Here is a 56534-nt window from a genome sequence, read left to right as displayed (position 1 = left end):
CCTTCCCGGAAGAAAACGCCTGGAGCGACTTGGCGAAGGTGGTTGCTGGGGCGCTGAAAATGTTTCCGCCGTTCTACCTGCAGTCCATTTTTGGTCCGATATCAAGCTGGCCGCCGCCCCACCGCGAGTTGTCGGAGTACACTATTCTCGACCTTTGGCGTTTGAAGCGTACGCTTGAATTTCTGGCGGACGCCAATGTTCCGGCCTATTCGCATTTACCCAATAAGTGGGCGCGCACTTTTCTTCCGCCCTTCGTCAATAATCTATTCTGGCGTCCCAGTAGCTATTTTCAGCAGACGGACCCATTCGACTCCGTCACCTCTTTCAGCAATGAGCGCTGGTTTTTTCTCAACGGGATTCTGACCAACAAGGCTATTGCAGAGCTTAATTCGCAACTGATCAGCCGTATGTTCCAGCGACCGGTAACAGTGATTCATAACCAGACCAGCTCTTTTCTTTTGGATCTGTTTCAATGCGCAGTGGGTAAAAGCTTCAAGATTGACCCTGATCTGGAAATGCCGCAAACGATGACTGAACCGGATGTAAAGGCGACCATAGCCATACTGGAAGCCTTGAAAAATCCTGCGTTGGAACGCGTCGTGCTGATCTGTCATTCCCAGGGAACGATTATCGCCGCCAATGTCCTGCGAGCGATCAGCCGCGCCCTGAAGGCGCTACAGAAGTTGAAAGACAACCCGGAATGTAATGACTGGGCGAATCTGGAATTCATTGATCGTCTGGCTTTGGCGCACCTTACGCCGGATCAGTTTGGCCTGATGGATGAGGGAGGCTTTAACGCTTATGCAATTAAGTTGCTCCGGAAATTGGAGGTGTACACCTTCGCTAATTGCGCCAATACCATGACTTACATCGCCAAAGTAAACTTGCCTGTAGAAATTGGCGGCGGCGTAATGGCCCTGCCTTACATCGAAAACTTCGCTAACCAGTATGATCTGGTCGCCCGTTTAGGCGTCATTTCTCCTCTGCGGGAGTCCGGCTCTCCTGTTATCAATATCGACGGGCCTCTGTATTTACGCACGGATATCGATGCCTGGGGACATCTGCTGAATCAACATTATCTTTTCGCTATCAGCGACTACTTATCCGCCCCCCGGGGAACTTCGCGCAATCCCTACCAATTGGACGGAGATAACGCAGACAAAACGCCTAGACTCTACTGTTATTTCCGGGGCGACAGCCCTGAGCGGATCAAGTCGTTGGATGAGAACCTGCGTAGATTTCCCGTTGCGTTGGAAATGCCCTGATTTGTTTTTCTGTGCAAAAGAATCAAGAAGTCGGATTTAAGTAGAGGGAAAAAGCAACGCTTCTGTGTTTTGTTGCTGATTTTGTGAGCAAAATCTCATGGGCGAACGTCACGAAAACTTGCTTATAATGTGATAATAACAAGTGTAAAAAAAGCTGACGTTAATTGTCTGGCCATGCTCATAAAATCAGGGCCGCTCTTAACTTTTTATTTAATAGGCAGAAAAAGTAAGCGCCCTTCCTTCCTGGTACGTGACAGATTGTAATGTTGTAAGGTTTGTTGTCACTTTATAAAGGTTTCATTGAGAAAATACTCTTGTATCGTCCCTAATAAATAATCCTTAAAGTCTATATTTGATATTATTAAATTTTTAAGGATTATCCCTTAATGTCTATATCTTTTCTGGTGGAATTTAAAGCTCGATGTATGGACTGACTAAATCGTACGAGGCCTATACCTAAAGGCCGTGTCCATTAACTTTACTGAGAAAATATACTTTTATATTGGTTAAAAATATAACGATATGTTTTTTATTATATTTTTAAACCAGGGAATACTTTGTGCCTTTCGGGTAACTCCAAAATCAAAATTATAAGGAGTAACCATGCACAAGGTTATGAATGCATTGTTTCTAGCAAGTAGTGCAGTGGCCTTTGTAGGGTCTGCTCAAGCCGCCATTGTAGACATTTACACGGATCAAGCTGCTTGGGCGTTAACAACAGGAGCCTATGAGGTCGAAAGTTTCGACCGGGACGCGTTAACCTCAGGACTAAGTATTTCTTCAGGATGGAGCCATTCCACGGTCAGCGGCGGGAAGTTCTATGACCGTGTTAGCGACACCTATGCGCCCACCGTTTTCTCCTTTGAAGGCGGCGCCACCTCTTTTGGCGGCATTTGGGACTTGGCGGGCCCCGGAGGAGAGGGGACCGGCATCAAAATGGAAATTGAGCTGCTGGACGGCAGCAAGGTTGTTGAAGAAATGGCGCCGACGTTGAGCGGCACTTTCTGGGGCTTCGCCCTGGACCAAGGCTTCTCTTCGATCAAGTTCCTGGAAGGCTCATTCGCTGCGTTGTTTGAAACCTATAGCCTGGACGAACTCTTTTTCACAGGGATCGCCGGTAAGGACAAGGACGCAGTCGGGTCTAGCGAAGTTCCCGAGCCGGGGGTATTCGCACTGTTAGGTTTGGGCATGCTCGGTTTGTCGATGCGCAGGAGATCTTCTCAAGCGTAACCGACCTTACCGATGGAGTGGGCCGGCGGCGACGCCGGTCCCAACCAGGAGTTAGCTCAAAAACTCCCTTTCCATTTTGCGAGAGTGCGCTGTGTTATAGCGCTAGTGAAGTACTCGCTCCTTTTCCTGTCCTGTCATATCGAGCGCAAATGCGCTGGGATAATTCTTTCTTCCAAAATTTCCGGGACCATCAGGCAAAGCTCCCAGTAAACGCCGTCTTCTTTTTCTGAGCGGTGGGAGGCGAAGCTGTAACCCAGTCTGCTCAACACATCTTCAATACGTTTAGTGGAAAATTCAGGGCCGACTTTGAAGATCCCATTGGAGCGACCGATATATCTGGCCTCCCGCACCATGCGAAACAGCTGTCGCTCAAACTCCAGAGATGTTTTCTTGGTGGTCATGGTCACCGCGCTTGGTCATGCTGCGTGTCAGCTTTGAGTTTATCTTCCCTAGAGCGCTTAGCGCCTAAGGAGGGCTGCAATAATAAGCGTTAGGGAAGGGCGTAGGAGCCACTGGAACGGATGGCATATAACGCCCGTATGAATATGATATAAAAACATCAAGTTATCAATATTTTTTAAACTTGGTTATTAAGTGTTCGAAGGAGGGAGAAGACAGCCGCTGTAGGAAGCGGACCGCTACGCTGGAGGCGTGCGGTCCGGATAGCGTTATAACGTGATATATATGTGGCGAAATGGTTCAGGAACTCGACTTACGCGCAAGATCACGCACGACATATTGTAGAATTCCGCCATGACGGTAGTAATCCCACTCTGTGGGGGTGTCGATGCGTACATCCATCTCGAATGTTTTCTTGCTTCCTTCTGCATCAACAGCGGTAACTGTAATTGACCTGGGTGAGTTCTCCAGAACGCCGAATGAGTAAGTTTCTTTTCCATTGAGATCCAGCGACTGGGCGGATTCGCCAGACTTGAATTGCAGCGGCAGAACACCAAACCCCACCAAATTGGAGCGATGGATGCGTTCATAGCTTTCCGCCAACACCGCTCGGACGCCAAGCAGACTGACGCCTTTGGCCGCCCAATCTCGACTTGAACCGGAGCCATATTCTTTGCCTGCGATAACGATCAATGGTATTTCATCCTTTTGGTAGCGGGAAGAGGCTTCAAAAATACTGGTGACATCGCCGCTGGGCCAATGAGTAGTCCAGCCGCCCTCTGTGCCGGGGGCCAGCTGGTTCCGCAACCTGACATTGGCGAAAGTACCGCGCATCATGACTTCATGATTGCCGCGGCGGCTGCCAAGGCTATTGAAATCACGCTGCCCGACGCCGCATTCCTGCAAATATTTACCGGCAGGGCTATCTGGCGCAATAGAGCCGGCTGGAGAGATATGGTCAGTGGTGATGGAGTCGCCGACTTTCACCAGTGTCCGCGCCTGCTCAATTCTCGGTAATGGCGGCGGAGATAAGGTCATACCGTCAAAAAATGGGGGCTTTCTGATGTAGCTGGAGTCAGGCCAGTCATAGGTCTTGCCGTCTGGAACCGGCAACGCTCGCCAAGCATCTGTTCCCGAGAAGACGTCCGCGTACTGGCTGCGATAGCGTTCTGAAGAAACCGTGGCGGCGATAAGGTCCGCGACCTCTTTCTGGGAAGGCCATATGTCCTTCAGATACACATATTCGCCATTTTTATCCTGCCCAAGGGGGTCTTTGTAAATATCCACAAGCATGGAGCCAGCCAGGGCATAGGCGACCACCAGTGGCGGCGAGGCGAGGTAGTTGGCGCGCACCTCCGGATGTATACGGCCTTCGAAATTGCGATTACCGGATAGCACGGACGCCACCATGAGCTTGTTTTTGCGGATGGCGCTTTGAATCGCTTCTGGCAGTGGACCGGAATTACCGATGCAGGTGGTGCAGCCGAATCCAACCAGATTAAAGCCGAGGGCCTCCAAATCGTCCATTAGCTCCGCCGCCTGGAGATAGGCTGGCACGACCTGGGAACCGGGTGCGAGGGATGTTTTCACCCAGGGTTTGACAGTCAACCCGCGTTGTCGCGCATTTCTCGCTACCAGCCCTGCCGCCAGCATGACTGCCGGGTTAGACGTATTGGTGCAAGAGGTAATGGCGGCGATTACCAAGTCTCCGTGCTGGAGTTGATGAGATGCCTCATTGTGTTCTTCTTTACCCGAGTTGTTGCTGGAAGCGGAACTCAGGTCCAGATAATCCTGCAAGGTTTTTTCAAAAGCAGTTTTGGCGTGGGACAACGCCACACGATCCTGAGGACGTTTGGGGCCGGCCAGACTGGGCTCTACCGAGCTTAGATCCAGCGTCAATGTGTCGCTATACTCTGCCGGGCTCGCGCCGGTTTCCCGCCATAAGCCCTGAGCTTTGGCGTAGGTCTCCACCAGCTTGATCAAACTGTCTTCTCTGCCGGATAGTTTGAGATAGGCTAACGTTTCTTTATCCACAGGGAATATGCCGCAGGTGGCGCCGTATTCTGGAGCCATATTGGCGATGGTGGCGCGGTCCGCTAAGGGCAGGTGGTCGAGACCGTCGCCATAAAACTCGACGAACTTTCCTACCACGCCTTTTTTACGCAGCATTTGCGTGACAGTGAGAACGAGGTCTGTAGCGGTCGCGCCTTCGGCAAGCTTGCCGGTGAATTTAAAGCCCACGACTTCCGGCGCCAGCATGCTGACCGGCTGCCCCAGCATGGCGGCTTCCGCTTCAATGCCGCCAACGCCCCAGCCCAATACGCCGAGACCATTGATCATGGTGGTGTGAGAGTCAGTGCCGACAAGGGTGTCAGGGTAGGCGAACCATTCGCCATCGATTTCTTTTTGCATCACCACCTGTCCCAGATATTCCAGGTTTACTTGATGCACGATGCCGGTGCCGGGAGGCACTACCCGGAAGTTGGAAAACGCCTTTTGTCCCCAGCGCAGAAACTTGTAACGTTCTTCATTACGTTCGAATTCAATTTGGGTGTTGCGCGCCAGGGCGTCTTGGTCGCCGAAATAGTCGACCATTACAGAGTGGTCGATGACCAGATCAACGGGCTCGAGGGGATTGATCAACTTGGGGTCGCCGCCGAGGCTCATCATTGCATCGCGCATGGCGGCCAGATCCACCACCACTGGAACGCCGGTGAAGTCCTGCAAAACAACCCGCGCGGGCGTGAAGGCAACCTGCGCGCTGGGTTGGGCGTTGGCGTCCCATTGCGCGAGAGCGGCGATGTCATCTTTGGTGATGCTATAGCCGTCTTCCCGCCGCAACAGATTCTCCAGCAGAATCTTGATGGAATAAGGCAGCCGTTCGACTTTGTATTCCGCTGGCATCGAAGGTAGTAGATGGATGCGGTAGCTGCGCTCTCCGACGGATAAATCAGAGAGAGTGTTAAAACTGTTCATGGCGCCTCCTTGATCCGCCTGGTCGGGAAGGAAGGTTAACCGCTCGCGGCGCCGGCTCCATATACTGCTACATTGGGAGAGGAGGCGGGCTTGGATAACCGGCCGAACCGTTCCCAGGCCTTTTCATGAAAGAAATAGGCTACAGTGTTGCACAGTGGCTCCACTAATGCGATAGCGCCTCCGACGATGAGGTCGCCGGTTAACAGGTATCCCACAGTGAAGGCGACGCTGAAATGGATGATGGCGAAAGTGAACGTTTTGACCATGTCTGACTCCCCCGTACCACGGTAGCCGCGTGTTTGTCAGGAGTAGATTAGAATGATTCTCGTTATTGTAAAAGATAATCATAACTATGCTTCCGATTGATATGCTCTATCAGAAGCGAGGTCTGAACGGGAGAGAAGATTCTTGTCTCAGGGCAGCATCAAAGCTGTTGTTGATACGCTTGATAGCCAATCCACAGAATAGAGCCAAAAAAACCAAGATAACCCAACACTAACCCGGTGATAGCCAGACCTGCGCCGGTCAGCACGCCTGCGCTTGCCCGAATTTTGTGGAGGGCGATATGTCCACAGATGATCGCCACCAGGGAGCCAAAGAAGAACAGACCAATGAGGCTGAAGATAAAACTGGTCACGGCCAGGCCGGAGGTATGGGAAAATGAGGCTTTTTCCGATACTTGGCTAGCGCGCTCCCTTGGTTGTGATGGCGGCGACGTAGGCGCAGCTGTTTGCGCGGAAGCGGCTGAAGCAGGCGTTGACTCGGGCGTAGCGGCTCGCTCCAGGAAATAGATTTCTGTCGCCAGCGTTCCCAGGGGCAGGAAGTCCACTTTGTCTCCCCGTCGCGGCGGTTCCTGACTTTTCCACTCAGCCAGACTGAAGGCGTAGCGGTTGCCCTGATGACATCTCAACACGCCCTCACGGTTGTTATGATTGATATCAAGCACTACTCCGTCCATACCTGTCACCTACGTCTGCTGGAACTCTTAAATACGACAATTGAAAATAGGGGCCAAGTAGTGTAACGGACGAAAACAGCGGAAGTAGCCTGGGGAAAACCCTAGGGCGTGTTGACGTTTCGTCATAGGTGATAGATAGGCGCAAACTCGTCATATTGCGGTTCCCACACCAACAACAAAACGAGTTTGCGATGCCCCGATTGATGCTCAGTGACGAGCTTTGGTCGAAGCTGAAAGAGATCATGCTGCAAGAGCGAATCTATAACAAGCCCACACTACGAATGATGGTGGAAGGCATGTTGTACCGAATGCGGACGGGGTGTCCCTGGCGAGACTTGCCAGGGCAGTTTGGAGACTGGAATTCGGTGTTCAAAAAATTCAATTCCTGGTCTACCCAAGGCAAGTGGTTGAGGATCTTCCGGAGCTTGGTCCGCGAGCCGGATTTGGAATGGAGGTTCATTGATGGCAGCTATGTGAAGGCCCATCAGCACAGCGCAGGAGCCTGTACGGAAGAGCCTCAGGCGATTGGAAAGAGTCGGGCGGGCAATACCACGAAAGTGCATCTGGCCGTGGATGCCTATGGTCTTCCAGTGGAATTTGAGATCACTGGAGGCGAGGTCAATGACTGCACAGCAGCGGCGGAGTTGATTGAAAAGCTTCCCTCGTCAGAGGCGATTGTCGGAGACAAAGGCTACGACAGTGAACGAGTGCGGGCACAGATCGAAAGGAAGGGGGCCAGGGCCGTGATACCGAGAAAGCGAAACTCTGTCAAAGGTAATGACGATATGGATTGGGGTTTATACAAGTATCGCCATTTGGTGGAAAATGCCTTCGCCCGACTCAAACAGTACCGGGCCATCGCGACGAGATATGACAAGTTGAAGAGAAACTATGAAAGTATGGTAGCCATGGCTTGTGGGTATTTATGGCTGCCGATGTGAAACGTCAACAGGCCCTAGGGTATGAACTGATCTTTAATGTAAAAATATTAAATAGAATCAGTGAGAAAGCAGAGCCTGGCTTTGATTTGCAGATTAAGACTGTCGTTATAAAAGAGGCGCTCTGGGGTCGCACGAGATCTTTGATTAAAAGACGGACGATTGCCTACCCGCCCGTGAGTGGGTAACTATGAGGCGCAATGCGAGTTACTCTTTGGCGTTCAGTCTTTCCATGATGGCGGCGTCATCCCAGCGATAAATTCGGTTTTCCGTGTAGGTAATTTCTGGAACGCGCTCCCCCTCAGAAAGCTTTTTCAAATAGTGGTAGCTGATTCTCCCCATTTCTTCAAAATCAATGGAAACAAAAGCGTGGACGAGCTTCTCGCTTAGTTGGTCGAGCTGTTCAGGCAACGGCGTCCCAATACCTATGACGATGATTTTGCTGAGGTTATCAAGATATTCCGCTTTCGCGGGCATCAGGATTTCTCGGTAAAGGCCGAGGTCGCTTTGCGGCCATGAGCCGACAGAAAGGAAAACATTGATCTCTTTGTTATAAATCGCCTCCCGCATTTGCAGAAGTGCGCGGTCATATTTATCCCAGTTGTACCAGGGGCAGCGTTCCGGCTCACTCCAACCGTTTTCGCCGGCCAGTTTGCGATCGGCGGGAAATGCGTCGTCTCCGCTAAGCACCTGACGCACGCCTAGCAAGCGTGCGTTGAGGTTGGGGTTGTAGGGACCGCCGCTCATCAGGCAAACGGAGCCGCCTTGTGGGCGCAGACGCATGGCCTGGGTGGCCAGATTGCGTCCGAACCCCAGGTTGTCGGGGCCGACATAGGCGCGGCGTAAGGTGGTGTGCGGCTTTTCCAGATCGGAATCAAAGGTGATGATGGGGATGCCGCGTTCCGAAGCTGCGCGTAACGAACTGGCCGCGAGATACTCGGAATTGGTCACGGAAACGGCGATGCCGTCAATGCGTCGATCCATCGTCTCAAGCAGGACGCGGTCTTGAGTGCGGAAATGCGCTGGGCCGACTTCACCAATATGAATGCAGGTATCGTCGTTAAGACGGGCCTCTTCTTCACACCCCTTCCAGGCGTTAATGAAGTTGATATCCTCCACGCTTTTGCCTGCAATGCCAAATATGCGACCGGCGGCCTGTGTCGAAAAAGCGGCCAGGGATAGCGACAGTGTAGTGATGAGGTGAATCCCAAGGAGCCAAGATCGACTGTCCATGTGCGTCTCCAAAACTCATTGAACCCAGTGTTGTCTCTAAGTATGGAGCAATTTCTGTGAAATTCACGGCTTAAGCTACTCGTACTTGACTGGGGGCAGTTTAAGCGAGTTTAGAATTTCTGTTTTGGAGAAGGAAACAGGGTTACTGATGAATTTAAAACCAGTTCCCATGAGAGGATATCGGAGTTGGAACTCAACTTTGTCAAAATCGGATTCAGCCAAGGCAACGGAAATTTCGCCATGGTTTGATTCCACCATTAGATTGGAGAAATCGAAGGCGATATAACGCTGACCATTAAAATGTCGCTCATCGATTTGATTATTGCTAATGACATACGGACCCATCGCGATTGAACTGCCCACCGAGCGGCCATCTTTAAAAAGTTCCGCCCGAACTTGCAAAAGCGGATCGCGTGTATCGATATGCTCACTATTGGCGCTAAATGCGATACTGAGATAACGGCCTGGAAATAAATCCAGGCTTTGATTCCCTTTGGAAATGTGGGCAACTGCAACAGTAGGATCGGTAATGAGTACCTGCTCGCTGGCGCAACCGCTAAGCCCTGCGTAAATTGATAGGGCTGGCAGTAACATATAAATATCTTTCACTCGAATCATTACTTGACGCCTATAACTTTAGGGTTTAGAGGAGCATGACTCATCTCTTCACGGGCTTTCTTATACATTAACAACGCATCTGCATGTGTCACATCCAACTCAATATTATAAGCGCCATTTTCCTCTCCTAATTGTCCTCCTACATTAGCTATATAGCCGCCGGATCTACCGGATTGAGTAGCTAAAGAAGGTAGGGATAGTAAGCTACTGGCAATGTTGCCAACCAAAGGGATTTTTCCGATAGTATTGTCTATGAGTGACTGTTTTATATAGATATTCACCCATTTGGCAACCATTACTTTGCTGAACGGCCATAAAGAAACTGGATCTAAAGTAATGAGTTCGTCAACAGGAATGCTTAGACTGAAAAGCTGCTGGGCTATGTCCATAACGGCTTGCCCTCCCCAGCTATGGCCTGTTAACCGTATGCTTTTGTATTCGCCTGATTTCCACTTAGACTTAATATTAGTCAGGATGAGTGTTTCTTCTTCGTGACCGTAGTAATAGCAGGTAATATTAGGCGCGGATTTTTGACGCTTTCCATCAAATTGGTTGGGGCTGCTATAGTTGTTATCCAGTCCTTTTTATCTCCACCACCGCCAACAAAAAACTCTACTTTGGACATGTATCATCCTTGTAAACTATATTCGCTGTTGTTCCCCTCTAGAGTTCTAGAGGGCTAAAACTAGTGATAGTAACGTCCATGTTCTAAATGTTTAATTTCCCAAATGGTATAGTCTCCGTTTGTTGGGGATTAACCAAACTCCTCCATAAAATCCAGCGCGAACTGGTGGCGGATTTGTTTGCGGTGGTTGGCCCAGAGTTCGGCGATTTTTTCCTGATTGCATTTTTGCCGGTCCACCAGAACGCGGGTTTGCAGTTCGCCAACCGGGCGAGTGGTGGGGCATTTGGTGAACACAAACTGGTTGCTGATCAGGTCCATGAAGGGGCCGGATTTGCTGGTGGGCATGATGAATACCAGCTGCAGGCCCAAGGTCTGGGTCAGATAGTTGATGACTTCGCGGGAGCGGGTTTCGTCCATTTTCGAGAAGGCTTCGTCCACCAGCACCATACGCAGATGGCTGTCGCCTTCGTTGAAGCGGAATGCGGAGGTGATTGCCGCTGAGCGGATGATGTAAGCCGGGGTCTCCAACTGTCCGCCGCTGCCAGTGCCGTATTGAGACAGCGGAATCGGTTGTTTGCCCTGCGGCTCCTTGTAGATTTCGTAATTGCGGTAGTTGCGATAGTCCGAGATGCGTTCAAGTTCCCGCATCGCCCTTTGCTCATCGTCGGACAGCAGCATCGCCATCATGCGGTCGCGCACTTGCGAGGCTTTCTTCGATAACTCCGCGTCAAACAGCGTGGCGCCTTCGCCGAGATTAGGCAGGGCGATGATTTCCTTGAAGAAATCCCAGTACTCTTTGAACTCCGGCACCCAGGTCCAGTCGAAGCGGAAGGACTCGCGATCGGCGCCGAAACGATGGTGCTCCAGCTCCCGGTTCATGTCCTCCAGGATCTTCTTGCCGTCATTGATGGCCTGGTAGATGGCGTGACACAGATGGGTGACGAAAGTGTTGTTGAACGCCAGCTTCAACTGCGCCAGCTTCTCTTGTTTCTCCACCAGAATGTTGTTTTTCAGGCGATTGCGGATTTTGTCGATTTCCCGGCTGACTTCACAGATGCGGCTGAAGAATGCGCGGTTGTGCATCTGGTCATAGTCAGGCAGATAGGCGATCTGATCCAGCGGATTGCTCGACTGGTTGTGCTCAATCAGTTTGTTTTCGAACTGTCGCGCCAGGCTTTCGATGTTGGATTGAGTATCCTGCAACTCCAGATGCAGCTGATCGGAACGGATGCTTTCCGCACATTGATCCGCCTCCTGCAGGCGCGCTTCGCTATCGAAATTCGGCCATAGTGACGCGATTGAGCGCAGGGACTCTTCTTTCTCGTCCTGCTTGGTTTCCGAGGCGTCTTTACGTTCGCTGAGCGCTTTGCAGAGATCCGCTTTCTGCGCCAGTTCGGTCTGCAGACTGCCTTCCCGTTTCAGAAGAACTTCGATACGCTGCTTGAGCTCTTTGTCCTGTTGCTTGAGTTGCTCGAGTTCTTGTTCCAGCTGCTCGAAGTCGGCCAGGTCCAGATGGGCCAAGCGATCTTCCGCTTCGCGCAGTTCCCGGTGAATATCGAGCATGGCTTTCAGGCGGTCGGCGTAGGACAGCGGTTTGATCTGATCCGCGGCGCGCAACAGATTGGATAATTCCTGCCACTGCTCGCCAGCGCGTTGGTGTTCGATGCGGATTTGCTGCAGCTCTTCTCTCTTTGCGTCCAGAGCGCGTTCCCGCGCCTCCTGCCCAAATACCAGCTCACTGTCGGCCACGTCACAACGGAACATGCTGTAAGAACCGGAACCCAGGCCGTTGGCGGTGACGCCGCGACGGGTCATCCGCAACTCTTCCTCTGAACGCACCCGCAGCACGCTGCCGTAGCTGGCGGTAATGTAGTAGCGCGCGGTGGCGTGGCTGAACTCCATGACATGAATAATGGAGTCTTTGTCCAGATTCATGCGTTCGCAGTCGCGACGGGCTTTTTCGCCCTGGATTACGCGCGCCTGTCCGCCGCCTTTCAAGGAGCGCAGGATGCGGGTGGCGCGGGCTTCATATTCCGGCTCCACCAGAATGGAGAAGCGGCCGCCGCCGACATAGCCTTCGATGGCGTTTTGCCATTTGGGGTCTTTGATTTCGACGTAATCGCAGAGCACTCGGGGATCCGCCTCGGGGCACTCCCGGCGAATCGCTTCTAACGCTGTTTTAACGTGGTAGGGATAAGTGACCTGACGCGTCTCCAGACTTTCGATTTCCGCCTGCTTCTGATGGCGCTGCTGTTCCAGTTTCTGATTTAAGCTTTCACGCCGGTGCAGGGCGCGACTGACTTGATCGCGCAGGCTGACGCCGTCGGCGCTGATTTCTCCATCGTGCCACTGGCGCTGCCATTGATTGGCTTTCTGCTGAATTAATAACGCCTGATCGAGGTGGCTTTCCAGGGGGGAGATATCCACCCAGTCGCGTCCCAGCAGGGCGGCGAAATCCACCTGACCGTGTTGTTTCAGTTGGCTGAACTCCAGGGCCCCCGCCCAGACATCCTTATGACCCAGACGCGGCGCGTCATCCAGAATGTTCTGGTTTTTCATCAGATTGATGATGTTATTGGTGGCTTGGAAGATGGCGTCCAGACGATGATTCTGCTCCAGCAGCCCCGGCGCTTGTTCGTGCAGGGCGCGGCCATTGGCGGCGATCAGTTTCTCCAGCTCGTCTTTCTGCTGCAGCGGTTGATGGCCCATGCGTTTGGCGGTCAGCTCCAGCAAACGGCCTTCGATTTGATCATGCCGGGCTTCCAGCGTGTCGCGCTCCTGCTGGTTTGAAACTTTCTCATCCTGCAAGGATTTCTGCTGCTTCTTGGCGGTGAGATAGGCTTCCTGATCCGTCAGATACTGATGGCGTGCGGAGACGTAATGCCAGACGTTCAAATCGATCCAGCGTTGAATATAGCTCTCGCCGTAACCGGTGGCGTCGCTGAGAATGCGAATGGCGTTTTTCAGGCGGGAGGCGTCGCTTTCCATACCGTGGATGGTTTTGAGAAGATCGGAGACGGAGCGGATCGCTTCGCCCAGGTCTTTCTTTTCCAGAATTTCATTGGCGACGAAATCATTGATGCTTTTCACCGGCTTATAGGCCATAAAACGGGAGAAGGCGCGAGCGGCGTTCATCGCCTCCCGCTCCGGCACTTCATGGGTTTTCCCGCGCAGAATACCGTAAAGGCGTTTTAGATAGCCTTTCTTGGTATCGTACTTCTCTACTTCGAATTTTTTGCGCAGGCGCGCCACAATTTTGTCCATGGGCATGACGAATTTGTCGCCGCCGGCGTCCTCACCCTGCAGGTCGGACAGACTGATTTCAGCCCCCGGCAATATCAGAAAGAACAGATCGTCCTGGCGCGCCACCCGTTGCGAGCCGGCCTGATCGATATGCGCGCGGCAACAGATAATGGCGGTGAAGGGCTCGGCGGACTCTCCTGTCGTTGGATGAAAACAGGCGGCGATATAACCTTCGGTAGGCTCCAGGCGGGCGAAGCTGCCATCGTCGCAGCCGAGTACATAGGAAGACAGCGTACGCACCTGTTTGCCGCCACGACCCCGTTGAGTCGTTTCATCCTGGCCCGGGTTGTAGGTGAACAGGTAATCGTGGGCGGCGGTCATCACCGTTTGAATGGCGTCCGCCGACGTGGTTTTACCGGAACCGTTGCCCCCGGAAAGCAGGTTAATAGGGCCGAAATCGAATTCGCTGTTGGGGATGTTGCCCCAGTTAACGTAGATACATTTCTTTAGAAACATGGTGTTCTCAAATCACTGATGATGGACGCCGCCTTATTTATTCCGTCCTTGGGCCAGCTTCCGCCGGTTAGCTTTCTTCCGGGGACGCCGCTGCGTCTTCCTGCTGCGCCTCTTCTCCCCGCAACGCGGACAGCGCTTCATCGCTGACGAAGTTGACGATTTGCGGACGGATGCGGACCCAGCTTTCGCCGCTCTCCAGGGTCTCCTCCTGGCTAAACTGCAATAGACGCAACTGACGCAGGCGTTTCAGGAGTTGGCGACGCTCCGTCAAGTTTTCCGGCAAGGTGCGTTGCAGCAGGTTTTTCATGGCGATGGACAGCGCTTCAAAGCTGAGGGTGACGCCACCCTGATCATCCACCTGACCCTCACGCAGGGCTTTGTCGTACTGGCTGCGCAACACCAGAATCAAGGCGATTTCCTGTTGATTCAGGCGCGCGCGCAAGCCAGTGTTGAAGGGTTGATCCACCTCGTCATCAAGGCCTGGCGCCTCCGCACCCGGCGGATACGCGCGGATATACTGAAACTGGCGGTCATGTAGCAGACGTACGCCGAGCACGGACAGGTAATCGTCCGCCAGCTTGTCGATGCGCAGGTAGCGATCGTACAAGGCCTGTTCGACCTGACTTTCATCGCGACAGATGATGCTGTAATCCAGCAGGCGCAGCACCAGCTCGCTGAAATCGGTTAACTGAAGTCCTTCAGAGGACAGTTCATTTTCAAGGCATTGACTCAGAATCATAAGGTGTCTTGCATCGCTTTTTTCGGTCGTACTTCGATGATGAAATCATCCGCCTGCAGTAAATAATCGTTGCTGACCAGATCGCCCGTCGGCTCAACCACGAACTCGTATTCGCTGGAGAGTCCTGACACGGAGCCCAGCTCCACGGCATGCATCGCCGCCAACAGGTCGGGAGCGGCGTTAATGGGCAGATGTTTGGTCTGGATGCGCTGGCCGCCTCGTAGCGCCTGAATCAGATACTGACGGGTACGGTCGTCATTGATGACAAAAGCCTGATCCAGCGCGTGTTGTATGAACAACTCTTTACGAGCGCCCTGATCCAGCGGCTCATCGTTGAGCACCCGGCTGTCCACGGTAATCTTACGGCGACCTTCGCGCAGGCTGATCTGTTTGGGGTCGATAAGGCCCACATTGAGATTGGCCATCAGGGCGCCTGCGCGCTCCAGACGCGCCTGTTGCTCCTCCGCCGGCAGCTCGGTCAGCTCCTGGCAAATCTGCACCATGTCATTATGGCGCTGGCTGGCCAGATAGCTCATTTGACGAATGATGATGTCCGCGCGTCGGGTGAAGTTACGCAGCGCGCTGCGCAGGGCTGGCAGCATGATGTCGCAGGCGTTGGTGAGACGGATCTCAATATTGTCCAGCAGCAGCCAGAGCAGAGACTGTCCTTCCACTATCCGGTCCGGTAGCAGCCGGCGCAGTTCACTTTCTGCATGAACCTTGGCTTCTTTGGGAAGTTTGCGGATCTGGCGCACCTGGGACATGATCTCGTCCCGGTGTTTCTCCACGGAGTCCGCCGACAGGCGCACTGACAAATCCGGCTGAAAGCGTTTGTCCATGAAGTCGAAAAATTCATCGCTGGCTCGTTTGATCAGCGCGGTGATCTCAATTTCTTTCACCAATTGGCGCTTGCGATCTTCCAGCTCAGTAATAATGTCAGTGAAGTCGCTGATGATCCGCTCGGAATACTCATAAGCGTCCAGCAGGTCGTGGACTTCTCCGGCTTCAATAAACGCCCGCAGCGCGTTGCGTGTGTTGCGTGTGTTGCGGTGCCGGGTGCGCACCGATGCTCCGCTGAGCTCCACAAAGGGTTGGGTAAACAAACGCCCTTTACGGCTGAAGTGGTAGCTGGACTGCAACGTGACCTCGTCAACCTGCACTTCCAGCCAGCCGTAATCGATCAGCGTATTGAGAATCCACAAAGCTTTGTCGCGATCCGTACGGAAACGCCCTTCGATCTCGCTGTCCTCTCCGGTATCCAGCTCGGGTGCGCGAGTCAGGGCGGTTTGGAAGATCTCCACCATCTGCTCCCGCTTCAGGGCGTGTCCATAGTCCGCCATGCTGCTATAGAAACGTTGGTACAACAAACGCAGACATTCCACGATCATTTCGCGGTATTTGCTGGTCAGCGGACGAAAGAATTGTGGGCAGTCTGTGGAAAAAAACTGCTGAAAACGGTCTGGATTCGACATCAGTAACGGCTGTGCAGGTTGTTCTGGGGCGACCGCCTATTATAGGGGCAAGGCGGAGGAAATCCCATGAGCAAAATGTAACAGGGGACGCCTCTACCGGTATCCTTACCGGAGCAGGAAGAAAGCTGACAGAGCGCCGAACACCACGGCGAAGCCGATGACGGTGTAAAGCAGGTAGCCGCCTTTGGACTCCTTCTTGGCCGCCGCTTCTGGGGCGGGAGCGGGTTTGGCTGGCGCCGGATTTCTGGCGGCTTTGGGGGGCGCCGTGGGGCGCGGTGGGCGTGGCGGTGGATTATTGGCGACGGTTTCATCGCCAGTTGGCGCGGTAGGCTGGGCTGGCGCGACGGCGTCTGGACGCACAATGGTGCGATCGCCATCATCCTCGGGTCCGGTTACGGTAAAGGTGACGACATCAAAACGCAGGCGGTCGCCTCGCTTGGCGCGGCCCTGAGTAATGCGCTCTCCATTCAGATAAGTGCCGTTGGTAGAGCCTAAATCCTTGACCAACATATAATTTCCCGCCACAGTCAGCTGGGCGTGCTGGCGCGACAAATGGGATACTGGCACGGAGATGTCGCATTGCTCGTCGCGGCCAATGATCACGCTGTCTTCGATTGGATAAAACGACTGCTTGGCCCAGCTGGCGTTGGTTTGCAGGCCCCACTCATTATGGGTGATGCTTTGCGGCGCTTCGTGTTTAGGTTTATGCTCGGCTCCGGGATGGACCACTTTAAAGCGGACTTTTCCCAGTTGGATGGTATCGTTTTCGTTGATTTTTACGGCTTTTTGCACCTTTTTGCCGTTAACGCCCACGACATAGTCGGGGCTGAGGCTCAGCAGATACAGCTGTTCCTCCTGCAAACGGATCTCGGCATGAAAGTCTTGGATGTCCGGCTGGTTGAGAACCAGATTGTTGGAAGAATGCTTACCTATTTTCAGGCGCGGTTCTACCAGCCAGATGCTCTCCCGGCTTCCATCGGTGAATTGCAGTTTAAGCATGCTGCTAGGGGCCTCGTTAAGCTCACACTTGTGGAAATGACTACTGAATTAAGGTTCTGCCGGCCAGAAGGCGCTTTAACACTTTAGAGTATAGTCAAGGAAACTAAACTGAAAACCCATCTATACTAAAGAAATATACTTTTTTAATCCCCATGAATCAGGGACTTGGAAATCTTTTAATGCAAGTAGGTTTCGCAACTCATACCGGCCGGCGGCAGCAAAATCAGGATAATGGATTAGTAGACGAATCGACAAGTCTCTACGCCGTCGCCGACGGCGTTGGAGGGGGCGACAGTGGGGAAGTCGCCAGCGCGAGCGTCTGCCAGTCCATGCAACGGGCGGTGCAAGCCGGGCATCCTCTGGAGCAGGCCATTCTGCTCGCTCACCAGTCTTTATTGGGCGATGACATCAGTGGCGAGCGCGGCTACGCCGCTTCCACTGTTGCATCGGTGCATGCGCATCCTGATGAGATGGAAGTAGCCTGGGTAGGCGATAGTCGCGTGTATTTGTTGCGGGACGATCTCATTATGCAGATGACGGAGGACCACTCCGTCGCTCAGCGCAGCACAGGGCTGTCGGAAGAAGAAGCGGCGCGCATTCGTCATGTGCTTACCCAGGCGGTAGGCGCTGCGGGCGAGAACGGTTTGCACGTGGACGCCTATCGCGTACCCCGTCAGGCGGGCGATGTCTGGCTGATGTGCAGCGATGGTCTGCATGGCGTCGTATCGGAGGAGCGGATACAGGAAGTGCTTGCTAGTCGCGGCAGCTCTCAAAGTAAAGCCGATGAGCTGGTGGAAATCGCTCTCGCTAATGGCGCTGATGACAATGTTACTGTGCTGGTGGTGAGCGACAAACAGGGGGCGCCGCAAAACGGAGCCGTTCCCAAACGAGACCTGTCCGGCGAAAAAACCCGGCCCATGCCGCCTTTTGCAGAGTCTAAATCATCAGAAGCCGCTTCGGGACGGCCTTGGCGTTACATGGCGTTAGGCGGCATACTGGCCGCATTGCTGTTTTTAACGCTGGCTTTTGCTATATAGCGACATGGAGAGATCCGGCGACGGACTAATGCATCTAATTCGGAAAAGATAACTACATGGCGTGGCAGGGATACAAAGTTCTCAGCAAGTTGGGCGAGGGCGGCATGGCGACTGTATACAAAGCCCTGCAGGAGTCGCTGCAACGTCCTGTCGCCATAAAAATTCTGTCCGCCAACCTGAAAGATCACCCTGAGATTCTGGAGCGCTTCGAAAAAGAATCTCTCATCATCGCGCAACTGAATCACCCCCACATCATCCATGTCATCGATAAGGGCGTTACCGGCAAGGGACGCCCTTATTTTGTCATGGAATACGTCGAAGGCATGACGCTGGAGGACGCCATCAACCGCGGTAAGCTCGACTTCTCCCGCAAGATGGATGTCTTGGTTCAGCTGTGCAAGGCTTTGGCCTACGCGCATAAAAATGGCGTGATCCACCGCGACATCAAACCCTCCAATATCCTTATCGATAATGACTGGCAGGCGCGGGTGCTGGATTTTGGTATCGCGCATTTCTACGACTCGTCCAGCAAACAGAAGACCCTGCATACTGAGACCAGCAACATTATGGGCACGTCCGCCTATATGGCGCCGGAACAGCACACGTCAGCGGACGCCGCCTCAGTGCAGAGCGATATCTACGCACTCGGCATTCTCATGTACGAGCTGTTCACCGGAGTCTGTCCGCAAGGGGATATCCCGCCGCCGCGCAAATTTGAACCGGACATGGCGCCGGCCCTGAACTCGCTGGTCATGCGCTGCCTGGAAAAAGATCCGGCGGAGCGACCGGCTTCAGCGGATGAGGTGAAAAACGGGTTGCTGCATATTTTGCAGGGCGGTCATCTCAGCAAAGCCCAGAAAGAAAGAGCGTTGTCCAACAGCGAGGCGATAGAGTCCCAGTTCTCTCTATTGGATGTACTAAAGGAGGATCGCCACAGCTCCGTCTATTTATACGAGGATCTGGGTAAGCAGAAACTGCTGATTATGAAGAAGCTGCCGGCTGACGCCCCCGGAATTAAGGAACACAAGTTATTGGCGCGACTCAGCCACCCCAATATCTGCAAGATTCTTGCGGTGTCGAAGGTGGATAAAGGCATCGTTATCGTGACGGAGTATCTGCCGGGCGGCTCCATGGCGGAGCAGATGCTGGCGCCCTTACCGGCGGTAAAGGTGGTGGAGTGGGCGGAGCAAATCGCGGAAGGGCTGGCGTTCGCCCACCGCAACCGGATTGTGCATGGTAATCTGCGCCCCAGTAATCTGCTGCTGGATGAAGATGGCGTCATTAAGCTCACCGACTTTGGGTTGCGGGCTCATTATGCGGACTCTGACGAACCTAACTGGTACGAGAATGCAGAAGCTCAGGGCATTCTGGGCGATATGTTCGCACTAGGCGCCATCTGCTATCACGCACTGACCGGGCAGCCCCCAGTGATTCGCGGACAGCGTCTGGTGCGCAGCAAACGTTTTACCGAGCTTCATAACCGGCTGCAGGAACTGATTAATCGACTGCTGGAGACGCGCCAGGACAAACGCTACCCCTCTCTGGAAGTGGCGATGGCGGATATCCGCGGTGTGCTGAAGAATCTGCGTGCGCAAACTGCGGCGAAGCAGACGGAGGCAATCAAGAAGCATGTGTCTCAGGTCGCCAAGAAGGAGCGCCGCTATCGTCCCCCTATTCGCTGGGGCCGATGGGTTTTTCTCATGCTGGTGATTGGCGTTGCGGCGGAGGAGTATTTCATGGGGCACGGGTATCGCTATCTCAAACCCTACATCGATCCCTATCTACAGGAGATGAAGGAGTCTGACACCTGGATAGAGTGGTCGGAAAAAGCCAAGGAAGTTGGCCGTAAGACCAATCAGATCGATTGGTGATATTCAATTAATTCCGTATTGCTGTGAGCTTTCGAAACGAAAGTAGCCGCTGGCCTCTTCGGCGGCGATAATATCCGCTTCGTTGCCGAAATATTTCTGCTGCAGCGTCTGAATGCGCGCTGCATTCTGGGAGCCCTCTTCCGTCAATGTCCGCCGCTGCGCCATATAGGCGTCGCCGTTAGCCCGTCGCTCGTCCCGGGTTTTATCAAGGCTTTCCCAACGGCTCAGCGCCGCATCATCCATTCCCAGCTCTTTGCGTAAATGGCGCAGTTGTGAATAACGCTGTTCGCGGGGCATGCTCCGCAATTGTTCCTGCACTGACGACAGGCTTAGAAAGCGGTCGGTCAGTTCCTGCTTTTTATTGGCGATGAGCTGTTCGGCTTTCTCTGAGAAGCTGGTCAGGATGTGCTGTTTATACTGTGTAATCTTCTCCTCTATGGGAGCTGTCGACTGCTCCAGGTTAACCAGATTGTCTTGAAACTGCTCAGCCCGCCATTGATCTTTCCAGATTTCATAGGCTTGCTCACCAAACAGCGCTTCACGTTTTTGCCAGAGACGAGCGCGCTTTTCCACATCGCTCAAAGACATCAGGGCGTAACGCTCGGTGTTCATCCACTCTGTGTAATTTTCCAGAGCGGTGAAGGTTTGCATTAAAGTATCCTGGAGTTCAGGAAAGGCGGCGCTGATTAGAATAGCCAGTTGTTCACGCCAGTTTTCCGGATAGCGGCTCTGTACGAAACGCATTAGCTTTTCCAGCACCTGGACCTGAACTTTAGGATGTTCGATATGCAGTCCGAAGGTGCGCTGCAAATATCCAATCAGTTCCTCTTCTTCCAGATTTCGCTTGGCGAGGGCGTCTTGTGATGGCGATGCGGCCTGAAGGGAAGGCGTGGACTTCGGCGGCGCTGTCGTCAAAGCCGGCGCTTGCGCAGACGGAGCTTGTTGCGTCGCGGCGTCACTGGAATACCGGTCATGCCAAAGCACGGCGGCAATCAGCGTTAACGCGAAGCCGCCGGTAATCAAGATGGCGCTTCTACGTGAAGTAGCGTTTGTTATTTTTGTCATGCCTGGGATTGTTAATGTTTAGTCAGAACGAATGCAAGCCTGAAGGCGCCGCAACCATTGCGGGTTAATTTTTAATGGGAAAATATGTCGGCGCCATCACACATTCGGGGGATGGTACAACTGAATAGCGCTTCATATTATGGTTTACTCTTAGGTCGCTGGGCGGAGTTCCTCCACGTAACCTGCATCGGCGCCGGCGTAGAACAAAAATAAAAAACCGAATTACGAACAAAGAGTCGTATTACCTCGTTACAACAAAAACAAAATGAGGACTGAAAACATGAAACCTATGCTCAAGGCCGTTCCGGCGGCGCTTGTTTGCGCTTCGTTAATCTGCGCGTCGGCTGCTCAAGCCCGTGACGCGGATAAAACCAAGCACCCTATCGTCTTCGCTCACGGCATGGCCGGGTTTAACAACATCCTGGGACTGGATTACTGGGGCGACGATTTTGGCACTTATGTGCTCGATCCCTGTGATAAATTTCTAGAAATCGCCTGCAACGGCGACATCAACGACAATCAACAAAGTTACGTTTCCGCCGTCCAGCCCTTCCATAGTTCCGAAGTTCGCGGTAAGCAACTGGCTGATAACATCGAAAGCTACATGGCCACCAGTGGCAACCGTTACGTCAATCTGGTGTCTCACTCCCAAGGCGGTGTAGACAGTCGTAAGGCGGCGCGCGTTTTATACGAGCGTAAAGGGTATCGGGTGGTGAAGACGCACGTCAGCATCTCCTCCCCACACCGGGGCTCTCCCGTCGCTAAATTTGTGCTCGATAATTTCCGCGACTCCATTGTGGAAGTGCTGGCCAACTTCTACGGTAATGTCGTTTACGCTGCGGGGAACGATGCGGTAGCGGCCGCCAAACAACTGGTTTACAGCGATTATGAAGCTGATGGCGCTACTACTGGGATGCAGGCGTTCAACCAGAACTATCCCGCCAGCGGCGCTTATATCGAGCACGCGGCGTCGGTGATGACGGCGCAAAGCGGGCTTAATGTGAACCCCGCCTTATGGTTGGTGTCGGAAGGTTTGTTCAATATCGACGGCAATGGATTCTGCCTGGACGACTGTAATAACGATGGCGCCGCAGGACAGGGTGATGGCGACGCCAATCAACGGGACGACGATGGTCTGGTCGGCGTCAATTCCCAGCAACAAGGGGAGAGGCTGCAATATTACGAGCGTTGGGGATCATTGGACTCCATCTATGCACAGCCGGCGTTTGGTTATGTCAGCGACCTGAACCGGCCCAGCGAATTGCAGTCAACGTCTCTCTCTTACGTGCTGAATCAGGATCATATAGACGTTATTGGCGTTGGTCCCGATACCTTCGACGAAATGGAATTCTATGCGGCGATCACGGATTACATCGCTGATCGTGGGCATTAAGCCCATTAAGGAAGGAGCGGCGGGACGCCGCGGCGATGGGGGAGCGGGAAACTCCACCCATCGCCTGCCGGGACGGCTCAGGCGCAAGCCAGCTCTGGCGTTGAAGTCTGAGTGGGTTGATTGAGCGCCTTTAACCCCTTCACATCCAGCAGTTTCTGTAATTGTCGCAAAAGAGTTTCCGGCGGACGGGTGCCGGAAACGATCAGTTGCGCTTCGTAGCCATCCGCCAATCGTTGCAGACGCAGATCCTCCACCTGAAATCCGCGGACGCGCACCACTCGCATAACGCGCTCCAACGCACCTGACTGACTGGATATTTTGCATTCGAAAATCGTCTGTGGATGTGGCTCGGCGTTCATGCGGCTTTTCCTTTTTGCTGATTGGCGGTAGTGGTCGCTGGACTGCTTTCCAGCATGGCGGTGTTCGCTTCGCCGGGCTTTACGATCGGCCAAACGTTAGTGTTTTCTTCGATGTGCACGTGCAGCAACATAGGCCCGGGATAGGCGAGCAGAGTCTCGATGCTGCGTCGCATCTGACAGCGCTTGCTGATGGTCATGGCGGGAATGCCAAATGCTTTAGCGATGGCGCTGAAGTCAGGGTTATCAGAGAGGTCCACCTCGCTGTAACGACCGGCGTAAAACAGTTCCTGTTGCTGACGCACCATGCCCAGGCGCTGATTGTCCAGAATGATGAGCTTAATCGGCAGGTTATAACGCTGGATCGTAGCCAGCTCCTGCATATTCATCATAAAAGAGCCGTCGCCGGATACATTGATGACCGGCGCGCCAGGCTTTGCGAATTGCGCCCCCATCGCCGCAGGAAGGCCATAACCCATGGTCCCGAGTCCGCCGCTGGACAGATGCTGGCGGGGGTGATTGAAGTCAAAATACTGCGCCACCCACATCTGATGCTGTCCTACGTCGCAGCTTATGATGGCTTCAGGCGGCGTTACTCTATCCATGGTGGCGATAAAGTCAGGGCCCTGAATTGGCGCCGTATCATCCTTGTTTGAAGTGGCGGCGAACCCATTTCGGCTCTTGCTCGCCATACATTGCTCACGCCACTCCGCGATCTCCAGAGGCTGACGCAGCGCGCGCAGAATCTCCCGCATATCGCCCAACAGCATGCAATCGGCGCGTTTGATTTTGCCGACTTCGCTGTGATCGCAGTCAATATGAATAATGCGCGCGCTGGGAGCGAAGGCGCTGGGTTTACCTGTTGCGCGATCATCAAAGCGGGCGCCAATAACGATGAGCAAGTCGCATTGCTCCACCGCCTCATTAGCGGCGCGGGAGCCATGCATACCCAGCATGCCCAAGTTGAGTGCATGGCGTTTGCCGGGGTTGCCGACGCCTTTTAATGTCACCACCTGTGGAATACCAGTGGCGTCCGCGAAATGGCGATAGCTGGTCACTGCTTTGGCGAGCATGACGCCGCCGCCGCTGTAAATCAGCGGACGTTTGGCGGCTTTGATCATTTTGCGGGCCTGCCCTAGAGGGTTTTCCCAATCCGTCAGGTCGCTTCCGCTGCTTTCTGTGGTCAGGGAGGCCGGTGCGGGCGTTGAGTCCAGCTCCTCCAGCAATACGTCTTTGGGGATATCCAGCCATACCGGGCCGGGGCGGCCGGACATGGCCAGCGCAACGGCCTCGTCCATGATGCGCGGCAGGTCGTTGGCGTCTTCCACAAGGTATGAGTGTTTTACTACGCCTAAGGTCATGCCCAGGATATCGCTTTCCTGAAACGCGTCTGTGCCGATCAGGGCGCGCGGCACTTGCCCGGTGATCACCAGCATGGGAATGGAGTCCATGTAGGCGTTGGCGACGCCTGTGATCAGGTTGGTGGCGCCGGGGCCGGAAGTGGCGAGGCACACGCCAAGCCGACCTGAGGAGCGGGCGTAGCCGTCAGCGGCGAGTGCGGCGGCTTGTTCGTGGCGACAGAGGACATGTTTGACATCGGCGTCGAGGAGCGCGTCATACAGGGGCATGATGCAGCCCCCTGGATACCCGAAAATGGTGTCAACGGAGTGCTTCGTCAGCTTCTCGATAATACATTGTGCGCCGTTCATATCCTCTGTTCCCGTCAGTGGCCGCTTGCTGCGGGGGGCATAAAAAAACCCCCGGTTCTTGCGAAGCGGGGGTTTTTCGAAGTCTTACTTTGCTAGTTCCGACTCGTAAACGCCAACCCCCGCGAAGGTACGACGACCACCGCGACGATAATAAGGTTGACGACTAGAATCAGGGCTTGCTTCATGTGTTTGCTAAATTCGACTGTTGTCAGAAATCTTGAATGCTTTTTAACCTGGAAATCAGGTTTGAAAAATATAGACGCTGCCTTTTCAGAAGGCAACCCCCTTTTTGCAAGTTATTTTTTTCACCCTCCATTGGCGCTCTTAACGAACCCAGTCAGTTACTGGCGCGGCTTAGGTTTTTCGATACGCAATTTTTGTGGTGTTCACCTGTTTGGGTGATTGTAACTCTGGTCACATTTTATTCTCCTAACGACGTTCAGAGAATGCCGAAGAAAACGTCCTGATTAAGTGGGTCGGTCCCTTACTCCAGGAATGACGGGCGATTACGAAAAGGCGCTCTCATCTTTTTCGTTACAACTTTTCTGTAACACGCAGTAGTTAGAGTTTCCTTAAACAAACACGATAAAAAATAAGGAGATGACTGTTCATGGGAAATAAAAATCTGATTTTGGCCGGCGTTATCCTTGCTTCTCTTGGAGCGCAACCTGCACTGGCTTTCAAACAGGAAACCCATAAGCGCTTCGTTATCGACGCCGTTGAATTTATGCGGACGCATCCTGATATCACCAACTATGCCAAACTGGAGGCGGTGGCCGCTGCGGCGGGAATCAGCGTGACCCAAATGGCTGATATGATTGGCCAGGGCGCCTACGACGTGGATGACTTCGAGGACACCTTTCTGTGCGGCGCGGTGACCGGCGATTGTGTGTTGGCGCCGGTATGGGGCTTGGGCTCCAGCATCGCCAACTACACTTCTTACTGGCACTTCCAGAACCACACCCGCGGCGCGGATGCGCATGGCAACGACATCGGGGGGTATGACTATTCCAAGCTAAGCGTGAAAGGGGATATCGACAACATGGCGGCGTCCTGGCTGAAGGGCGATCACTTGGATGACGGCGCAGGAGGTCAGACCGGGTGGCTTGGGGCGGAAGACTCTGAGTACAAGAGCTATCAGGTCACCGAAGCTAACTATCGGCAGGGCAGCTATTCCACCTACAGTATGTACAAGGATTTTGAGAATATTCCCTTTCAGCCCATCGATAACCTGGGGCAATACTGGTATAGCGCATTCTGGGCGCAGCCTACCATTCAGACGCTGGGGTTCACCCTGCACACCACGGACTTATTGCAGCCGCACCATACCTGGACTACCTCCGCATTGAACCATTCCGGCTGGGAGGCCTGGGTGCGGGATTACTACGATTCGGAGAATCTGAACGATGACGCGCTGGTGGAGCAGGCGCTGGCGGGCTTCCCCAGTTTAAGCGCCAATTCGCCGGAAATACGCCCCCTGCTGACCAAAGGTGGTGAGATTTCTTACTCCATGGGCGGCGTAGTGTTGTCTTCCACTGATCATGCAGACCGGCTGGCTGTGGCGAAAATCGTGGTGCCTCACGCCATCGCCATGACGGTGCACATTCTCAATCACGCCATGAACCGATTCTGATCATGCGCGGGACATTCCAGGTCCTGGCGTTGGCCTTTTGCCTGCTGTGCGCAGGCGGGGCCTCCGCTTCCGCCTACTTATCGGTGGACGACACCAGCCTGACGCGACAAGCGTTTGATGCGCTGCACCAACAGGCGAGCCAGCTTCGCGAACTGGATCGTAAAGCCTTTGCTGATGAGTTAATTGACGCCTTGCTGGTGTATCGCTGGGCCCAGAGAGAGCTCCCTGAGGAGCAATGGCGAGGGGCGGAAATTGGTTACGCCTACAGGTGGCATATTCGCCGCCAGTTAGATAAGACGCTGGCGAAACTATATTCCAAGTGGCCGGCTGCGGAGTTGATGCGGCAATACTCCAAACCTGGTGTGGATGCACGGGAGGCGCTGGCGGCGATCGCCCCTCAGTCGATTCTCGGTTATCAATTGACGCCGGCGCAACGGGATAAAGCTGCGTCTCTGGTGTTGGCGCATATGGCCTTCCCAGATCAGAAAGATGTGACGCTGACATTGCTGGAGGCATACGAAGGGCAGTCCGTACAGGGTAAAAAAGCGCTGATGGAAGGCGACGCCAAAGCGCTGGGCATGGAGACGCTGTCCTGGAAGCAATATCAACTGCGCCTATGGTGGCTAAGCCATGAAAGCGGTGTTGAGAGGGATGCTATTGAGGACTTGAGGCGGACAATCGAGGCGCACTATTTCTATCCCAAAATCCTCAATGCGTTGGGCGTGATTAAGCGCAATCATGGCGACAATCCCGGTCTGATCAAGTTCAGAGAGCAAGTTAGCGCGGCGCAGATCAAAAGTTACTATCAGCGACATCAGGAAGACTTTCGTTTTTTGGCGAGGATCAAGGTGCGCGGGGCGATATATGGCGATGAGGCCACAGCGCGAGGCGCTCGCCAACAGCTAATGAACGGCCTGTCCTGGGCGGATCTAAAAGCGCCATCCCATCCCGCCGACTTGCCGTTAGACGCTGAAGGCTGGCTGCATAAGGATGCGGTTAAACCTACGGACTGGCTGGCGTCATTGGCTTTCGCCACTCCGCCAGGGGACGTCAGCGAAGTCATACGTTCTCCGGCGGGTGATTGGGTGATTCTGCAAGTGAGAGGGCGCGAGTACGACTACTATCCCGCCGACAGCGAGACGGTGCGTTACCATGCCACCGATGTGCTGGCGATTCAGCAGGCGGTGACGGCCTACAGTGAGCTGATCAACCATCTGCGCCGCCAGGCCAGTCTGCAAAGTAAGGTATGAACCGGAAGTCGTGGCAACGTGGCTGGATCTTGTCGGTGTTCTTCTGCGCCGTCTGTGTGGCGATAGGATTTTTCTTTTTCATCAGCGCTGACGCGTCAAAGAACGCGGTCCCGCTTTCACCCAGACTTGTCGCGGCGCAGACTGCCGAGCTTCCGCCGATGCAGGCGCCTAAATCTGCGCCGCCAGTAGGCTCGTCAATGCAAGCTGTCACTCAGGAAGAAGTCCTTCCTCAGTTAGATGAAGAAGAGGCATACCCTGAGTTGCCCACCGACATTGAGGCGTTGGCGTCGTTGTCCGCCTCCATTGAAAAGGGAGATCGGCGCGCTCCTCCCATCACCAGGCGTACGCCAGAAAAAACACCGGATGCGGAAACCCTAGCGGATCACGACGCCTATGCCCGCATGGAGGCGCATCAGCATCAGCGTGTGCTCAATAGCTTTCGCTCCGCCGCCCAGGACAAGGCGGCTGAATTGGAGCGTTTGATCGCAGAAGGCCGCGCCCGCGGCGTCTCCCCGGAACTGTTACAAGAGGCTGAAGCCAAGCGTGACGCGCTTTTGGACGCTATCCATATGATTAATCAGGAATAATTTTTCATAACGATTTTGCTGCATTAGAACCTGGGAAATTTTGGTTACAGTCCGGCAAAGAAACTACTAAAAACATTATTGACAATCATTCTCATTAGCATTAACTTTCTCTACAGACTGCTAATAAATGAGAGAGATTTTCATGTACGTATGTCTTTGCAACGGAATTACCGATCACTCCATTCGCGAAGAAGTCGCGAAAGGCGCCCAGCATCTGCGCGATGTAGTGCGTTCGTTGGGATTGGCGAAAGACTGCGCCCGCTGTGTGGAAGCCGCTCGTGAAGTATTCGACGAGGCGAAATCTCAACTTGATCTCTCCATGGCGGAACAATTGGCCTACGCTGCTGACATTCCTACCCTGACCGCCGCCTGAAAATTCGATTGTACTTTCCTTCCCGTTACAACTAATCTTAAGGGTTGAGTTGGTAACCCCTTGTTTTTATGGGGTTATTGCAATTGAGAATCATTCTGACGGGAGCGCTGTGATGAAGGGCGATAAGAAGGTTATTGAACACCTTAACCAGATCTTGGCTAATGAACTGATTGCGATTAATCAGTATTTTCTGCATGCGCGCATGTATAAAAACTGGGGCCTGACGGCTCTGGGCAAGAAAGAGTATGAAGAGTCCATTGATGAAATGAAGCACGCCGATCAGCTGATCGAGCGGATTCTGTTTCTGGATGGTATTCCCAATCTGCAAAAACTGGGCAAGCTGATAATCGGCGAGACCCCGAAAGAAATGCTGGAATGCGATCTCAAGCTGGAATTGAAAGCCATTCCTGACTTGCGTGAAGCGATCGCCTATTGCGAGCAAGTGCGCGATTACATCAGCCGTGAGATTCTTGAAAGTATTCTGGAATCTGAAGAAGAACACGTCGACTGGCTGGAGACTCAGCTGGATCTTATGGAGCGCGTGGGCATGGAAAACTACCTGCAGAAGCAGATGTCCGACGCCGATTCCTGATATATCTTCTCTTTCATCGCTCCGGCGCCGGCTGTGTTATTCCCAGCCGGTCGCCTGAAATTTCCCTGCTTTTCTGCGCTTTTCGCCTCTTTAGAGGTTAGCCCGCAGATAATCCGCCACAAAAGCGAATTCGTTCTGCATGGCTTCCTGCGACTTTGCGGCGACAAACTCCGCCAGCTTCTTGCCCACCAGCGGCACCCGGCATTCGAAGTTTAGCGTCACTTCATGCACGCTGCCTTTGCCCTCTGAGTACAGACGCATTTCGCCGTTGATGGAAACAGGGACGCCCTGGATATCCACCTTCACTTGTGCGAGGTACTCTCCGGCGTTCTCACGCCAGTGCTCTTCCTGTGTCACCCGATTCCACTCTGAGATGAACTTTCTCAACATCGCCGGGGCTTCTGCGGGCACCTCGCGAACAATTTTCAAGTCCAGTGCGGAGTCAGTCTGCTCGCATTGTCGTATATCGATGTTGCGGGAACCGAGAAAGCGTTGCTTTTCTTCAATGTGGTGGGGAGCGCCAATAGCGCTGAAAACGGTGGCTGCTGTGTAAGGGAAATGCTGCTGCCCTTTTACGATCATCCCTAGCTCCTGTTGTGATTATGATTATGAGAGTCGGTCTTGTCTTTATTGTTAATCGCGTCAGCCGCACAGCCAGGCGCGGCAAGGCCTGGAAACCATAGCAGCATGGCGGAAAAGCTGGCAATAACCGGTGGCGCTGAATGTAGTCTGGGTCTCAAATTGGACATTTGTCCGCGGATTGACGGAATTTAAGTGTAATAGCGGCCAATTTGGGTATAATTGCGCGATTTTTAATCGGCCAGACGTTGCTGTTCCTGCGTAGCTGGCGACACCTTCCGACTTGAGAGCGTACTGGTAGTTTTTGTAGCGGTTGCGGTAAATGTCCTATCTGTTTGGTTTCCTGTTAATTGTCATTTTCATCCGGGTTCTGGCGCGCAGCTCCGCCATACTCCAGGTAATGAAACTCAGGGTGAGGCTGGAAACTTCATATGCTGTCGTCACCAAGGGGGAAGTAGAGGAAGCTTATCTGCGTATTCTAGCGCCCGGGATCAAGGAACTGTCCGAGCTTGGATTTGTGGAGCTTTGTTGGTTGCGCGGCTGTGAAGCGTCCCGTATAGATGACCTGGAAGCCTTTTTTTGTTTCATGTATCACCCAGAGCAGCGGACTTACGCCAGGCTTACCTCCCATACTGAGCTGACCGCAGTACGGGAGACGCAATGTTCTTTTGTGACTTTCTTCAATAATGGCGAAACCTTCGAGACGGTAAATGGCCATACGCATCGCATCTTGTCGGATGTCGCCAACTACCACATTGAAGATCCTTATGTGGCTGACCTTGCAGAACACTGGAACGCGCACCTGCAACGGTTAGGACATACTTCCGCCGAACGACTGGAAAAGACGCCGGAAGCCATTGGCGCATCCGGCAATGCTTATTTTGCCGGTTATAGAGAGGAGTTATTGGCGCAGGGGGTCTTGAAACCGGTTGTGAGGGATGCGCAGCAGGCGCAATTCACCCTCAAAGGCGCGTTGCGCTTGCAGAAGGCGGCGCAGGCAGGCTCTGTGCGGATGGCGGAAGTCGTGAACAAGATCCCGGCATCAACGCCTACGTTGGACTACCAAGTACTTTCCCACCTTCGTAATGACGCTATGTCGGCCAGCGGGGAGTCCATGGGAAGGTTGGGCAAGGCGCTGCTTCTATTGGTTTCATTGGGCGTATTTGCGCTGAGCTTTGGCTTCAAACTGGATCTTTTCCCTCTGCTCATACTGATCGGCGTAGTGTTTCTGCACGAGCTGGGACACCTGCTGACGATGATGGCCTGCGGCTATCGCGATTTGCAGATACTGTTCATTCCCTTTATCGGCGGCGGCGCCCGAGTCGATCAGGGGCGCATTTCGAGCTGGCGAAAAATCATTGTGTATCTGATGGGCCCGGCGCCGGGACTCATATTGGGGATTGGCCTCTGTTTTTACCTGCCGTCAGACGCTCCTGTGTGGATGACCTCGGCGGCGCTCATGCTGATAGTGCTGAATTACTTCAATCTGGCGCCGATTCAACCCTTGGACGGTGGACATCTTTGGAGTCTGCTTTTGTTCCGGCGCAGGCCTGTGATACAGCTTATTTTTTTCTGCCTCAGCATTCTGGCGATTGCAGCCTTCTCCTGGTGGGCGAAAGAGGCGGTGTTTGGCGTCATCGCCTTGCTTTGGGTGTTTCTGTTACCGAATCAATGGCGACAGGCGAGACTCTTTTCTCATCTCCGTCGGCAGTACCCGCGGCTGCTGGAAAGCAATCGCGCTGAGCAGCTGGCGGCCGTCTATGAGGGAGTGAGAGCGCTAAAGCTGCCTTGGCGCAAAACAGTCGCTTATCAGCAGGTGAATATCCTGATGCTGCGCTTCCGGGACCGGCCGCCGCGAGTCTGGGAGTTCCTGCTGGGATTGGCGCTGTATCTGGCGTTGCTGATAGGCGCGCCGGCAGCCCTTACGCAAACCCGATATGGCGACGCTCTGAAGGATATCGCCGCCCCATGGCTGGCTAAGAAAGGCATGAACTGGGACGGGCAGATCGCCAGCGCTAAAACCCCGAGGGAGCGTCTGAGCCTGCTGATCGCCGCGGGAGATTATTATTTCTATTCCAGCGATGACGCCATGGCTGAAAAATATTACGACCTGGCGCTAAAAGAGACGGAAAGACACGGCATCAGCCCGGAAGAAAAGATAAAGATTCTTTATCAACTCGCGCAGGCCTTGTTCATGAACACCAATGATAAAGAGTCTGTGTCCATCGCCTATCTTCAGGAAGCGCTGCGGTTATACCAAAAAGAGCGCATCCAGAACGGCGAGCTGCTGCCGGATATCTATGAGCTGCTGGTGGAGTGTTATCTATTCCAATCCGATTACACATCAGCCCTGAAAAACATCGATGGCGCTTTCGCCAACAGCGATATCCGGCGTAACGAGCAGCGAGTGGCGCAGCTCTATATGCTGAAGGGGAATGCGCTTTCGGAACTGCATAGAGTGGTGGAGGCGGAGCGCGCCTATATTCAGGGCATCAAAGCCTCCAAGTCCGTGGATTTCAAGCGTACAGTGGAATTGCGATTGTTGGAGTTCTACCTGAATGAAGGCTTGTACGACGCCGCCATCAAGCGTCTGGAGTCTCTTTTATATGGTCCCAAGGCTTTTACCGGGTATACCGACGGCATCAGCTACAACCTTAACCTGCGTCTGGCATGGGCCTACTACGGGAAAGAACGTTATATCGACGCGGAAATTACCCTGCAGTCATTGCTGGTGGACATGACTGACGCCGGCCTGGGCGACGTTTCATTGCTGCCCGCGCTGGAGCTGTTGCATATCGTGCAAAGCGCCCATGACCCCTGGCAGGCCGCGGGAACCCGCACCTGGATTGAGCAAATCGCGGAAAACACGCTGGACCTGGCTCCGGACGCCTATATTGATTCATTGCGGGAACAGCTTCAGTATATTCCCGAAAGCAGTCGCTACCGCCGCAAACTGGCGGAGGCGGGGCTAACCAGCTTTGGCGTGAAAAACGCATCGGAAACCTGATCGCCATGAAAATGTATATCCTGATTAAAGACTCCGTTCCTGCCGGGTATGCAATGGTTGCCGCGGCCCATGCGTCGCTCGCCGCCTACTTGAAATTTCAGGATACGGATGAAGTGAAAGAGTGGTTATCCGGCCCTTTCTATAAAACCCTCTGCAAGGTGAACGAAAAACAGTTCGAAAAAGCCAAAACTTTCGCAGACCTTGTGGTGATTACTGAGTCCGCTCTGGAAGGTCAGGAAGTGGCGCTGGCGTTTAAGCCCAGGGAAGAGTGGCCAAAGGACTTTAAGTTTTATCCTCTGTATCGATAAGCTACTGCGTTGAGCGGGTGAGGCGGGAACCGCCGCAGCGCCGGCTAGCGCTGCGGCGATGTACGATTATTGCTCCGCTTGCGGCTCTTCCGCCTTAACGGGCTGCGCTACCGGGGCAGGCTCCGCCAGCTCCATCTGAATCAGTTTTTTCTCCATGTCGACCGCAGTGATGGTGACTTTCACTGGTTGCTCCAGGCGGAATTGACGATGTTCGCCAGTGTGCTGGAAGTAGGTGCCGTCGAAGCGGAACTTCTCCTGCAATGCGCCCAGGTTCACCATACCTTCAATGCCATTCTCATCCAGACGCGCCTGGAATCCAGAACCAGTGGTGTGCTGCACCACGCCATCGAAGGTCTTGCCGACCAGCGTCTGCGCGTATTCGCACTTCAACCAGGTCTCGGACTCGTTCACGGCGCTACGGCCGGCGCGCAGTGACTCCTGCAGTTGCAGGATGGCCTTGCTGCTCAGAGTGTGCGGCTTCTGGCTTTTCAGTACGCTTTTGATCTGACGGTGAATGCTCAGGTCCACGTACTTGCGAATAGGGGAAGTAAAGGTGGTGTAGTGAGGCAGACCCATGCCGAAATGAGGGCAGGGTTGATCCGATAAAGCGCCACGCGCCAGCAGACGGTTGGCGATGGCCTTCACGGGCACTTCCGGCGGATTCGCGTCCAGGAAGTCCATGAATTTCTTGAAGCCTTCCCACGTATGCAGGTCGCTGCAATCGTAATCGGAGATTTGCTCGGAGACAATTTGCTTGATCTGGTCCAGACGCTCTGGACGGAAACCACTGTGAGCAGTGTACAGAGAGCGCTCGGTATTTTGCTTCAGGAAGTCCGCCGCACAACGGTTGGAAGCCACCATTGCTTCCTCTACGATGGAATGGGCGGTACTGTTGATCTTGCGATGAATATTCTTGACCTTGCCGTTCTCATTCAGCTCCAGCTGGTAGTCTGGGCGGTCTTCATTCACCAGCGCATGTTTGCGGCGATGGTTGGCCAGGGCGGTTCTAACATCGTTCAGGGCATGCAAAGTGGCGCCGTGGGCATGGGCGCTGGCGTCGTCAGAGACTAAAGCGGCGGCGACTTCTTCGTAAGCCAGATTAGCGGCGCAACGAATGGCGGCTTCCTCGATGCTGTAAGAGGAAATGGCTCCATCAGCGTCGATCTGCATCGTGCAAACCAGGGCCAGACGGTCTTCGCCGGACTTCAGTGAACAGAAATGGTTGGCCAGTTTGGCTGGCAGCATGGGTAACGTGCGGTCGGCGAAATAGAAAGAGCTGCCCAGACGTTGTGCGTACTTGTCGATGTCGCCGCCTTCAGGAATCAGCGTGGACGGGTCGGCGATGGCGGCCAGCAACTCCCAGCCTCCTTCAGGCTTGGCGGTGGCGAACAGGGCGTCGTCCATATCTTGAGTGCTGGCGGCGTCGATCGTGACGAACGGCGTTTCCCGCAGGTCTTTGCGTTTTTCCAGCTCGTCGGCGACTTGCTTCTGCAGCTCCGCTTCGTTGATGGAGGCGCGGTTATGGGCCTGCAAGTTGTACTTGGCCAGCATGTAATTAACTTCCAGGCCGGATGCGCCTGGCTTGCCGATGATTTTCACCACCTCGGCCTGCGGCTTGCCTTCAGGGAAGGGGTGCTGCAAAACACGGCACAGAACCAGGTCGTTGACGTGCGCTTGCTGGCGCTTCTTCGGCGGAATGAAAATCCAGCGGTTCATGCCCATCAGGTCAGGCTCAACGAAGTGCCCCTGACCACGAGTGAAATAACGGCCGACGAAATACTTCAGCTCACTCTTCATATGTTGCAGTACTTTGGCGACGTCGCGGCCTTTGTCGTCCTGGCTGACTTCCACCAGAATCCGGTCGCCTGGAAATACTTTCTGCATTTCGTCCGGGTTCAGGAAGCACTCTCTGCCGTCATCCAACACAGCAAACCCAAAACGCCCCGGACTGCCTTTCACCGTTCCTTCAAAACGGTTATTGGCGATACGCAGGTCTTGTTTGAACTGTTTCAATTGGGTTAAGGCATCGGAATTTAACATGGAAAAGTGGTCACTCGTGATGATTGCTGAAAGGGAAAGCTGATCGTTACCGCTGGTTGTCCGGGCTTACATCGAAGGAGGGTCATATTACCCCGAATGCCCGCGTGGTTCTAGCCGCGATAGCGCATAAATCACGCATTCAGCCGGGCGGAATAAGGCCTGAGGCCAGTTTTACAAGTAAATTTTGACGCGGCTCACGGGATATTGCCCCAAACTGGGGCGATTCTTTCCTTCTCCTTGAATATCGCGGAAACGTGCTCTCTGCGGCATTAAGACGCGTTAGTTTGTCATATATTTCGCGATAGTCAGGCGGAACTCGAAACCCAATGACGCCGCGGCGGGTGGGCCATTTCGGCTGATTCAGACAGGGACGACCGTTGTACAAGGAAAACTCAATACCAATAACAATAATGGAGATTCACACCATGACAGCATGCTTTCGTCGTGCGTTGCTGGGGCTGTTCCTGGGCGTCGCCGCACTCACCGCGCAAGCGGCTGAGCAACGCAGCTACTGCGTTTTTGATCCTCTCGGGGCTGCCGGCCCTGTGTATAACCTGATGAAAGCCACCCGTATTCAGGCCCTGAACTGGGGCTATGATCTGGAATTGAACGCCTAAACAGATGAGAAAATCGCGGCTGACGACTTTCGCGCCGGCCAATGCGACGCCGTATTACTGACGGACGTGAGGGCGCGGGACTTCAACCGTTTCACCGGAACCCTGGTGGCGCTGGGTGCGATTCCGGGATACGGCGAGCTGAAGATGGTTCTGCAGACGCTGGCGCAGCCGAAAGCCGCCAAGCTGATGACCAGTGGCGATTTTGAAGTCGCCGGGCTGCTGCCCGCTGGCGCGGTGTATGTGCTGGTGCGGGACCGCCGCGTTAACAGCGTACAGACCATACAGGGCAAGAAAATCGCTACCTTCGATTATGATCCTGCGGCGGTCGCCATGGTGCGTCATGTGGGCGGCTCCGTGGTGGGCGCGACGCCCTCCAGCTTCGCCGGTAAGTTCAATAACGGCAGCGTCGATGTCGCCTACGCCCCCGCGATCGCCTACCAGCCTTTGGAGCTTTATAAGGGCGTAGAGCCGGATGGGGGCGTGTATTTATATAGTTTCGCGCAGATGACCTATCAGATGTTGGTGCGTAAAGACCGCTTCAATGCGGGTTTCGCTCAGAATGCGCGGGAGCATTTCCAGGGGCGCTTTGATGAACTGATGGAGATGGTGCGAAAGGCTGAAGCGGAAATACCTGCGAAGGTGTGGATACATCCCAATCAGGAGGAAGCCGCCGGGTTTAACAATATGCTCAAAGAAGTGCGTATTGCGTTGAAGGGCGCGAGTGATCTAAGCGCCGCACTCCTGCGCAATCAAGGCGGCGAAAGCCTGACGCAGACGTTGCAGAACCTCGCCGGGCGATGTGCGGAGGGGACGTCCCTCCACCTCCGCGACGGGTAAGAGTCCTGCGCCGCTGCCGGTCAGGAAGCATTCATCCGCCGTATACAAATCGTAAGGGGTGAGCGTGCGCTCACTGACGGGTATGTTGTTAGCCTGAGCCAACTCCATAATCGCCGAGCGGGTCACTCCCGCGAGCGCGCCGTCGCTGGTGGGGGGCGTCAGCAGGCGACCCTGGCGGACGATGAACAGGTTTTCCGCCGATGCTTCCGCCACCTGCCCGCGTTCGTTCAGCAACAAGGCCTCATCAGCGCCGGCGACATTGGCTTCCATGCGCGCCAGGATCGAGGTCAGGTAGTTGAGGCTTTTCACTCTGGGGTCCAATCCCGCCTCGACGGTGCGGCGTACGCTGGCGATAATCAGTTTGAGTCCTTTCTCCTGCGCTTCGCTGGAGGCCATGCTGAGCTGATCCGCCAGAATGAACACATTCGGCGTGGCGCAGTTACGCGGATTCAACCCCAGGTTGCCGGGGCCGCGGGTGACTACTAAACGCAGATAACCGCTCTCGCCGTCATAACGGCTTATCAACGCGCTGATTCCTTCGCGTAAGGCGTCGGCGTCATAAGGCAGGGTGATTCCCAACGCGGCGGCGGAGTCCTGCAGACGCTGCAGGTGTCTCTCAATGCGAAAGGGCGTACGTTGATAGAAACGCAGACCCTCAAAAACGCCGTCCCCATACAACAGACCATGATCGTAGACGGAAATCGCCGCTTCCGCTGCGGGAATAATTGCTCCGTTTAGCCAACAATACGGCGTGGGGGCGGCGGTTTGCATAGTCTTTCTCCTGCTTGGTCAGGTTGATGGGGAAAAACATCAACAATAAACAGACGGAGGATTGCGATATAGGCCAAGAAAAATTTATATATATCGATACAGTTTCGCCTTTTGGCTCGCTGTAGGGAGTGAAAACGGGAGCAAACCTTGTTGATAATGGCAGCTACAAGCATTACAGGTATCTGCATGGTACTGCTTGCCACTTCAGGAGAGAAAGGGCAGCCCAGAATAAAATCCAGGCTATCCCTTACAACCGGCTAGAGGTTAACTTTTACACTTGGGTCAAAATCGCTGTATTTTTCAATCCAACCATCTTCGCTATACAATTCTCCGCATAGGCCATCAGTTATGTCTTTTGACCTGACCTCGTCTTGATCTTGAGTCAAAATAAAATCCACATCTTCATTTTGCTCTAACATATAGAGGAGGTTGTGAATTGTTGAGTCAACAACATCATTAATAAGAGAACCCACAAACTGTTTAGCCTCGTCACTCAACAAACTATATTTCTTAAACTTATCAACAGATTGATCATCCTTATACCCGCCAGACAAGCTTTGTAACTGTTGCCGAATGGTATAATCTCTTACGGATTTAATCAGCATCTCACCAAAACTATCAAGATTTGAAATATCCATTATCATTCCTCAATATATAATTATTAAGATAAAGCCTACTTATTATTCCAAGGTATTTGTGTTGGAGCCCTCACCCCTTGCGACCTCAAGTTTAACAAAGATCTCGCGGTAATGCTTCTTGCAAGCTCACGTGAGGCCCCAGCTTCCATCAGCGCTCTAACAGCAATTCTTGTGTGCTCTCGCAGAGTATTTGGCCTTCCGCTTTTAGCTAACTCTGTAAATGCTGCTCTTTGATACGAAGTCGCCTTTTTGTGGGATATTCCGAGTTTATCCATAGCTTGTGGACTAATTGAGAAGCCCATCTTCGGGTCATAATTGACATGCCCCTTAAACCCAGACTTGGCGTGTATGTGATGCCCCTTTGCCTTAGCATATTCAGCCAAAGCCGTTTCTATGGCTATTACGCCAATTAGTCCAGCCATAGATGACATTCTAGCTCGAGGATCAGGCTTTGAGCTGGCAACAATTATATCAAATTTATACTGATCCCATATCTCTTCGAAATGACCAGGAAAGTACTTCCATCCGTACCTAAATGCATATTCATTTTTGACTTTGCTTGGATCACTCATCTCTCTACTTAATTCGTCATATTCACTTCGACTAAACGATCCATTCAGTCTATTACCGGTATTATAATCAATCCCAAACTCACCATTCGGATCAATATATCTAAAAGGGTTATTATAAGCGTATGAATATCGATTAAAGTGAGATGTGCCACCGTCCATAATATCCACGGGGTCAACCGCCATAAACCGCCCCACCACGGGATCGTAATAACGCGCGTTCAGGTACGTCAGCCCGGTATCGTTGTCGTGCAGTTTGCCGGTGTAGCCAACCCTTTCGTCAGCGGCGGCGCCTGACTTGACCACTTTCTCTCCGAACGGGGCATAGGTTTCACGCCAGATGACGTTGCCGCCCTCATCTGTGGCCGCGACCGGCGATCCGAGATTATCGTGGTGTAAATATTTGACACGTATAGCCGCGCTCGAAAGGGACGAGAGCAGCATTAACAACAGAGCGGATAGTGAAATAAACTTCCTAAAATCCATGTCTTTTACCTTTCTGTATCCTTGGCCTTAGTTTGGGTAGATGGTGGCTGGCCACTCGGTTTTAGAAGCCACTTCTGAATGCCTATCGCTGCTTATTTCCCATCTAAAGGAGGTTTTGACTTTTCCTTGATATGTATCCACGGACCTGACTGCATCTGAAAATGGGTAGTCCATTGAAAACAGAGTCACCTTGTCGAATGCTCCCTGGTCAACAACCCCGCTAAAGCTAAGCACCATCCTGTGCGGAAGGTCTATTACTGGCCCATAAATTGAGAAGCCAACAAGCTGCAAAGCACCAGCGCCAGATTCAATAGAATCACTAGAGATTGAACCATAGGCCATGACAGAACGACTATAACCTATTGTCGAACCAATAAAGACTTCTGGCCTCACGAGCACTGAAGTTGGGGAGACTGAGGACGGTGTTTCAATGTCCTGTTCAACTTCTGCTACAACCTTTCCGTCAAACATTACAAAGTTGGTTGCGACCTGGTTCACCATATCTTCTTCGTATAACAAAGAACCTAACTTGGAGTGCACCTGATATATTCCTTTATCATCATGAATTTCCAACACTCTTAAACCGTTGCCGTCATATTCATAATCAATATCTATTTGGGGAACGCTAACCAACGGATTGCTATTAGTAGTAATACTCAACATATCCCCTGAATGATCGTAGGTCATGACGAAGCGTCCATTATTGACTACATTGCCATAGCCATCATATTTGAACTCGTAGGGTATCCCAGTCGTACTTTTCAGTCGGTTGGAGCTGGCATCGTATACATAGCCGATTGATCCCAAATTACCCAGGCTCTTGGAAATCAGATTATCTTTGTGGTCATAGGTAAAGCTGCCAGCCCCCCACGCGCCATTGGCTGTTTTGATACGCCCCAAACCGTCATAGGTCAGCCCTGAGACAGACTGATTACTATCAACGTAATTGGTGATGGAAGTAATGTTGCCCAATGCATCGAAACCGTAGCTCAGGTTGCTGGCGACCACTCCGCCTTTGGCGCTGGTGGTATGACTCACAAATCGCCGCTCATTTAGCGTTTGGGCTATGACTTGGCCATTGCCATAGTGGTAACTGCTTGGGGTTCCAGATGGGTGATAGCTGACATTGCTAACAATATTTCCTATAGGCGTCCCGATGTTAGTTATTTGTCCCAGGTCGTTTACATCATAGGTGACCGTGAAATTGTTGGGGTACTTGATTTCTCTCAGGAACCCTGCGGGGTCATAGTCATAATCCAATGTAAATATCTTTTCGCCTGCTGCGGACAAAGTAAGAGTCTCTGAGTCAAGACTCCCCTCTGGCGTATATTGATACTCCCACTGGGTCATTCCCTTTTTCAGGTTCTTTAAAAGTCCGTTCTTGTAATAACTATAGGAAACATCATAACCCACTGGATAGTCCACCGACGCAAGGCGGTTTAGTTCGTCATAACGGTAGTGGGTATATCCCACACCTTTCACCTCTCTGGTATAAAGATTGCCTGCTTGGTCATAATCGAGCGTGACTACATTTCGTTCAGGCTCATTAATCGTTTTCAGCGTGTGAGTACCCTCGTAATAGCCATAACTGCGTGTCACGCCGCCCTGATTAACCGACGTGATATCTCCCACTTTATTACGACTAATCGTGGTTACCTGCCTGTCACTACCAGAAATATCCTGCACAACATAGCGACCCCAGGTTTTTTCTGGTGAGCCGTATCCTTCCATTAGATGGGCAGTTTTATACCCTTTCGCATCGGTGACAGTCGTGGCGTAGTCAAACCCGTAACCCGTCAGATCGCTGGCGCAGGCCGGGCCATAACAGTATTGGGTGACGCTATTGTCCACTGTCGTGGTTTCGGTAAGAATCCGGTTTAAGGCGTCATAAACTTTACGAACGCCTTGATCTTCGGCGCTGTTGTAAGAAGGATACGAAGTAAAAACCGTGCGACCCGCTGCGTCATACTCGGTGCGGGTATAAGAGGGGGTGACGCCAGCGCCTTCAAGCTTGGTAAGATAGGGGCGTCCTAATCCGTCAAGCGCGGTCTCTTTGCGATACAGCGTGCCTTCCCTTGCTTCAGCCACCTTATTGGCTTCGTAGGCGTAGTAAGTCGATGCAACGCTTGGCGGACTGACCTTCGTTACGCGATTTAGGCCATCGTATTCATAGTAAGTTCGGTTTCCTTCCTGGTCCTCCTCCCACTGAACAGTGCCGCTTGGATTTACTTCTCTGCTGATGGAGCCGGATGATGGGTACTCCTCCAAGGTCGGAACGCCTCGAAAATAGTTCAAGTAGTGAATCCGTTGCGTTCCCATTATGTTGGTATATTGCTTTTTATGAAGGTCGCCGGACTCATGGTAGGCGTAGCTTTCAGTAATCCCATTAATAGTCGTGGACTCTACCCGGCCTTTCTCGTTGTAAGAAATGCTGTTTATCCAAGACTCCCCGTTGTCGCCTTCGACTTTAATCTGGAGTGGGAATCCAATTAGCTGTGGCTTCGAAGTGGATTCCCATTGCTGGTTCAGGTAGGTTTTACGGGTGACTCGACTTTTTCCGCCGGTCACTTCCGTTATGGTTTGGGGCTGATAGTAGCTGGTGAAATCCGCGTACTGGGTCACATACTTCCCGTCCACAACCACTTTGCTCAGCATCAATGGTGTGGCGTTCTTGATGGCGTACAAGTTTTTGATATTCGTATTCTCGCCATAGAATCGACCCACCTTCCCCCAGGTGTCGTAGGTGAATTCAATTGTGCGCAGGGGATCTCCGCCCGCAGGTTCGTATACCTTGGCCGAATGCAACTGCCCCTCTCTGGCTTTACGATCATCGCTGATACCATTATTGGTATGCCAGAATACTTGTTCAGTCTTGGCGGAAGGGGAAACGCTGACCGTTTTCCAAAAACGATCATTATCAAACCACACATCGGCATAACTGAATGTGGTGACGGACTCTTTTAATTCCGTTCCTTTTAATGTTCTTTTTGAAAGGGAGTATTGGCCCACGCCCTTGGGGTGGTGGGTGGTGGAGATCGCCTCATAGTCATAGGTAATCGTCGCGCCGGTTGGCGTAGTGAGGGCGTGAAGCTTCAGGCCTTTCTTATCCGTATAGGTGAAACTCCAGGTCGTATTATCAGGAAGCGTCACGGTTTTCAGTCCGTCATGGACCTGCTTGCCCATCACTTCCTTGAAATAGTGGTCATACTTCCAGACGCGATTTCCCGTTGATTCATGGACGACAATTTCCTTCAGATAAGGAACCATCCCCACCGAATGATTCATGCCAAAACTCCAGCTTGAAATTACATGCTCCTGGGTCTCTTCTCCATAGTTGAAGTCAACGCGCCGTCCGTCATTGGTGGTTATCTGTTTGGGGAATACGTGTTCTTTCGCTGCAATAGTGCTACCTTCGCAGCTTTCTCTCTCCGCTTTGGTTAAGGGAGACTTCGCGCAATGCCCATTCCTCACGAAGTTGGAGGAAACCTTCCGGTGATATTGGTATTTGATCCAGTTGCCGTAAGCGTCAGTGACAGACGAGGCATAGGCCATAAGCTGGCCGCTTGCATCGTACTTATTATTCCCGTCAGCGCTCTGGTTCTGGTTGAATACATAGGTCTTTCCATCCGGGGAATACGCCGTGACATCCAGTCCGTTTATTTCGCCTTTCCAGCCAACAACGCCACGCACAGACAATAGCTTGCCATCTTTGATAACCAATGGCACCGCCTTGCTACCTGGGATCTCCAAGGTAATGCCGCTGACCTCATTCTCTCCCCAGCAATGCTGCCCCTTGTCTCCATGATCTCTACACTCGCTCCAGGAGCTGATTACATAAGACAAGCGAGGGACGTCAATGGTCCACTTTCCTAATATTTCCCAGCCATGATCGGAAAGGTTATAGGATCGATAAATATCGATATCCATGCCGCCTTGTCCTGGCAAGGTAAACTCTTTCACGGACCATCTGACGTCGCCGGTGAACTCGTCTATTTGCTCGCCGGATATCGCAGTGTTGCCGGTATCCGCCGCAGCGAGAAAGGTGTTTTCTATTTGACCGTTATCAGCCAGGGCCACTCCCGTCGTCATAACCAGCGGGGCGAACCATTTCCATATATGCTTGTTCCTGAGCATAGCTTCCTCAATAAAACTTCATGTTAATAAAGGCGATAGCAATGATTGTGCTTGGTGGTTGAACTGGGTATTAAGCAGATAAACCACTAAGCAACTAAAGTTGCATTTCAGATTGAAGAAGAAAAGAAAGCAGGGAGAATAAGGAGTGAATGTTTCGATAGCGTCCCTGCCGTCTCTTTTTCTCTCAGATACTCAAAGACATGATTCGGGCTTTAATAGCTCGATTTTTCAATGTTTGAGCACTGTTTCCATTTAGCGAGCGGCATATTAATAAATTTTGAACCTGATTAGAAGTCTCCTTAGTCGAACAAAGAATATACAATATAAGTTGTCATTAAACACAATGTCAAATGCATTTTTAGCTAAACATCATTAGGAGAGGAGAACATCAACTTGTTAAGACTAAGCGGGAGAGCGACACTTACTGACGCTTCAATGGATAAATTATAGACATCGCCGGGATATACAGAATTTCTGAATCTCTAGCGACTAATTGCCTTCTCCTTGAGTTGGTAATGGAAGAAGTTTACACTTCATCGTAAATCAATGATTTTTGTAAACCTTTACAATAACTCCATCAGGATAAGAGAGGACAGCAATGTTCAGCATTCGACTCAAACGAGCTCGCAAGGCAGCCGGGTTATCCCTGCGCGAGCTAGGAGCGCGTGTTGAGGTATCCCATGCTGCTATCAAAAAGTACGAGGATGGTACAACCATGCCTTCAAGCGATATTCTCATTAAACTATCGCGAGCCTTAAATGTACGCACAGAATATTTCTTTCGACCAGAAGCTGTAGAGCTTGAAAATATTGAATACCGCAAACGAGGGACCCTCCCAAAGAAACAACTGAAGGCTATTACACACAAAGTCATTGACCAGATTGAGCGTCGGATTGAGCTGGAAAATCTTTTTCCTCAGCCACCGGTCAAAACGTTTGCTCCAGTAGCAGAACTACCTGGACAGGTCGACACAATGGAGCAAATAGAAAGCATTGCCGAGACTGTTCGGGACGCTTGGGAGTTGGGATACGATCCGATTCCCGATCTGATCGATGTTCTGGAAACTAACGGCATTCGCGTGTTCAAAATCGACACGGATGGCGAGAACAAGTTTGATGGCCTCGCCGCTCGGGTTAATGACATGCCCATCGTTGTTGTAGGCCGTCATTGGCCAGGAGATCGTCAGCGTTTTACGCTAGCGCATGAACTGGGGCACCTTATGTTGGAAGGCCGTCTCACGGAAGGTCTGAATGAAGAGCTCGCCAGCAACCGCTTTGCCGGTGCTTTCTTGTTTCCCCGCAATTCTGTGCTACAAGAGCTAGGTCAGCGCCGAAACGCCATAGAGCTCAAGGAGTTAGGGTTGCTTAAAGAAGAGTTTGGCTTATCAATGGCAGGCATCCTTTATCGGGCCCGAGATGTTGGCATCATTTCTCACGCCTATCGGGAAGAGCAAGCCAAGTTATTCTACTCCAAGGGGTGGCATCTGAAGGAGCCAGGACTTGATTACCCTTCCGAGCAAGCACATGTTTTCGAGCAATTGGTATTTCACGCGCTTGCCGAAGAGTACATTGGTGAATCGAAAGCGGCGGAACTTATGAATTTGTCGCTACATCAGTTCCAACGTGTTCGCTTCATGGAAAGCGGCAATGCAGTTTTTAATTAGCGACGCCAACATCTTGATTGACATTGAGGTTGGCGACCTAGCTGCGCCAATGTTTAGTCTTGGCTACAAATTCCTCGTCCCTGACATTCTCTATTACGAGGAGTTGGAGGAACAGCATGCCCATTTGCTAGACCTAGGACTACAAATTCGTTCGTTATCGGAACAAGGGGTCAGACGAATGGAGACGCTGGCCCAAAGGTATGCAAGACCAGGGCGTAATGACTTGTTCGCACTAGCCTTGGCCGAAGCCGAGAAGTGTCCACTATTAACTGGCGACGCCGCATTGAGGCAGGCGGCAGAAACAGAGCAAATCGACGTCAAAGGCACGATTTGGCTTATTCTAGAAATGGTTCGCGAAGAGCGTATCACTGTGGCTGTAGCCAGAGCGGCGCTAGACAGAATGCGCAGCTCTGGCCGGCGATTGCCGTGGGATGTGGCGGAAGAACTCCTGTCAGAACTCGAAGCCAATTCACAAAGCGACAACTAATCTATCAGCCGACTAATAAAACGCGCGAAAAAGCCAATCGCATTTCTCTCTTGATAGCTTGGCCGGCTGAGCAGTGTATAATTCCGAACCCCGTAGTAGAGCCCGACAAGACCGCAAGCAATTCCCGCCCACTCAAACCAATGGATTCTTTTTCCGAACACCGCTTGTAACATGGGTTGGTAGATATTGCCTGACATTGCCTCAAGCTTTGAAACAAGCCAAAAAGGCATTATGAAGTAGAGGGACACAAATAATATCGCCCCCATTAAAAGCGCGCCCCACCAGGGCAATCTAGCGCCAACATGAGTAGCGTCAGAAATGATTGATATGTTAGAGCTGTTTTTCCTATAGCGACGTCCCATTCTTGGCTTCCTAATTAACTCATTCGTTGTTTCGTAGCGATCACAAGACACACATTTTCACTGCAAATTACCATTGAGCAAACTTCCACTTCGGGTCTGATCTGACCGAACTCCGTCGCGGCACGAGTTCGCCCCTGTTCTATAAAACCCGGAGGATTCCCCTTGTGCATCGCTCGCCTCTTCGTCGGTCGAAATATTACCGCCCTTGTACTGCTGCGATACATCTCGGAAGGTTATGCGACACTTATTGCTTCGAATCCAAGCTAACTTAAAGCAACTAGTTCGCTACTGCGCCCATATTCGCCAAAAAGCAGTGGGGATTTGTGTATCCATTTCTGGGCGGCTACCCTTTATTCTGATTGCTGTAGCTATTATCCCCAACCATAAAAATTAATGATACTATCCCTGGGTAACCTACGCGCAGGAATGGATATGGCCAAAGTTTACTTAGATCATTTGATACCGCGAGACAATTTCAGGTATGTTGACAAGAATAGACAGGGGCTTATGGAAGATACCTATAAGCAATCGGACATCCGACTCAGTGATATCGCTGTCGATTGGTTCACAAGATTACGGAAGCCCGACTTCCAGCGAGAAACAAACTCTTGGTCACCAGAGGGATGCGTCGCGTTACTCAAGTCAATACTCAATGGGGATGTTGTTCCAGGAATTATTGTCTGGAAGAGTAATGAGTCAACCTTGATCTATGTAATAGATGGCGCGCACAGACTGTCAGTTTTAAGGGCATGGATGCTTGATGACTGGGGGGACAAAAACATCGCGTATTACAATGAGCTACACAAAGCTGAAATTGTGTCTGCCGCAGAACAAGTCCGACAGATTGTAAACTCGGAAGTTGGATCATATGAAGACTTCAAATCTTTTCACCAACAGCTTCGACATTTGGTTAATGAGTCAAAAGCTCCCAGGAAGGAGATGTCTTCTTGGGCATTTCAACGAGCGAATTTTTACTCAAGCATCACTGATGGTTTAACTTTGGTGACCCAATGGGTCAAAGGGACATATCAAGAAGCGGAACGCTCATTCTTACAAATAAATAGAAGCGGTGAAAGGCTAGGTTCTTTTGAGCAAATGTTGATTGAGCATAGAAATGGCCCATATGGCAGAGTCGTTTCCAGTATAGTTAGCTCAGGACGGTCGGGCCACTTCTGGCCTGAGGGTGAAATAGAAGAGGAGCTTAACATTTATGTTGACGAATTTCCAAAGTATGCCGAGTCGATACATAATATTTTATTTCGCCCCCCTTACAATGGTGAAATATTAGACTTTAACCAGCCTTTGGTTATATCAAAACCAAGCGATAGATATGAAGACGGGCTTGAACTCGTAGCTCTAATATCTGAAAACTTATTACTATCCACAGATGAGTTAAAGTTGGAGTTACTCTCGAAGCATTGTACATCTGGAACACGAACAATAATAACACAGGCGAATGAGATTTTTCGCGTGGTACTCGACAGACTGTCACAGCTTATTGGAGAAAACACTAACCCGAAGTCTTTGGGCATAGTGCCTCTTATATACACCTACAACCATCAAGGCGTATATTCTAGAAACTTATTATATGCATTTGTGTACTGGTTATTCTCTGGAACTGACCAAGAGATCCGTGATAGGAAGATATTGTATAGCAGCGTGAGAGAACGATTTGAACGAATACTAACGACATTCAAATCTCAAATCACTAGCGTCGCATCCAGAAAAGGGGGAACGTTCAAATCAACAAAAGATATCTCCCAAACTCTAAACACCACTTTAACAATTTTAGTGGGAAACAGAGATAAATCATATCCGGCGGTCAGTGAGCTTATAAAGAAAGAGTTTGATTTTACACCTCCGAAGTCTGACGCCCATCCAGGCAGAACTATTCGAAAGTCTCAAAAAAATAAAGTTAATATAAACAGTTTAGTTGAAAGCTCTGTAAGGTGTGCGATTTGTGGGGGATTAATAGATCTTCGCCAAGGTAAGCAGTATGACCATCATTTTGAAAAATACTCAAAAGTTAAAATAACAGAATCTGCTAATATGAAGCCCACTCATCCGTTTTGCAATAATATGCGGGATAAAATCGAGGCATTACAAAAAAGCAACTCAAGTGCTAAGTTGCCAAAATTTGTGCCAGGAGAGGCTCCCCAACATACAAACCAACGTCAGCTTACTTTGTTTTAAGTAACATATGCGGCTTAAGGGTCCTTAAAGGACCCCGTAAAAGTAGCGCAATCTACTCTCCGCCAAGATTTTCAGCCCAGGGTCGCCCTGGGTGAAGCCGATCCCAATCCGACTTAGCCTGCTCATACCTTCCCTTCCCCGGATCGTTGTTTCCGAATCCAAATATCGTGGTGTTCCAAACTGGGCGCCACTCCCTTATCAAATGGGACTCGACCACGGAAATCAACGAGGACGATTCTCCGGACATGATCATGAAGCGGCATTTGAAATCCGAAAGGTCCAAGTTCGAAGCCTGCTTGATGCTTCTCGCGTGCGAACTCAGCCTCTTTTTCAATTTGGGCTCAGTGACGCTTGATTCGGCTCCTGTTCTCCAACCGGTCGGAACGGCTTTCCCCACATAAAGAGGCGCGCCTCTTTCGCGCTCCAACTGGTAGCTGGAGTGGGAGCCTTGATAATAAAGGGCGTATACCCCGGCGCCTAGAAAGTTCGAGTTTGGCGGTAGATCGTACAGGGGAGTTCTTTGCAGGAATGTCATCGCCTCCCTGACCAGCTGTGTTATTTTCGTTGAATGGAACATATGCTCGTGGGCATTTACCGACATCCGGAAACCTCCTTATTTGGCAAAAAAGTATCCTATTCACCGGTTGACTTTTTAACAATAGGGGCTTCACCCAGGGGTATATTTCTTAACTTGAAAGGCTTCCCCGCCAGAGTTGTAATGGCGCCGGAACGGTGCTATTACTACGCGCGCTTAAATAGGGGACGACGCACGGGAGAGAAAAAGGACTAGCGACATGGTGGACTCGGTCACGCCGTCTCGGCGATCTGAAATCATGGGCAGGGTCAGGTCAAAGGATACCTCTCCGGAGATGGCCGTGAGAAAGATGGTCCACTCCCTAGGGTATAGATATCGCCTCCACCGGAAGGACCTTCCCGGACGTCCGGACCTCGTTTTTCCGGGACGCGGAAAAATAATCTTTGTCCATGGGTGCTTTTGGCATCGTCATCCTGGATGTTCGCTAGCCCGAGTTCCCAAATCGCGAGTTGATTTTTGGGAGGCTAAACTCAATGCGAACCGGGAGCGGGATCTTCAGACGTTGAAAAAGCTTGAAGAGATGGGCTGGTCTTGTCTGGTGATATGGGAGTGCGAAATAAGGGAAAGTGGTTTAAGGGAACGAATAAAAGAATTTTTGGGGTAGAAGGCAATGAGTTCAATAGAGCTATTCGCAGGCGCGGGTGGTTTAGCCATAGGTATGAGTCAAGCGGGCTTCAAACATTCGGCTATCGTCGAATGGAATGCGGACGCCTGTGAAACCGTCAGGCTCAATATGGCGAAGGGTGTGGATGTCGTGGCGAACTGGCCACAGCCATACCAGGGCGATGCGCGGGAGTTCGACTATGGCGGTTTGGGCGATGATGTCGTGGTTGTCTCGGGAGGTCCGCCCTGTCAACCATTCTCTTTGGGAGGCAAGCACCAAGGCTTTCTCGACGATAGAGACATGTTTCCCGAGGCGGTGCGGGCGGTCAGGGAGTTGAAGCCAAAGGCATTCATCTTCGAGAACGTGAAAGGATTGCTTCGGCAAAACTTCGCCGAATATTTCGAGTATGTGATCCTTCAATTGACCTACCCAGAGCTTGTGCGCAAGAGGAACGAGAAGTGGGTCGATCACCTGTCTCGACTTGAACGGCGACACACCTCGGGTCGTCGGGCCCGCGGTGTAACCTATAATGTTGTATTCCGTTTGCTGAATGCCGCGAATTATGGCGTGCCGCAGAAGAGGGAACGCGTCTTCATCGTGGGATTCCGCTCCGATCTTGGCATAGAGTGGAACTTTCCTGACGAAACCCACTCGGAGGAAGCCCTGTTGGTTTCGAAGTGGATAACGGGGGATTATTGGGAAAGGCATGGAATTGCCATTGCCGATCGTCCAGAAATGCCCGCGCGCCTCGCAGCCCGAATCGACAAACTCAGACGACGCGGCCTATTCGAGGAAAACCATCAGCCTTGGGTGACAGTGAGGGATGCGATATGCGACCTTCCCGACCCTGAAGAATTTCCCGACAACAACATACCCAACCATTCTCATAACCCTGGCGCGCGATCCTATCCCGGTCATACTGGAAGTCCGTGGGACGAGCCGGCCAAAACATTGAAGGCTGGAGATCACGGCGTGCCGGGAGGAGAAAACATGCTGGCGCGGTACGACGGAACGGTGCGTTACTTCACGGTCAGGGAGGCGGCCAGGCTACAAACCTTCCCCGATCACTACCTGTTCAATGGCTCGTGGACGGAGACGATGCGCCAGTTGGGTAACGCGGTTCCGGTCAAACTGGCCGAGACCGTCGCCGCTTCCGTGGCGGCGGCCCTGCGAGAACACATCTAATCAATGCTGGCACATATCCTCAAGGAAGCGGTCCATCGCTTCCTCTCGCGTGTCATAGGGTGGGTATTGCGCGAAATGAGTGGCCAACAGGTTTCTAATATCCTCTTCCGATAATTGATCGTGGGTTGTCTCCCCCGCCCACGACCTTCCCGAGTGAAGCGTGTCCCACGGCGAGCGCTTGTTGCTTCGAGTGCTCGCCGAGTCCCCGTGTTTGCCTATCCCATAGCAAATTTTCGTTTCCTTGTTCCATACAGGTTTGTAAAGCGATATCAGATATCGCTCCGCAGCCTCCTGCCATCCGCTCACCACCACAAGGAATCGACATTCGAAATCATCCACGGACAAGTTACTGGCTTTGGAAATGCTTTTGAAGTGCTCCTTCAACCTCCGGTCCAGCTTCTCTCCCTGCTCGATTGGCGTACGCGCGTTCGCGAAATCCGGATCGGCCTTACCAACATAAATGGGGTGATCCTTCCTCGATATGGGAGCGTAAGGCTCAAATTCTCCTCGATAATATAGGGCATAAACTCCCGAACCATAAAAGCGGGCCTTATCCTCCAATCTCATCCTCGGTTGGGACAACAAAGCCATGGCCACCATGCGCCCCATGACATCCGGAGCGCTGGGGTCAAAAACCGAATTGGGCTGCCTGACCGGATCGATGCGTCCAATGGTCTCCGTAATTCGCCCCGTAATATCAAAGAGCGACTTTCTGACCTTGCGTAGTTGGTGATCCTTTAAATTATCCGCGCCCTCGGCGGAAAGTGCGTTCGTTAATTCATCCAATTGCTCCACCCAGTTGAACAAGGGGTGGGAGAGCGTTGATTTACTCTTCTTCGGGGGCATGCGTCGACATCCAATCGGTCATTAATCAAGAAGGAAACAAAACGGCGATTATGTCGGCGCGATGCGCCTCTGTCACGCCTTTTCCCTCTTCAACACAAGGACGAATATGAGCAAGTTCCCCGCGTTCCATTGATTTATCCGTTAGGTGGACTATCTTTGAGAAGCTTGCCGTGACGGCTCCCCCCATTACAGAGCAAGGAGGAGGACTATATGTCGGAATTCGTTTACGTTGACAACTCGAATATCTTTATTGAAGGAAAGAGAGTGGCGGCTGTGCAAAACGGCTTAGCCTTGGACATTTGGGAAGCTGTGAGAAACAACGTCTTGGACAACTCTTACCGTCTTGACTTTGGTAAACTTCATTTATTTGCTGCTGGTAACGACCCCTCTAAAATTGGTAGGGCGCTACTGTTTGGCTCACGTCCACCAAAGAATGACAGCCTTTGGAAGATAGCGGAGAGCGCTGGGTTTGAGGTGATCATAGAGGATCGGAACGTAGCGAATAAAGAGAAAAAAATTGATACAGGCTTGGTTTCAGCCATGCTGCGAGACGCGTATAAGAATGCATCCCCCCAGCGAGACGTGATTACGTTGGTTGCGGGCGACGCAGACTATGTGCCTCCTGTTCGCCAGTTAATTCAAGATGGTTATCAAGTTGATGTTATTTTTTGGGATCATGCCTCTAGTGAACTAAAAGGGGCGTGCAGCAATTTTATTTCTCTTAACAGCCATCTTCACGCATTGGAAGTATGAAGCCTTTAGGCCTATTGATGCTGCGGGAACTCGAGCAAAAACTTGATACACTCTCCTTATGCTAAATAACTGGCATGTGGTCTGTTTTGGTTTCGGTGGATCTGGCGGGGGCAGAGGCGTCCATAATGTTATGAGATAGTTACTAAATTCCGTCTTATACGACCTGTAGATTGCCTCGCTTTTAAATCCACTGCAAAGATTGACAGTTTATAGAGACTGTTGTGCCCACAGGAATACAGGCTATTATTTAAAAACACAGATACAACACGGCATTAATTATGAGCTTCCATGCACAGTAATACAACCAAGCACTAGCGAGCATTCAATGAGTAATGGTGAGCCTTTCCAGAAAAAATTCGGGATTGTAGCATTAACCCGTGAGGCTGAGCGTATAGAGGAGGACGCAACACTCACCAGTAAAAGCCACTACAATGCTGAAGAAATGTGGATGAAATGTAACTACTGGCTAGGAATACCCGCAACTATTCTAAGCGCAATCGCGGCAGCGACAGTAGCAAAAAACTGGCCTGAAATAACGGGAATTTGTGCACTAATAGCTTCGCTTTTAACCGGGCTTATGACATTCCTTAAACCTAACGAGCGCGCATCCCTTCATCGAACTGCTGCTGGTCAGTTTCTGGCCCTTCGGAATGATACACGCCTCTTTCGGGAAGTAGAGTCACTTCAAACCAATCAAATAGAAGAACTGATAGTTAGATTGAAAGCTCTTGCGAAAACTCGTAATGAACTGATACAGAAAGGCCCCAGTATACCTCGAAGAGCATTTGTTGTTGCCCGGCGAGGGATAGATCAAGGTGAATCCACGCATAAAGTTGACAAGGGTAAGTAGAGCGATGTCAGTACTTGGTTTCTTGGTAGCCTTGGCAAATAGCGCAGTTCTTTCTTCCGATGAAAAATCTTCAATTGCAACATCTATCAATACATTAGAAACACGGGCTTCGCAATATTTCAATAACGGAGAAATAAAAGAGGAATTCCAATTCGGCTCATCCACACGAGAGACCATTCTCCCTAGATCAATGGACGAGCACTCTGATATTGATTACATGGTCGTTTTTAATAACAGCGACTTCAAACCCATGACTTACCTAAACCAACTAAAAAGATTTGTGCAAGATCGTTACAGCACATCTCAAATATATCAATCCAGCCCCACCATTGTTCTAGAGCTAAATCATATTAAGTTTGATATAGTACCAGCAACCATCAATTTTCTTGGAGAATATCAAATCCCTAAAAATACAGATAACTGGATTAAAACAACCCCTAATGATTTTAATGCTAAACTTTCCACAAAAAACAAACATAACAACTATCTCATTAAGCCTGCAATTAGACTATTTAAACTTTGGAATGTGCGCAGCGGATATATTTTCGATTCATTCCTAATGGAGAAGTGGGTTTGCGACCTCTCATTTTTTGGGTGCACATGTATAAAAGATGTATTTTTAAATATATTTGATAACCTTAGTGTAAGTTTCAATTACTCTCTCAAAACAAATAACGAGATAGAGAGAGCCAAAAAAATGATTGAAAATGTCAGGAAATACGAGCAGCTCGGCTTACAAACTAAAGCTGAAGCTGAGATGCGGAAGCTTTTTCGGTTTTAACCTCCACTTTTTTCACTTGCCAAACTTTTTATCTACTTATTACTTCCGCAAACTACTCGGCCTTGACCCAAACCACCAAGTGACGGCCGTCGTTGTCAGAAATAACAGCTGCGCGATGGCCTCTTTGTACAGGACCATTAAATCGACCGGGCTTAGCGCGCCAACACCACCGAGATGGCGGCTAATATTTAGTGTGACAAACGTCGCCAGAATAAGCAGATAGACAGTAATCAGCGGTCGCATCAGGCCCCGGATAGCGTCCACAAACCACATACCATAAGTTTGACTCTGCTCTTTAAGCCCATCCTTGAACGCAGCAGTCTCCGCGATATCTCGGTTTATTCTCCCTTCCGTATCCGCCCGCAGAATCTGTTTGTCCGCCAGCGCCAGTTCATGGTTGTACTGAAGCTCCGCTTCCTGTTTGCGAAGCGTGGCCATTTTCAGCTCATAGGTGAGCCGGAATTGCTGATCCTTGCGTTCTTCTCGTTTGGTTAACCAACTCCCAAACATGCCCACCAATGCGCCTAACCCTGACGAGGAAAACAGCGCCAGCAGTCCTTCCAGCATCACTGTTCTCCCTGGATGGCCAGTCGCATTGGCTCCCGATTCAGCAGTTCAACGAATACCCGAAGCGCTGAGCGGGAGTTAAGCACCGCCCGCTCGCCAGCGAGCCAGCCTCGACGGTCGCCGATCAGCAGGCATCCCCGGGTATCGGCAACCACATTGCCGTGGTGAATCAGAATGCCTGTGCGATTTGGCACATCCCGCAGCCAATACACATTCCTGTATTTGCCGCTGCTGGAGCGCTCCATAAAGGTCGCTTCATAGACGCCCGCAGGAATGCAGCTCACCTTCGGCCGGTTATCCAGCCAGGGCCGCTCAAGGATCTGAAACGTCGCTCCTTTCACTGTCAGCGTACTGAGAATACACCCCAAGTGAATTTCATCCCGGATCATCATCGCCTCGATCATCTCAATCTCCTTGTGATCAGGATTGGAACAGTTTGAGTTTAATCGCGGCGCCCACCAAAAGCGCCGCCAGCAGCCCGGTCGTCATGGCTTTCACCAGCGTGCGCCAGGCGGTGCGTCGAGCATCGCGCCAAGCTTCAAGCAAGTCTCGTAGTTCTCTGATGTCGCGAGCGGCATGACCGTTCTCCAAGCCAAGATGAGATAGCACGCGCAAGGCGCCTTTTTCCGCCGCATGATCGAGTAGTTCGTCCAGTTCTTCCCGCCGCAACAGCAGGATGTCTTCGGGCACAGAGAGATTCGTCTCCGTCATTAGGGGGACTCCAAAGAATGTTTAGATCGTTTTCTTAAAAGGGATGGAACGCCGTAGGCGTCAGAGCGAGACGCCGCCGCTCCAATCCGTTCCGGTATAAGCGCAAAGCCTGGCTTCCTCTTCCACAAAGCACAGCCAGCCAGTTTTAGGCGTGTAATAGTCCCAGGCGTTTTGAATACGGACGGCGACCTGTCCGGCCTTGTTCTTCCATTCCCCGGTCGCATTGACGGGAATCAGATAACGATCGCCGTCCTGTGCCGTTGCAGGCGGAGCGCTCAGGTGTCGTCCCTTCACGGATAAGCCCACCAGCGCGCCCAGGCGTTTAAGGTTGGCGTCCATCCCCGCGGCCCAGCCGGATTCGCCGGAGCTCCAGCCATAGTGCAGGCCCAAATTGGGGTCGGTGTGTGCAGGCATCAAAGCCCTCCATAATAGTGATCATAATGTAGTCCGTAACCAGCGCGATCGATGCTGAGGTTGTGTTTTCGCCAGCTGGCGAGACCGCCGCGCGTCGCCTCCAGTTCAAAGCGTAGACGTCCATTGGGGCGCTCCATCCCTGCGTCGACCATCTCTTGCGCCAGCGGGTAACGCTGCGCGGTTCCGGTTAAATTGGCGTAGGTCCGCAGTAACTTTCCGTTCTCGCCATACACATGAAGGTGGTAGGTCACCCCAGGCTCCGGACCGATATCGCCACGGCTTTGCGGCGCCAGGTCCACGGTCTGGCTCAGCCGATCCCGGTGGGACCAAGTCAGCGACAGATCGCCACTCATGGCCTTTGGATACGCCTTGCCATTGATTTTCAGGTTGCCAGGGGGATATGGCCGATTCTGGCGCCGCCCCATGACAATGCTGTCGGTGGGCGCCGAGTTTAGCGGAAGGGTCCCTTTTCCGGTCGTCGTCAGCAGCCGCGCGTCGACTTTTTCCCCAGCAGCGTAATCAGTGGAGTCCGTCCCTTGAAATCCCTCTGCGAACCAAAGCCGGTCGCCAGCCTCATGCGACGTCGGCACGGTGTCGAGCACACCGCGTAACAGTGTGAGACTGCGCGCGGATAGGTCGATCGCCGTTACCGCGACAACCTCGTCGTTCAAATAGGCGTAGCCGCCCACTTCCACCAGGTCAAGGTCGCGCTCATCCTTCACCATCACGATGCTCTCCACTTGCGGCCCAAGGGGCTCGACGAGAACTGCGGTAGGACAAAACTCGCCCTGCTCTCGCCGTTGATAATTGGGAGCGGTATGCGATTTACTGTGCAGCTCATAATTGAGTGCGCCGGGCGCAGGTCTGGCCGCTAGCGCCTGCAGGTAGCAGTCCGATGCGTCCAGGTACGCCAATTCCGCAGGCGTCATAGCGCGGACCAGATCCCAGTAGGGAGCCTCCATGAGGAGCCGGTGCGAAGCCGCCGCAGGCGTGGGAACGGGATCGCTCCATCCCGTTGGCTGAGCGGAGGTATAACTGGCCGCGGGTAAGCCAAACACGTCTTCAACCGCTTCAATATGAATCGCGCCCTGGGTCAGGGTTCCGCCGTCGATGGCGGCGATGCGTAACACCAGTGACTCAATGCCTAATGCCGGCCAGGTGAGGATAAACACATCTCCCGGAGCCAGCCGCCATCCATTGCGGTTTACCTTGAGACGGACCTTCGCCAGAGGTGTGGAGACGGCGGTTAAGTCGCGCATGGCCACTCGGGACGCCAGCACATCCGATGTAATGCCGGGATAGCGCCGGGTCTGGGACACCACTGCGCCCTGGGCCTGGATATTGGCCAGGTCCTGCACCGTCACACTGGTTTCCTTGAAACTCTCGGGATGGGTGTAGATCAGCACCAGCTCGTTGGTGGTTTCTCCCCAGGCCGCTCGCTGAAAGCTCTCCAGTTCGAT

Annotated in this window: 52 protein-coding genes (2 of these 52 running past the window's edge); 23 read left to right on the top strand and 29 right to left on the bottom strand. The window is 52.2% G+C overall.

The annotated features are described in order from the left end of the window. On the top strand, window positions 1-1265 hold the 3' portion of the coding sequence (locus AC2IBB_RS01100) for a hypothetical protein (protein ID WP_486331079.1). 76 nt of this gene lie to the left of the window's left edge; only the last 1265 of its 1341 coding nucleotides appear in the window; the start codon falls outside the window, past its left edge; it ends in the stop codon at window positions 1263-1265. Between the two features lie 603 nt (window positions 1266-1868). Beyond that, window positions 1869-2495, top strand: coding sequence for a PEP-CTERM sorting domain-containing protein (locus AC2IBB_RS01095; protein ID WP_486331078.1), 627 nt, complete (start codon window positions 1869-1871; stop codon window positions 2493-2495). Between the two features lie 134 nt (window positions 2496-2629). Here AC2IBB_RS01095 and AC2IBB_RS01090 read toward each other — a convergent pair whose 3' ends face one another. The 4 genes from AC2IBB_RS01090 to AC2IBB_RS01075 form a co-directional block, all read right to left on the bottom strand. Further along, window positions 2630-2896, bottom strand: coding sequence for a hypothetical protein (locus tag AC2IBB_RS01090; protein WP_486331077.1), 267 nt, complete (start codon window positions 2894-2896; stop codon window positions 2630-2632). Window positions 2897-3194: 298 nt separating this feature from the next. Further along, complete coding sequence (gene acnA / locus AC2IBB_RS01085) at window positions 3195-5870, bottom strand: aconitate hydratase AcnA (RefSeq protein WP_486331076.1); 2676 nt, start codon at window positions 5868-5870, stop codon at window positions 3195-3197. 35 nt (window positions 5871-5905) lie between these two features. Next, the gene (locus tag AC2IBB_RS01080; RefSeq protein WP_486331075.1) at window positions 5906-6136 is read right to left on the bottom strand and encodes a DUF2061 domain-containing protein; all 231 of its coding nucleotides are present in this window, start codon (window positions 6134-6136) and stop codon (window positions 5906-5908) included. Window positions 6137-6294: 158 nt separating this feature from the next. Beyond that, window positions 6295-6828, bottom strand: coding sequence for a DUF4190 domain-containing protein (locus AC2IBB_RS01075; RefSeq protein ID WP_486331074.1), 534 nt, complete (start codon window positions 6826-6828; stop codon window positions 6295-6297). A 191-nt stretch (window positions 6829-7019) separates the two neighbouring features. Between AC2IBB_RS01075 and AC2IBB_RS01070 the strand changes: the two genes are divergently transcribed. After that, window positions 7020-7769 carry an IS5 family transposase gene (locus tag AC2IBB_RS01070; RefSeq protein ID WP_486331073.1) on the top strand — a complete coding sequence of 250 codons (750 nt, stop codon included), beginning with the start codon at window positions 7020-7022 and terminating at the stop codon, window positions 7767-7769. Between the two features lie 204 nt (window positions 7770-7973). On the opposite strand, the gene AC2IBB_RS01065 is transcribed toward AC2IBB_RS01070, so the two are convergent. From AC2IBB_RS01065 to AC2IBB_RS01030, 8 genes are all read right to left on the bottom strand, one after another. Next, a complete protein-coding gene (locus tag AC2IBB_RS01065; RefSeq protein WP_486331072.1) occupies window positions 7974-8999 on the bottom strand; it encodes a substrate-binding domain-containing protein in 1026 nt (341 codons plus the stop codon). Window positions 9000-9074: 75 nt separating this feature from the next. Further along, window positions 9075-9617: a hypothetical protein gene (locus AC2IBB_RS01060; protein ID WP_486331071.1), complete on the bottom strand. Its 543-nt coding sequence runs from the start codon at window positions 9615-9617 to the stop codon at window positions 9075-9077. Continuing rightward, a complete protein-coding gene (locus tag AC2IBB_RS01055) occupies window positions 9617-10006 on the bottom strand; it encodes a hypothetical protein (protein ID WP_486331070.1) in 390 nt (129 codons plus the stop codon). The genes AC2IBB_RS01060 and AC2IBB_RS01055 overlap by 1 nt, the downstream gene beginning before the upstream one ends. Before the next feature lie 80 nt (window positions 10007-10086). Further along, entirely contained in the window at window positions 10087-10242 is a 156-nt protein-coding gene (locus AC2IBB_RS01050; protein ID WP_486331069.1) for a hypothetical protein, read from the bottom strand. A 129-nt stretch (window positions 10243-10371) separates the two neighbouring features. Beyond that, window positions 10372-14001, bottom strand: coding sequence for an ATP-binding protein (locus AC2IBB_RS01045; RefSeq protein ID WP_486331068.1), 3630 nt, complete (start codon window positions 13999-14001; stop codon window positions 10372-10374). 67 nt (window positions 14002-14068) lie between these two features. Further along, the gene (locus AC2IBB_RS01040) at window positions 14069-14740 is read right to left on the bottom strand and encodes a DUF4194 domain-containing protein (RefSeq protein WP_486331067.1); all 672 of its coding nucleotides are present in this window, start codon (window positions 14738-14740) and stop codon (window positions 14069-14071) included. Continuing rightward, window positions 14737-16212: a Wadjet anti-phage system protein JetA family protein gene (locus tag AC2IBB_RS01035; protein ID WP_486331066.1), complete on the bottom strand. Its 1476-nt coding sequence runs from the start codon at window positions 16210-16212 to the stop codon at window positions 14737-14739. The genes AC2IBB_RS01040 and AC2IBB_RS01035 overlap by 4 nt, the downstream gene beginning before the upstream one ends. Before the next feature lie 105 nt (window positions 16213-16317). Continuing rightward, entirely contained in the window at window positions 16318-17211 is an 894-nt protein-coding gene (locus AC2IBB_RS01030; RefSeq protein WP_486331065.1) for an FHA domain-containing protein, read from the bottom strand. A 179-nt stretch (window positions 17212-17390) separates the two neighbouring features. On the opposite strand from AC2IBB_RS01030, the gene AC2IBB_RS01025 reads away from it, so the two are divergent. Then, on the top strand, window positions 17391-18248 hold the full coding sequence (locus AC2IBB_RS01025; RefSeq protein ID WP_486331064.1) for a PP2C family protein-serine/threonine phosphatase: 858 nt from the start codon (window positions 17391-17393) through the stop codon (window positions 18246-18248). 56 nt (window positions 18249-18304) lie between these two features. Further along, window positions 18305-20119 (top strand): protein kinase domain-containing protein, encoded by a 1815-nt coding sequence (locus AC2IBB_RS01020; protein ID WP_486331063.1) that lies wholly within the window; start codon window positions 18305-18307, stop codon window positions 20117-20119. Between the two features lie 3 nt (window positions 20120-20122). Here the strand turns inward: AC2IBB_RS01020 and AC2IBB_RS01015 are convergent, their stop codons facing one another. Beyond that, on the bottom strand, window positions 20123-21184 hold the full coding sequence (locus tag AC2IBB_RS01015; protein ID WP_486331062.1) for a hypothetical protein: 1062 nt from the start codon (window positions 21182-21184) through the stop codon (window positions 20123-20125). A gap of 280 nt (window positions 21185-21464) precedes the next feature. Between AC2IBB_RS01015 and AC2IBB_RS01010 the strand changes: the two genes are divergently transcribed. Then, complete coding sequence (locus tag AC2IBB_RS01010) at window positions 21465-22577, top strand: esterase/lipase family protein (RefSeq protein ID WP_486331061.1); 1113 nt, start codon at window positions 21465-21467, stop codon at window positions 22575-22577. A 77-nt stretch (window positions 22578-22654) separates the two neighbouring features. Here AC2IBB_RS01010 and AC2IBB_RS01005 read toward each other — a convergent pair whose 3' ends face one another. Both AC2IBB_RS01005 and ilvG read right to left on the bottom strand, forming a co-directional pair. Continuing rightward, window positions 22655-22936, bottom strand: coding sequence for an ACT domain-containing protein (locus tag AC2IBB_RS01005; RefSeq protein ID WP_486331060.1), 282 nt, complete (start codon window positions 22934-22936; stop codon window positions 22655-22657). Next, entirely contained in the window at window positions 22933-24642 is a 1710-nt protein-coding gene (ilvG, locus tag AC2IBB_RS01000) for an acetolactate synthase 2 catalytic subunit (RefSeq protein WP_486331059.1), read from the bottom strand. The genes AC2IBB_RS01005 and ilvG overlap by 4 nt, the downstream gene beginning before the upstream one ends. Window positions 24643-25252: 610 nt before the next feature. On the opposite strand from ilvG, the gene AC2IBB_RS00995 reads away from it, so the two are divergent. The 5 genes from AC2IBB_RS00995 (at window position 25253) to bfr (ending at window position 29077) form a co-directional block, all read left to right on the top strand. Next, window positions 25253-26275 carry a phospholipase C/P1 nuclease family protein gene (locus AC2IBB_RS00995; RefSeq protein WP_486331058.1) on the top strand — a complete coding sequence of 341 codons (1023 nt, stop codon included), beginning with the start codon at window positions 25253-25255 and terminating at the stop codon, window positions 26273-26275. 2 nt (window positions 26276-26277) lie between these two features. After that, on the top strand, window positions 26278-27525 hold the full coding sequence (locus tag AC2IBB_RS00990) for a peptidyl-prolyl cis-trans isomerase (RefSeq protein ID WP_486331057.1): 1248 nt from the start codon (window positions 26278-26280) through the stop codon (window positions 27523-27525). Beyond that, complete coding sequence (locus AC2IBB_RS00985; RefSeq protein WP_486331056.1) at window positions 27522-28112, top strand: hypothetical protein; 591 nt, start codon at window positions 27522-27524, stop codon at window positions 28110-28112. Before AC2IBB_RS00990 ends, AC2IBB_RS00985 begins: the two co-directional genes overlap by 4 nt. A 142-nt stretch (window positions 28113-28254) precedes the next feature. Then, a complete protein-coding gene (locus tag AC2IBB_RS00980) occupies window positions 28255-28485 on the top strand; it encodes a (2Fe-2S)-binding protein (protein ID WP_486331055.1) in 231 nt (76 codons plus the stop codon). Window positions 28486-28597: 112 nt separating this feature from the next. Continuing rightward, window positions 28598-29077: a bacterioferritin gene (gene bfr / locus AC2IBB_RS00975; protein WP_486331054.1), complete on the top strand. Its 480-nt coding sequence runs from the start codon at window positions 28598-28600 to the stop codon at window positions 29075-29077. 90 nt (window positions 29078-29167) lie between these two features. Here the strand turns inward: bfr and AC2IBB_RS00970 are convergent, their stop codons facing one another. Then, window positions 29168-29659 carry a DUF2505 domain-containing protein gene (locus AC2IBB_RS00970; RefSeq protein WP_486331053.1) on the bottom strand — a complete coding sequence of 164 codons (492 nt, stop codon included), beginning with the start codon at window positions 29657-29659 and terminating at the stop codon, window positions 29168-29170. Window positions 29660-29978: 319 nt separating this feature from the next. Here AC2IBB_RS00970 and AC2IBB_RS00965 point away from each other — a divergent pair, with 319 nt between their 5' ends. After that, a complete protein-coding gene (locus tag AC2IBB_RS00965; protein ID WP_486331052.1) occupies window positions 29979-32663 on the top strand; it encodes a site-2 protease family protein in 2685 nt (894 codons plus the stop codon). A 5-nt stretch (window positions 32664-32668) separates the two neighbouring features. Next, window positions 32669-32971, top strand: a complete 303-nt coding sequence (locus tag AC2IBB_RS00960; RefSeq protein WP_486331051.1) for a hypothetical protein — start codon at window positions 32669-32671, stop codon at window positions 32969-32971. A 66-nt stretch (window positions 32972-33037) separates the two neighbouring features. Here AC2IBB_RS00960 and AC2IBB_RS00955 read toward each other — a convergent pair whose 3' ends face one another. Further along, a complete protein-coding gene (locus AC2IBB_RS00955; protein ID WP_486331050.1) occupies window positions 33038-35011 on the bottom strand; it encodes a ribonuclease R family protein in 1974 nt (657 codons plus the stop codon). Window positions 35012-35436: 425 nt separating this feature from the next. On the opposite strand from AC2IBB_RS00955, the gene AC2IBB_RS00950 reads away from it, so the two are divergent. Together AC2IBB_RS00950 and AC2IBB_RS00945 are read left to right on the top strand one after the other, a co-directional pair. Beyond that, on the top strand, window positions 35437-35628 hold the full coding sequence (locus tag AC2IBB_RS00950; protein ID WP_486331049.1) for a hypothetical protein: 192 nt from the start codon (window positions 35437-35439) through the stop codon (window positions 35626-35628). A 12-nt stretch (window positions 35629-35640) separates the two neighbouring features. Further along, on the top strand, window positions 35641-36465 hold the full coding sequence (locus tag AC2IBB_RS00945) for a putative solute-binding protein (protein ID WP_486333911.1): 825 nt from the start codon (window positions 35641-35643) through the stop codon (window positions 36463-36465). On the opposite strand, the gene ilvE is transcribed toward AC2IBB_RS00945, so the two are convergent. The 4 genes from ilvE to AC2IBB_RS00925 all read right to left on the bottom strand — a co-directional run bounded on the left by ilvE (window position 36355) and on the right by AC2IBB_RS00925 (window position 43063). Next, on the bottom strand, window positions 36355-37236 hold the full coding sequence (gene ilvE / locus AC2IBB_RS00940) for a branched-chain-amino-acid transaminase (protein WP_486331048.1): 882 nt from the start codon (window positions 37234-37236) through the stop codon (window positions 36355-36357). The two genes, AC2IBB_RS00945 and ilvE, sit on opposite strands and share 111 nt — an antisense overlap. 257 nt (window positions 37237-37493) lie before the next feature. Continuing rightward, window positions 37494-37874 (bottom strand): hypothetical protein, encoded by a 381-nt coding sequence (locus tag AC2IBB_RS00935; RefSeq protein WP_486331047.1) that lies wholly within the window; start codon window positions 37872-37874, stop codon window positions 37494-37496. Between the two features lie 35 nt (window positions 37875-37909). After that, entirely contained in the window at window positions 37910-38929 is a 1020-nt protein-coding gene (locus AC2IBB_RS00930; RefSeq protein WP_486331046.1) for an RHS repeat domain-containing protein, read from the bottom strand. 27 nt (window positions 38930-38956) lie between these two features. Beyond that, a complete protein-coding gene (locus AC2IBB_RS00925) occupies window positions 38957-43063 on the bottom strand; it encodes an RHS repeat domain-containing protein (protein ID WP_486331045.1) in 4107 nt (1368 codons plus the stop codon). Between the two features lie 598 nt (window positions 43064-43661). On the opposite strand from AC2IBB_RS00925, the gene AC2IBB_RS00920 reads away from it, so the two are divergent. After that, window positions 43662-44726 carry a helix-turn-helix domain-containing protein gene (locus AC2IBB_RS00920; RefSeq protein WP_305902334.1) on the top strand — a complete coding sequence of 355 codons (1065 nt, stop codon included), beginning with the start codon at window positions 43662-43664 and terminating at the stop codon, window positions 44724-44726. Beyond that, on the top strand, window positions 44710-45213 hold the full coding sequence (locus AC2IBB_RS00915) for a PIN domain-containing protein (protein WP_305902335.1): 504 nt from the start codon (window positions 44710-44712) through the stop codon (window positions 45211-45213). Before AC2IBB_RS00920 ends, AC2IBB_RS00915 begins: the two co-directional genes overlap by 17 nt. On the opposite strand, the gene AC2IBB_RS00910 is transcribed toward AC2IBB_RS00915, so the two are convergent. Beyond that, window positions 45210-45575: a hypothetical protein gene (locus tag AC2IBB_RS00910; protein WP_305902336.1), complete on the bottom strand. Its 366-nt coding sequence runs from the start codon at window positions 45573-45575 to the stop codon at window positions 45210-45212. The two genes, AC2IBB_RS00915 and AC2IBB_RS00910, sit on opposite strands and share 4 nt — an antisense overlap. Window positions 45576-46082: 507 nt before the next feature. On the opposite strand from AC2IBB_RS00910, the gene AC2IBB_RS00905 reads away from it, so the two are divergent. Continuing rightward, entirely contained in the window at window positions 46083-47768 is a 1686-nt protein-coding gene (locus AC2IBB_RS00905; RefSeq protein ID WP_486331044.1) for a DUF262 domain-containing protein, read from the top strand. Between the two features lie 52 nt (window positions 47769-47820). Here AC2IBB_RS00905 and AC2IBB_RS00900 read toward each other — a convergent pair whose 3' ends face one another. Next, the gene (locus tag AC2IBB_RS00900) at window positions 47821-48369 is read right to left on the bottom strand and encodes an Eco29kI family restriction endonuclease (RefSeq protein ID WP_486331043.1); all 549 of its coding nucleotides are present in this window, start codon (window positions 48367-48369) and stop codon (window positions 47821-47823) included. A gap of 193 nt (window positions 48370-48562) precedes the next feature. On the opposite strand from AC2IBB_RS00900, the gene AC2IBB_RS00895 reads away from it, so the two are divergent. Both AC2IBB_RS00895 and AC2IBB_RS00890 read left to right on the top strand, forming a co-directional pair. Continuing rightward, window positions 48563-48967: a very short patch repair endonuclease gene (locus AC2IBB_RS00895; RefSeq protein ID WP_305902340.1), complete on the top strand. Its 405-nt coding sequence runs from the start codon at window positions 48563-48565 to the stop codon at window positions 48965-48967. Between the two features lie 6 nt (window positions 48968-48973). Next, window positions 48974-50152 carry a DNA cytosine methyltransferase gene (locus AC2IBB_RS00890; RefSeq protein ID WP_486331042.1) on the top strand — a complete coding sequence of 393 codons (1179 nt, stop codon included), beginning with the start codon at window positions 48974-48976 and terminating at the stop codon, window positions 50150-50152. Here AC2IBB_RS00890 and AC2IBB_RS00885 read toward each other — a convergent pair whose 3' ends face one another. Then, complete coding sequence (locus tag AC2IBB_RS00885; RefSeq protein WP_486331041.1) at window positions 50153-50998, bottom strand: Eco29kI family restriction endonuclease; 846 nt, start codon at window positions 50996-50998, stop codon at window positions 50153-50155. Window positions 50999-51208: 210 nt separating this feature from the next. On the opposite strand from AC2IBB_RS00885, the gene AC2IBB_RS00880 reads away from it, so the two are divergent. From AC2IBB_RS00880 to AC2IBB_RS00870, 3 genes are all read left to right on the top strand, one after another. Further along, a complete protein-coding gene (locus AC2IBB_RS00880) occupies window positions 51209-51751 on the top strand; it encodes an NYN domain-containing protein (RefSeq protein ID WP_486331040.1) in 543 nt (180 codons plus the stop codon). A 325-nt stretch (window positions 51752-52076) separates the two neighbouring features. Then, window positions 52077-52601 carry an SLATT domain-containing protein gene (locus AC2IBB_RS00875; protein WP_486331039.1) on the top strand — a complete coding sequence of 175 codons (525 nt, stop codon included), beginning with the start codon at window positions 52077-52079 and terminating at the stop codon, window positions 52599-52601. 4 nt (window positions 52602-52605) lie between these two features. Next, on the top strand, window positions 52606-53382 hold the full coding sequence (locus tag AC2IBB_RS00870; protein ID WP_486331038.1) for an SMODS domain-containing nucleotidyltransferase: 777 nt from the start codon (window positions 52606-52608) through the stop codon (window positions 53380-53382). 39 nt (window positions 53383-53421) lie between these two features. On the opposite strand, the gene AC2IBB_RS00865 is transcribed toward AC2IBB_RS00870, so the two are convergent. The 5 genes in view from AC2IBB_RS00865 to AC2IBB_RS00845 are tightly spaced (at most 60 nt apart) and all read right to left on the bottom strand, a layout consistent with a single transcriptional unit that may run on beyond the window. Then, the gene (locus AC2IBB_RS00865) at window positions 53422-53949 is read right to left on the bottom strand and encodes a hypothetical protein (RefSeq protein WP_486331037.1); all 528 of its coding nucleotides are present in this window, start codon (window positions 53947-53949) and stop codon (window positions 53422-53424) included. After that, the gene (locus AC2IBB_RS00860) at window positions 53949-54353 is read right to left on the bottom strand and encodes a DUF5675 family protein (protein ID WP_486331036.1); all 405 of its coding nucleotides are present in this window, start codon (window positions 54351-54353) and stop codon (window positions 53949-53951) included. The genes AC2IBB_RS00865 and AC2IBB_RS00860 overlap by 1 nt, the downstream gene beginning before the upstream one ends. Before the next feature lie 16 nt (window positions 54354-54369). Beyond that, window positions 54370-54660 (bottom strand): DUF6127 family protein, encoded by a 291-nt coding sequence (locus AC2IBB_RS00855; RefSeq protein WP_486329993.1) that lies wholly within the window; start codon window positions 54658-54660, stop codon window positions 54370-54372. 60 nt (window positions 54661-54720) lie between these two features. Continuing rightward, window positions 54721-55074, bottom strand: a complete 354-nt coding sequence (locus tag AC2IBB_RS00850) for a DUF2793 domain-containing protein (protein WP_305902351.1) — start codon at window positions 55072-55074, stop codon at window positions 54721-54723. Further along, window positions 55074-56534: the 3' portion of a phage tail protein gene (locus AC2IBB_RS00845; protein WP_486331035.1), read on the bottom strand. It continues 726 nt past the right edge of the window; the window shows 1461 of its 2187 coding nt (coding positions 727-2187); the start codon falls outside the window, past its right edge; it ends in the stop codon at window positions 55074-55076. The genes AC2IBB_RS00850 and AC2IBB_RS00845 overlap by 1 nt, the downstream gene beginning before the upstream one ends.

The organism is Hahella sp. NS-SX17 (assembly GCF_057367735.1).
This window is presented reverse-complemented; position numbering and strand designations above follow the sequence as displayed.

What these genes read in the sequence shown, in the direction of transcription:
- AC2IBB_RS01095 (WP_486331078.1), top strand. Translation starts at nt 1,869, where the DNA reads ATGCACAAGGTTATGAATGCATTGTTTCTAGCAAGTAGTGCAGTGGCC.
- AC2IBB_RS01090 (WP_486331077.1), bottom strand. Translation starts at nt 2,896, where the DNA reads ATGACCACCAAGAAAACATCTCTGGAGTTTGAGCGACAGCTGTTTCGC.
- acnA (WP_486331076.1), bottom strand. Translation starts at nt 5,870, where the DNA reads ATGAACAGTTTTAACACTCTCTCTGATTTATCCGTCGGAGAGCGCAGC.
- AC2IBB_RS01080 (WP_486331075.1), bottom strand. Translation starts at nt 6,136, where the DNA reads ATGGTCAAAACGTTCACTTTCGCCATCATCCATTTCAGCGTCGCCTTC.
- AC2IBB_RS01075 (WP_486331074.1), bottom strand. Translation starts at nt 6,828, where the DNA reads ATGGACGGAGTAGTGCTTGATATCAATCATAACAACCGTGAGGGCGTG.
- AC2IBB_RS01070 (WP_486331073.1), top strand. Translation starts at nt 7,020, where the DNA reads ATGCCCCGATTGATGCTCAGTGACGAGCTTTGGTCGAAGCTGAAAGAG.
- AC2IBB_RS01065 (WP_486331072.1), bottom strand. Translation starts at nt 8,999, where the DNA reads ATGGACAGTCGATCTTGGCTCCTTGGGATTCACCTCATCACTACACTG.
- AC2IBB_RS01060 (WP_486331071.1), bottom strand. Translation starts at nt 9,617, where the DNA reads ATGATTCGAGTGAAAGATATTTATATGTTACTGCCAGCCCTATCAATT.
- AC2IBB_RS01055 (WP_486331070.1), bottom strand. Translation starts at nt 10,006, where the DNA reads ATGGACATAGCCCAGCAGCTTTTCAGTCTAAGCATTCCTGTTGACGAA.
- AC2IBB_RS01050 (WP_486331069.1), bottom strand. Translation starts at nt 10,242, where the DNA reads ATGTCCAAAGTAGAGTTTTTTGTTGGCGGTGGTGGAGATAAAAAGGAC.
- AC2IBB_RS01045 (WP_486331068.1), bottom strand. Translation starts at nt 14,001, where the DNA reads ATGTTTCTAAAGAAATGTATCTACGTTAACTGGGGCAACATCCCCAAC.
- AC2IBB_RS01040 (WP_486331067.1), bottom strand. Translation starts at nt 14,740, where the DNA reads ATGATTCTGAGTCAATGCCTTGAAAATGAACTGTCCTCTGAAGGACTT.
- AC2IBB_RS01035 (WP_486331066.1), bottom strand. Translation starts at nt 16,212, where the DNA reads ATGTCGAATCCAGACCGTTTTCAGCAGTTTTTTTCCACAGACTGCCCA.
- AC2IBB_RS01030 (WP_486331065.1), bottom strand. Translation starts at nt 17,211, where the DNA reads ATGCTTAAACTGCAATTCACCGATGGAAGCCGGGAGAGCATCTGGCTG.
- AC2IBB_RS01025 (WP_486331064.1), top strand. Translation starts at nt 17,391, where the DNA reads ATGCAAGTAGGTTTCGCAACTCATACCGGCCGGCGGCAGCAAAATCAG.
- AC2IBB_RS01020 (WP_486331063.1), top strand. Translation starts at nt 18,305, where the DNA reads ATGGCGTGGCAGGGATACAAAGTTCTCAGCAAGTTGGGCGAGGGCGGC.
- AC2IBB_RS01015 (WP_486331062.1), bottom strand. Translation starts at nt 21,184, where the DNA reads ATGACAAAAATAACAAACGCTACTTCACGTAGAAGCGCCATCTTGATT.
- AC2IBB_RS01010 (WP_486331061.1), top strand. Translation starts at nt 21,465, where the DNA reads ATGAAACCTATGCTCAAGGCCGTTCCGGCGGCGCTTGTTTGCGCTTCG.
- AC2IBB_RS01005 (WP_486331060.1), bottom strand. Translation starts at nt 22,936, where the DNA reads ATGAACGCCGAGCCACATCCACAGACGATTTTCGAATGCAAAATATCC.
- ilvG (WP_486331059.1), bottom strand. Translation starts at nt 24,642, where the DNA reads ATGAACGGCGCACAATGTATTATCGAGAAGCTGACGAAGCACTCCGTT.
- AC2IBB_RS00995 (WP_486331058.1), top strand. Translation starts at nt 25,253, where the DNA reads ATGGGAAATAAAAATCTGATTTTGGCCGGCGTTATCCTTGCTTCTCTT.
- AC2IBB_RS00990 (WP_486331057.1), top strand. Translation starts at nt 26,278, where the DNA reads ATGCGCGGGACATTCCAGGTCCTGGCGTTGGCCTTTTGCCTGCTGTGC.
- AC2IBB_RS00985 (WP_486331056.1), top strand. Translation starts at nt 27,522, where the DNA reads ATGAACCGGAAGTCGTGGCAACGTGGCTGGATCTTGTCGGTGTTCTTC.
- AC2IBB_RS00980 (WP_486331055.1), top strand. Translation starts at nt 28,255, where the DNA reads ATGTACGTATGTCTTTGCAACGGAATTACCGATCACTCCATTCGCGAA.
- bfr (WP_486331054.1), top strand. Translation starts at nt 28,598, where the DNA reads ATGAAGGGCGATAAGAAGGTTATTGAACACCTTAACCAGATCTTGGCT.
- AC2IBB_RS00970 (WP_486331053.1), bottom strand. Translation starts at nt 29,659, where the DNA reads ATGATCGTAAAAGGGCAGCAGCATTTCCCTTACACAGCAGCCACCGTT.
- AC2IBB_RS00965 (WP_486331052.1), top strand. Translation starts at nt 29,979, where the DNA reads ATGTCCTATCTGTTTGGTTTCCTGTTAATTGTCATTTTCATCCGGGTT.
- AC2IBB_RS00960 (WP_486331051.1), top strand. Translation starts at nt 32,669, where the DNA reads ATGAAAATGTATATCCTGATTAAAGACTCCGTTCCTGCCGGGTATGCA.
- AC2IBB_RS00955 (WP_486331050.1), bottom strand. Translation starts at nt 35,011, where the DNA reads ATGTTAAATTCCGATGCCTTAACCCAATTGAAACAGTTCAAACAAGAC.
- AC2IBB_RS00950 (WP_486331049.1), top strand. Translation starts at nt 35,437, where the DNA reads ATGACAGCATGCTTTCGTCGTGCGTTGCTGGGGCTGTTCCTGGGCGTC.
- ilvE (WP_486331048.1), bottom strand. Translation starts at nt 37,236, where the DNA reads ATGCAAACCGCCGCCCCCACGCCGTATTGTTGGCTAAACGGAGCAATT.
- AC2IBB_RS00935 (WP_486331047.1), bottom strand. Translation starts at nt 37,874, where the DNA reads ATGGATATTTCAAATCTTGATAGTTTTGGTGAGATGCTGATTAAATCC.
- AC2IBB_RS00930 (WP_486331046.1), bottom strand. Translation starts at nt 38,929, where the DNA reads ATGGATTTTAGGAAGTTTATTTCACTATCCGCTCTGTTGTTAATGCTG.
- AC2IBB_RS00925 (WP_486331045.1), bottom strand. Translation starts at nt 43,063, where the DNA reads ATGCTCAGGAACAAGCATATATGGAAATGGTTCGCCCCGCTGGTTATG.
- AC2IBB_RS00920 (WP_305902334.1), top strand. Translation starts at nt 43,662, where the DNA reads ATGTTCAGCATTCGACTCAAACGAGCTCGCAAGGCAGCCGGGTTATCC.
- AC2IBB_RS00915 (WP_305902335.1), top strand. Translation starts at nt 44,710, where the DNA reads ATGCAGTTTTTAATTAGCGACGCCAACATCTTGATTGACATTGAGGTT.
- AC2IBB_RS00910 (WP_305902336.1), bottom strand. Translation starts at nt 45,575, where the DNA reads ATGGGACGTCGCTATAGGAAAAACAGCTCTAACATATCAATCATTTCT.
- AC2IBB_RS00905 (WP_486331044.1), top strand. Translation starts at nt 46,083, where the DNA reads ATGGAAGATACCTATAAGCAATCGGACATCCGACTCAGTGATATCGCT.
- AC2IBB_RS00900 (WP_486331043.1), bottom strand. Translation starts at nt 48,369, where the DNA reads ATGTCGGTAAATGCCCACGAGCATATGTTCCATTCAACGAAAATAACA.
- AC2IBB_RS00895 (WP_305902340.1), top strand. Translation starts at nt 48,563, where the DNA reads ATGGTGGACTCGGTCACGCCGTCTCGGCGATCTGAAATCATGGGCAGG.
- AC2IBB_RS00890 (WP_486331042.1), top strand. Translation starts at nt 48,974, where the DNA reads ATGAGTTCAATAGAGCTATTCGCAGGCGCGGGTGGTTTAGCCATAGGT.
- AC2IBB_RS00885 (WP_486331041.1), bottom strand. Translation starts at nt 50,998, where the DNA reads ATGCCCCCGAAGAAGAGTAAATCAACGCTCTCCCACCCCTTGTTCAAC.
- AC2IBB_RS00880 (WP_486331040.1), top strand. Translation starts at nt 51,209, where the DNA reads ATGTCGGAATTCGTTTACGTTGACAACTCGAATATCTTTATTGAAGGA.
- AC2IBB_RS00875 (WP_486331039.1), top strand. Translation starts at nt 52,077, where the DNA reads ATGAGTAATGGTGAGCCTTTCCAGAAAAAATTCGGGATTGTAGCATTA.
- AC2IBB_RS00870 (WP_486331038.1), top strand. Translation starts at nt 52,606, where the DNA reads ATGTCAGTACTTGGTTTCTTGGTAGCCTTGGCAAATAGCGCAGTTCTT.
- AC2IBB_RS00865 (WP_486331037.1), bottom strand. Translation starts at nt 53,949, where the DNA reads ATGCTGGAAGGACTGCTGGCGCTGTTTTCCTCGTCAGGGTTAGGCGCA.
- AC2IBB_RS00860 (WP_486331036.1), bottom strand. Translation starts at nt 54,353, where the DNA reads ATGATCGAGGCGATGATGATCCGGGATGAAATTCACTTGGGGTGTATT.
- AC2IBB_RS00855 (WP_486329993.1), bottom strand. Translation starts at nt 54,660, where the DNA reads ATGACGGAGACGAATCTCTCTGTGCCCGAAGACATCCTGCTGTTGCGG.
- AC2IBB_RS00850 (WP_305902351.1), bottom strand. Translation starts at nt 55,074, where the DNA reads ATGCCTGCACACACCGACCCCAATTTGGGCCTGCACTATGGCTGGAGC.